Annotated in this window: 45 protein-coding genes and 2 pseudogenes; 23 read left to right on the top strand and 24 right to left on the bottom strand. The window is 67.6% G+C overall.

What is annotated here, in order from left to right:
• The first annotated feature begins 299 nt into the window (after positions 1-299).
• Genes Q0A27_RS03465 through Q0A27_RS03455 form a run of 3 tightly spaced genes read left to right on the top strand, consistent with a single transcriptional unit; the run spans position 300 to position 4,003 of the window.
• Complete coding sequence (locus Q0A27_RS03465; RefSeq protein ID WP_367273303.1) at positions 300-1,214, top strand: nitroreductase family protein; 915 nt, start codon at positions 300-302, stop codon at positions 1,212-1,214.
• Between the two features lie 45 nt (positions 1,215-1,259).
• Positions 1,260-2,345 (top strand): LLM class flavin-dependent oxidoreductase, encoded by a 1,086-nt coding sequence (locus Q0A27_RS03460; protein WP_291473678.1) that lies wholly within the window; start codon positions 1,260-1,262, stop codon positions 2,343-2,345.
• Positions 2,346-2,356: 11 nt separating this feature from the next.
• Positions 2,357-4,003: an ABC-ATPase domain-containing protein gene (locus tag Q0A27_RS03455; RefSeq protein WP_291473677.1), complete on the top strand. Its 1,647-nt coding sequence runs from the start codon at positions 2,357-2,359 to the stop codon at positions 4,001-4,003.
• On the opposite strand, the gene Q0A27_RS03450 is transcribed toward Q0A27_RS03455, so the two are convergent.
• From Q0A27_RS03450 to Q0A27_RS03435, 4 genes are all read right to left on the bottom strand, one after another.
• Positions 3,975-5,171, bottom strand: coding sequence for a benzoate/H(+) symporter BenE family transporter (locus Q0A27_RS03450; RefSeq protein ID WP_291473676.1), 1,197 nt, complete (start codon positions 5,169-5,171; stop codon positions 3,975-3,977). The genes Q0A27_RS03455 and Q0A27_RS03450 overlap by 29 nt on opposite strands.
• Positions 5,172-5,203: 32 nt before the next feature.
• Positions 5,204-6,295 (bottom strand): 2,3-butanediol dehydrogenase, encoded by a 1,092-nt coding sequence (locus Q0A27_RS03445; protein WP_073884765.1) that lies wholly within the window; start codon positions 6,293-6,295, stop codon positions 5,204-5,206.
• 144 nt (positions 6,296-6,439) lie between these two features.
• The gene (locus tag Q0A27_RS03440) at positions 6,440-7,426 is read right to left on the bottom strand and encodes a nucleoside hydrolase (protein WP_291473675.1); all 987 of its coding nucleotides are present in this window, start codon (positions 7,424-7,426) and stop codon (positions 6,440-6,442) included.
• Positions 7,427-7,445: 19 nt separating this feature from the next.
• Entirely contained in the window at positions 7,446-8,204 is a 759-nt protein-coding gene (locus Q0A27_RS03435; protein ID WP_291473674.1) for a DUF1684 domain-containing protein, read from the bottom strand.
• An 83-nt stretch (positions 8,205-8,287) separates the two neighbouring features.
• Here Q0A27_RS03435 and Q0A27_RS03430 point away from each other — a divergent pair, with 83 nt between their 5' ends.
• Positions 8,288-9,151: a sulfurtransferase gene (locus Q0A27_RS03430; RefSeq protein WP_291473673.1), complete on the top strand. Its 864-nt coding sequence runs from the start codon at positions 8,288-8,290 to the stop codon at positions 9,149-9,151.
• A gap of 87 nt (positions 9,152-9,238) precedes the next feature.
• Here Q0A27_RS03430 and Q0A27_RS03425 read toward each other — a convergent pair whose 3' ends face one another.
• Positions 9,239-10,609, bottom strand: a complete 1,371-nt coding sequence (locus Q0A27_RS03425) for a M20/M25/M40 family metallo-hydrolase (RefSeq protein ID WP_291473672.1) — start codon at positions 10,607-10,609, stop codon at positions 9,239-9,241.
• Positions 10,606-11,463 carry a MetQ/NlpA family ABC transporter substrate-binding protein gene (locus Q0A27_RS03420; protein ID WP_291473671.1) on the bottom strand — a complete coding sequence of 286 codons (858 nt, stop codon included), beginning with the start codon at positions 11,461-11,463 and terminating at the stop codon, positions 10,606-10,608. Before Q0A27_RS03420 ends, Q0A27_RS03425 begins: the two co-directional genes overlap by 4 nt.
• A 110-nt stretch (positions 11,464-11,573) precedes the next feature.
• Between Q0A27_RS03420 and Q0A27_RS03415 the strand changes: the two genes are divergently transcribed.
• Positions 11,574-13,079 (top strand): lipase maturation factor family protein, encoded by a 1,506-nt coding sequence (locus Q0A27_RS03415; RefSeq protein WP_291473670.1) that lies wholly within the window; start codon positions 11,574-11,576, stop codon positions 13,077-13,079.
• A gap of 14 nt (positions 13,080-13,093) precedes the next feature.
• Here Q0A27_RS03415 and Q0A27_RS03410 read toward each other — a convergent pair whose 3' ends face one another.
• The gene (locus tag Q0A27_RS03410; protein WP_291473669.1) at positions 13,094-14,476 is read right to left on the bottom strand and encodes an aspartate aminotransferase family protein; all 1,383 of its coding nucleotides are present in this window, start codon (positions 14,474-14,476) and stop codon (positions 13,094-13,096) included.
• A gap of 25 nt (positions 14,477-14,501) precedes the next feature.
• On the bottom strand, positions 14,502-16,004 hold the full coding sequence (locus tag Q0A27_RS03405) for a CoA-acylating methylmalonate-semialdehyde dehydrogenase (protein WP_291473668.1): 1,503 nt from the start codon (positions 16,002-16,004) through the stop codon (positions 14,502-14,504).
• A gap of 97 nt (positions 16,005-16,101) precedes the next feature.
• Here Q0A27_RS03405 and Q0A27_RS03400 point away from each other — a divergent pair, with 97 nt between their 5' ends.
• A complete protein-coding gene (locus tag Q0A27_RS03400; RefSeq protein WP_291473667.1) occupies positions 16,102-17,688 on the top strand; it encodes a PucR family transcriptional regulator in 1,587 nt (528 codons plus the stop codon).
• 170 nt (positions 17,689-17,858) lie between these two features.
• Here Q0A27_RS03400 and Q0A27_RS03395 read toward each other — a convergent pair whose 3' ends face one another.
• The 4 genes and pseudogenes from Q0A27_RS03395 to Q0A27_RS03380 form a co-directional block, all read right to left on the bottom strand.
• Positions 17,859-18,335: a carboxymuconolactone decarboxylase family protein gene (locus Q0A27_RS03395; RefSeq protein WP_291473666.1), complete on the bottom strand. Its 477-nt coding sequence runs from the start codon at positions 18,333-18,335 to the stop codon at positions 17,859-17,861.
• The gene (locus Q0A27_RS03390) at positions 18,332-18,712 is read right to left on the bottom strand and encodes a GNAT family N-acetyltransferase (RefSeq protein ID WP_291473681.1); all 381 of its coding nucleotides are present in this window, start codon (positions 18,710-18,712) and stop codon (positions 18,332-18,334) included. The genes Q0A27_RS03395 and Q0A27_RS03390 overlap by 4 nt, the downstream gene beginning before the upstream one ends.
• Positions 18,713-18,745: 33 nt before the next feature.
• Positions 18,746-19,738: pseudogene (locus Q0A27_RS03385) on the bottom strand (pirin family protein); the annotation flags it as partial.
• A 30-nt stretch (positions 19,739-19,768) separates the two neighbouring features.
• Positions 19,769-21,424 (bottom strand): helix-turn-helix domain-containing protein, encoded by a 1,656-nt coding sequence (locus tag Q0A27_RS03380; protein WP_291473665.1) that lies wholly within the window; start codon positions 21,422-21,424, stop codon positions 19,769-19,771.
• Between the two features lie 72 nt (positions 21,425-21,496).
• On the opposite strand from Q0A27_RS03380, the gene Q0A27_RS03375 reads away from it, so the two are divergent.
• Together Q0A27_RS03375 and Q0A27_RS03370 are read left to right on the top strand one after the other, a co-directional pair.
• Positions 21,497-22,615, top strand: coding sequence for an alcohol dehydrogenase catalytic domain-containing protein (locus tag Q0A27_RS03375; protein WP_291473664.1), 1,119 nt, complete (start codon positions 21,497-21,499; stop codon positions 22,613-22,615).
• Positions 22,616-22,652: 37 nt separating this feature from the next.
• A complete protein-coding gene (locus tag Q0A27_RS03370) occupies positions 22,653-24,131 on the top strand; it encodes an NAD-dependent succinate-semialdehyde dehydrogenase (protein WP_291473663.1) in 1,479 nt (492 codons plus the stop codon).
• 15 nt (positions 24,132-24,146) lie between these two features.
• Here Q0A27_RS03370 and Q0A27_RS03365 read toward each other — a convergent pair whose 3' ends face one another.
• Together Q0A27_RS03365 and Q0A27_RS03360 are read right to left on the bottom strand one after the other, a co-directional pair.
• Positions 24,147-24,944, bottom strand: coding sequence for an SGNH/GDSL hydrolase family protein (locus Q0A27_RS03365; protein WP_291473662.1), 798 nt, complete (start codon positions 24,942-24,944; stop codon positions 24,147-24,149).
• On the bottom strand, positions 24,926-26,026 hold the full coding sequence (locus tag Q0A27_RS03360; protein ID WP_291473661.1) for a glycerate kinase: 1,101 nt from the start codon (positions 26,024-26,026) through the stop codon (positions 24,926-24,928). The genes Q0A27_RS03365 and Q0A27_RS03360 overlap by 19 nt, the downstream gene beginning before the upstream one ends.
• 70 nt (positions 26,027-26,096) lie before the next feature.
• Here Q0A27_RS03360 and Q0A27_RS03355 point away from each other — a divergent pair, with 70 nt between their 5' ends.
• Positions 26,097-26,363 (top strand): hypothetical protein, encoded by a 267-nt coding sequence (locus tag Q0A27_RS03355; RefSeq protein WP_291473660.1) that lies wholly within the window; start codon positions 26,097-26,099, stop codon positions 26,361-26,363.
• A gap of 34 nt (positions 26,364-26,397) precedes the next feature.
• Positions 26,398-27,387 (top strand): hypothetical protein, encoded by a 990-nt coding sequence (locus tag Q0A27_RS03350; protein WP_291473659.1) that lies wholly within the window; start codon positions 26,398-26,400, stop codon positions 27,385-27,387.
• Here Q0A27_RS03350 and Q0A27_RS03345 read toward each other — a convergent pair.
• Positions 27,368-28,414: a Gfo/Idh/MocA family oxidoreductase gene (locus Q0A27_RS03345; protein WP_291473658.1), complete on the bottom strand. Its 1,047-nt coding sequence runs from the start codon at positions 28,412-28,414 to the stop codon at positions 27,368-27,370. The two genes, Q0A27_RS03350 and Q0A27_RS03345, sit on opposite strands and share 20 nt — an antisense overlap.
• A gap of 146 nt (positions 28,415-28,560) precedes the next feature.
• Here Q0A27_RS03345 and Q0A27_RS03340 point away from each other — a divergent pair, with 146 nt between their 5' ends.
• The gene (locus Q0A27_RS03340; protein WP_291473657.1) at positions 28,561-30,225 is read left to right on the top strand and encodes a DUF726 domain-containing protein; all 1,665 of its coding nucleotides are present in this window, start codon (positions 28,561-28,563) and stop codon (positions 30,223-30,225) included.
• 3 nt (positions 30,226-30,228) lie between these two features.
• Here the strand turns inward: Q0A27_RS03340 and Q0A27_RS03335 are convergent, their stop codons facing one another.
• On the bottom strand, positions 30,229-30,603 hold the full coding sequence (locus tag Q0A27_RS03335; RefSeq protein WP_291473656.1) for a GNAT family N-acetyltransferase: 375 nt from the start codon (positions 30,601-30,603) through the stop codon (positions 30,229-30,231).
• Between the two features lie 192 nt (positions 30,604-30,795).
• Complete coding sequence (locus tag Q0A27_RS03330; RefSeq protein WP_291473655.1) at positions 30,796-31,590, bottom strand: N-acetylmuramoyl-L-alanine amidase; 795 nt, start codon at positions 31,588-31,590, stop codon at positions 30,796-30,798.
• 258 nt (positions 31,591-31,848) lie between these two features.
• Here Q0A27_RS03330 and Q0A27_RS03325 point away from each other — a divergent pair, with 258 nt between their 5' ends.
• The 3 genes from Q0A27_RS03325 (at position 31,849) to Q0A27_RS03315 (ending at position 35,758) form a co-directional block, all read left to right on the top strand.
• Complete coding sequence (locus tag Q0A27_RS03325) at positions 31,849-32,964, top strand: hypothetical protein (protein ID WP_291473654.1); 1,116 nt, start codon at positions 31,849-31,851, stop codon at positions 32,962-32,964.
• Positions 32,961-34,325, top strand: a complete 1,365-nt coding sequence (locus tag Q0A27_RS03320) for a lipase family protein (protein ID WP_291473653.1) — start codon at positions 32,961-32,963, stop codon at positions 34,323-34,325. The genes Q0A27_RS03325 and Q0A27_RS03320 overlap by 4 nt, the downstream gene beginning before the upstream one ends.
• A 68-nt stretch (positions 34,326-34,393) precedes the next feature.
• On the top strand, positions 34,394-35,758 hold the full coding sequence (locus Q0A27_RS03315; RefSeq protein ID WP_291473652.1) for a dicarboxylate/amino acid:cation symporter: 1,365 nt from the start codon (positions 34,394-34,396) through the stop codon (positions 35,756-35,758).
• On the opposite strand, the gene Q0A27_RS03310 is transcribed toward Q0A27_RS03315, so the two are convergent.
• From Q0A27_RS03310 to Q0A27_RS03290, 5 genes are all read right to left on the bottom strand, one after another.
• Positions 35,755-35,928: a hypothetical protein gene (locus Q0A27_RS03310; RefSeq protein WP_291473651.1), complete on the bottom strand. Its 174-nt coding sequence runs from the start codon at positions 35,926-35,928 to the stop codon at positions 35,755-35,757. The genes Q0A27_RS03315 and Q0A27_RS03310 overlap by 4 nt on opposite strands.
• A 12-nt stretch (positions 35,929-35,940) precedes the next feature.
• Positions 35,941-36,267, bottom strand: coding sequence for a hypothetical protein (locus Q0A27_RS03305; protein ID WP_291473650.1), 327 nt, complete (start codon positions 36,265-36,267; stop codon positions 35,941-35,943).
• Between the two features lie 192 nt (positions 36,268-36,459).
• Positions 36,460-36,891, bottom strand: a complete 432-nt coding sequence (locus Q0A27_RS03300) for a hypothetical protein (RefSeq protein ID WP_291473649.1) — start codon at positions 36,889-36,891, stop codon at positions 36,460-36,462.
• Positions 36,892-36,913: 22 nt separating this feature from the next.
• A complete protein-coding gene (locus Q0A27_RS03295; protein WP_291473648.1) occupies positions 36,914-37,414 on the bottom strand; it encodes a hypothetical protein in 501 nt (166 codons plus the stop codon).
• 98 nt (positions 37,415-37,512) lie between these two features.
• A complete protein-coding gene (locus Q0A27_RS03290; protein WP_291473647.1) occupies positions 37,513-38,454 on the bottom strand; it encodes a hypothetical protein in 942 nt (313 codons plus the stop codon).
• Between the two features lie 126 nt (positions 38,455-38,580).
• Here Q0A27_RS03290 and Q0A27_RS03285 point away from each other — a divergent pair, with 126 nt between their 5' ends.
• Entirely contained in the window at positions 38,581-39,933 is a 1,353-nt protein-coding gene (locus Q0A27_RS03285) for a sodium/glutamate symporter (RefSeq protein ID WP_291473646.1), read from the top strand.
• A 300-nt stretch (positions 39,934-40,233) separates the two neighbouring features.
• Here the strand turns inward: Q0A27_RS03285 and Q0A27_RS03280 are convergent, their stop codons facing one another.
• Positions 40,234-41,019 carry a GntR family transcriptional regulator gene (locus Q0A27_RS03280; protein ID WP_291473645.1) on the bottom strand — a complete coding sequence of 262 codons (786 nt, stop codon included), beginning with the start codon at positions 41,017-41,019 and terminating at the stop codon, positions 40,234-40,236.
• 201 nt (positions 41,020-41,220) lie between these two features.
• Here Q0A27_RS03280 and Q0A27_RS03275 point away from each other — a divergent pair, with 201 nt between their 5' ends.
• The 8 genes from Q0A27_RS03275 (at position 41,221) to Q0A27_RS03240 (ending at position 50,126) form a co-directional block, all read left to right on the top strand.
• Positions 41,221-43,305 carry a glucose PTS transporter subunit IIA gene (locus tag Q0A27_RS03275; RefSeq protein WP_291473680.1) on the top strand — a complete coding sequence of 695 codons (2,085 nt, stop codon included), beginning with the start codon at positions 41,221-41,223 and terminating at the stop codon, positions 43,303-43,305.
• A 6-nt stretch (positions 43,306-43,311) separates the two neighbouring features.
• Positions 43,312-44,097 carry a glucosamine-6-phosphate deaminase gene (gene nagB / locus Q0A27_RS03270; protein ID WP_291473644.1) on the top strand — a complete coding sequence of 262 codons (786 nt, stop codon included), beginning with the start codon at positions 43,312-43,314 and terminating at the stop codon, positions 44,095-44,097.
• Between the two features lie 11 nt (positions 44,098-44,108).
• A complete protein-coding gene (locus tag Q0A27_RS03265) occupies positions 44,109-45,311 on the top strand; it encodes an N-acetylglucosamine-6-phosphate deacetylase (protein ID WP_291473643.1) in 1,203 nt (400 codons plus the stop codon).
• A gap of 177 nt (positions 45,312-45,488) precedes the next feature.
• Complete coding sequence (locus Q0A27_RS03260; RefSeq protein ID WP_291473642.1) at positions 45,489-47,165, top strand: FAD-binding protein; 1,677 nt, start codon at positions 45,489-45,491, stop codon at positions 47,163-47,165.
• The gene (locus Q0A27_RS03255; RefSeq protein WP_291473641.1) at positions 47,162-47,473 is read left to right on the top strand and encodes a ferredoxin family protein; all 312 of its coding nucleotides are present in this window, start codon (positions 47,162-47,164) and stop codon (positions 47,471-47,473) included. The genes Q0A27_RS03260 and Q0A27_RS03255 overlap by 4 nt, the downstream gene beginning before the upstream one ends.
• A gap of 39 nt (positions 47,474-47,512) precedes the next feature.
• Positions 47,513-48,502 carry an ABC transporter substrate-binding protein gene (locus tag Q0A27_RS03250; protein ID WP_291473640.1) on the top strand — a complete coding sequence of 330 codons (990 nt, stop codon included), beginning with the start codon at positions 47,513-47,515 and terminating at the stop codon, positions 48,500-48,502.
• On the top strand, positions 48,499-49,398 hold the full coding sequence (locus Q0A27_RS03245) for an ABC transporter permease (protein ID WP_291473639.1): 900 nt from the start codon (positions 48,499-48,501) through the stop codon (positions 49,396-49,398). The genes Q0A27_RS03250 and Q0A27_RS03245 overlap by 4 nt, the downstream gene beginning before the upstream one ends.
• Positions 49,395-50,126, top strand: coding sequence for an ABC transporter ATP-binding protein (locus Q0A27_RS03240; RefSeq protein WP_291473638.1), 732 nt, complete (start codon positions 49,395-49,397; stop codon positions 50,124-50,126). Before Q0A27_RS03245 ends, Q0A27_RS03240 begins: the two co-directional genes overlap by 4 nt.
• Before the next feature lie 188 nt (positions 50,127-50,314).
• Here Q0A27_RS03240 and Q0A27_RS03235 read toward each other — a convergent pair.
• Positions 50,315-50,636, bottom strand: a pseudogene (locus Q0A27_RS03235) (acetyl-CoA C-acyltransferase); the annotation flags it as partial.

Genomic DNA, 50,636 nt, shown 5'->3' with positions numbered 1-50,636 from the left:
CATGCTCCCGATCGGGGGACCGGGAAACCATGCGCCGGTCACAACAACCGACAGAACAGACCTGAGATTCAGTATTTAACACGCAGTCACCCACGTGCCGGCACCAACCCAAGTCACCATCTGCCGACCATGCGACAAAAACTTGATTCATCACGCTATTGAGTTCTCAAACAACATCCGCACACCGGTGCTGACCAGGTTTGTTCCCCCGGTCGCTCTCGGCGACCCGGATTAATCTACACACCTCACCGCGCCGCCACAAACCGCCAGGTCAGAGCACCTGTGGCACCATGGTCACCATGACCGACAGCACAGACATCCAGGCTCTTCTCGCCCAACGCTACGGGCACGCGGCGTCCTTCACTCCCCCGTCCTGGAACAGCACCCTTGATCGCATGGTCAGTCACCGCTCTGTCCGGCAGTGGTTACCCCGCGACGTCGACGATGCCACGCTGCGCACCATCCTCGCCGCCGCGCAGTCCGCGCCAAGTTCATCCAACAAGCAGATCGTCTCGGTGATCGCGGTGCGGGATCAGAGCACCAAGGAGCGTCTCGCCGCCGTCGGTCGGCAGATGTCCAGGCACATCGTCGATGCACCTGTCACTCTCGTCTGGCTCATCGACTTCTCCCTTGCCCGTTTCCTCGCGGACAAGGAGAACCAGGATGCAACCACCGAGGGCACTCCCCCGCCCATCGATGCCGGCCACGGTGTGACCGGTCGTCCCGCCACCGATCTCGGCGCGCTGCACTACATGGACGAGCCGATGATGGCCGCGGCCGACATCGGTATCGCCTCGCAGAATGCGGCCCTCGCCGCGGCGTCCCTCGGGCTCGGCACCGTCTTCCTCGGTTCCCTGCGCAATGACATCGACGAGGTCCGCGACGCTCTCGGTATTCCGGAGACCGTGGTCCCGTTCCTCGCCCTCGAGCTCGGATACGCGGACCCGGCGGAGAACGCCGGCATCAAGCCCCGGCTTCCGATGGAGCTTTTCCTCCACGAGGACCGCTACCGGAACCCCGACGATGATCCCGCCGCCACCACGGAGCTGCTCGAGTACTACAACGGTGCCCTGGCGTCCTACTACTCCCGTTACGGCGCGCACCCTCGGTGGTCCGACCAGCTCCTCAACCGGTTGAGCGCGAAGGCGACCGAAAAGTCGAAACGGCGCTTCCTCCGGGACATCCTGGTCAGAGCCGGGTTCCACCTCAGCTGAATGGTAAAGATGACATGTCAACTATATTGGCGTAGAGTCACCTTCATGAACACCACAGACTGGCCGGACACCACCCACATCACCTCTCTCACCGTGGACAGTGACCCGAACCTGCCGCTGAAGAAGCTCGGCTTCCTCACCATCGGCACCTTCGATCCCGCCGACCCGGTCACCGGCATCAACGCCACCCTCGACATGATCAGCCTCGGCGAGGACCTCGGTTTCGACAGCGCCTGGCTGCGCAACCGCCACATGCAGTACGGCATCACCTCACCGATGACCGTCATCGCCGCCGCGTCCCAGCGCACCAGCCGTATCAGCCTCGGCACCGCCGTCACCCCGCTCGGCCCCGAGAACCCGCTGCGACTGGCCGAGGACATGGCCACCGTCGACCTGCTCACCGGCGGTCGCCTCAACCCCGGTGTCTCCGTCGGCACCCCGATGCGCTTCGACGGGTGGAAGGACGCCCTCTACCCGGACACCGCCGAGACCGAGGACTTCTCCAAGCGTCGTGTCTCCCGACTCGTCGAGAACGTCCGCGGCGACCACGTCGGTAATTTCCCGACCCTGAAGAACGCGGAAGAGTTCTCGGACGTCGTCCAGCCGCACGCCCCGGGGCTGGTCAACCGCCTCTGGTACGGCTCCGGCTCGCGCTCCTCGACACAGTGGACCGCGGAGAACGGTCTCAACTTCCTCACCTCGAGTGTCATCTCCGCCGAGGTCAGCGACAACTTCGACGTCAACCAGCGCGACCAGATCGACCTCTACCGCGAGCACTACTCCGACGTACTCGGCGGGACACCGCGGATCTCCCAGGGCCTCGTCGTCATCCCCACCGACCACGCCACCGCCGAGCAGAAGGCCCGCTACCAGGCCTATGTCGACCACCGGGCAACGGTCGGCGTCGGCCGCATCCGGCAGTTCGGCCCGAAGAAGATGATCACCGCCCCCGACCTCATCGGCAGCTCCGACGAGATCGCCGAGCAGCTCATCGAGCTGGCCGCCTTCCGCGCCGTCGAAGAGGTCGCTTTCGCTCTCCCCTTCGACTTCGAGGCGGACGACTACACCCAGATCCTCACCGACATCGCCGGTGGACTCGCCCCGAAGCTCGGGTGGATCCCTGCCGCGTAGGCTCGGCATACATGACTGGACAGCCACTCGACCGCGTCCTCACCGGCCTCGACGGTTCCGGGTACGGCAGCTACCGGAAACTCACCGGCCGCCGCTTCCCGGTCGGTGATCCCCGGGATGACCTGGAGCTCACCCTCGAGCACGTCCAGGCTGATCCCTATGCCCCACCGTCGGCACTGCGTGTCGACCTTCCGCTGCGCTACACCGGCATCCCCGAGGACCTTCTCGCTGACCCTGTCCCGGTGCGCGACCATCTCCTGCGACGCCTGGTGGAAGCCATCGACCGGCGTAATCCCCGCGGCGGCAAGTCAGCCGGTCACCTGCGCATCGACGTCCCCGGCCAGGAGGTCCTCGACCGCAGTGCTGTCACGGTGCAGAACGGCGACATCCTCCGCATCCGCCTGCAGGCCGCCCTGCCGGCCCACGGCCGCCGGATCAACGGTCGTGCCGCGGTTGACCTGCTCTGCGGTATCCTGCCGGACGTCCTCGGGGACGCCCTGCTCGATCTCACCGAGGAACTGATCGAACCCCTGCGCAGCAACGTCGACATCTGGCGTGAACAGCAGTTTCTCCGGAGTGTACTCCCCGACCGGAATCTCATCGGCTTCCTCGCCGACGGCGCGGTCCTGCCCCGTATCTCCGGAGACTCGCAGCATCCGCTGAAGGACGCCGTGCCCTTCACCTCCCCGGCGAGTCTGCGCACGACCATCGACCTGCCGTCGGGTCGGAGTATCACCGGACTCGGCATCCCCACCGGTGTGACCCTCATCGTCGGTGGTGGCTACCACGGCAAATCCACGGTGCTCAAGGCCCTGGAACGAGGTGTCTACGACCACGTTCCCGGTGACGGCCGCGAACACTGTGTCACCGTCGACGACGCCGTCACCCTGCGCGCCGAGGACGGACGGGCGGTGCGCGACGTCGACATCTCCGCCTTCCTCCACGATCTGCCCGGGCAGACGGAAGCCACGGACACCACCCGCTTCTCCACCACCAACGCCTCCGGCTCGACATCCCAGGCAGCTGGACTGGTCGAGGCGTGCGAGGCCGGGGCGTCCTGCCTGCTCATCGACGAAGACACCTCGGCGACGAACTTCCTGGTCCGCGACGCCCGGATGCGCGTCCTCGTTCCCGCGGACAAGGAGCCGATCACTCCGCTGGTGGACCGTGTCCGGGCGCTCCACCACGACCACGGGGTGTCGACGGTGCTTGTCACCGGCGGGTCCGGGGCTTTCCTCGACGTCGCGGACACGGTCATCATGCTGGACGCCTACCACCCGGTAGATGTCACCACACAGGCCCGTGACCTGGCGGAACCGGTGGCGGAGAGCGCTTCCTTCCCGATGCCCGGAGACCGCACGCCCCGGGTAGGCAAGACCAGGAAGCCACCGCAGGCGAAGGAGCGGGACACGATCAGGCACGGCGACGGCGAGATCGATCTGTCAGCCTGCGTCCAGCTCATCGACACCTCACAGACCCGCACGATCGCCGCACTGCTCCCCCTGCTCGACAAGACCCCCGGCACGCTGGCCGACAAGGCCCGGACCCTGCGCGACCGGATCCGCGACGAGGGCTGGGAGATCCTTCCCCGGGCCACCGGCAGTCTGGCGCTGCCGAGGGTCCAGGAGATCACCGCCGCCGTGAACCGGCTGCGCTGAACCGCTGCACTCCGGCGACTCCCACGCCGGCGACCAGTGCCCAGAACGCTGCCCCGATCCCGAAGAACGTCGTGCCTGAGGCGGCGACGAGAAAGGTCATGATCGCGGGCAGTCGCAGCGATTCGTCCGACCACGCCCCCTGCACCGCACCACCGAAAGCGCCCAGCAACGCCACACCGGCGACAGCGGCGAGCAGCCCGACCGGGGCGGACGCCGCCAGGGCCACGATCGCCGCGGCGGACACCGCGAGCACCAGGTAGGTCGACCCGCTCCACACCGCATTGCGCCAGCGCAGCTCCTTGGCCACCCCGGTCGCCGGGTCGGCGGAGAGGGCTGCGGAGATCGCCGCGAGGTTGATCGCGCTACCACCGGCCGGTGCGACGAGCAGACTACCGACACCGGTGGTGACCAGGGCGTCCTTCCACGGGGTCTCGTAGCCGAAGGTCTTCAGTACCGCGACGCCGGGAAGGTTCTGCGAGGCCATGGTCACCACGTACAGTGGCAGCGCGATACCGACGACCGCCCCGGGGCTGAACGTCGGTGCGGTGAACTCCAGGTGCGGGGCCATCGCGGACGTGTCGAGGGAGGCGGTGTCATCGATGAGCAGGTGGACCGCGATGACCACGCCGGCGGTGAGGAAGGTCAGCGGCACCGCCCATCGCGGGATGAGGACGGTGCCGACCAGCCACACGACAAGCACGGGGATCACCGCGCCCGGCGAATCCTCCAGCCCCGTCACCGCCTTCATGCACAGCGGTAGCAGCACCCCGGCGAGCATCGCCTGGGCGACCGGGGTGGGAATGGAGGACGCCAGCCTGCCGAGCGCGGGCCACAGCCCGGACAGCACGAGCAGCAGGGCGCAGACGATGAACGCGCCGACGGCGTCCCCGAACCCTTCGGCGGACGCCCCGGCGGTGCCGAGCACTGCGCCGCCCGGGGTGGACCAGGCCGTCGTCACCGGGACACGGTGCCGCAGCGCGAGCCACAGGGTGGACGCCCCGACGACGAGGCACAGGCCCAGCAGGCCACTGGCTGCCTGTCCGTCGGTGGCACCGACGGCGTGGAGACCGGTGAGGATGACGACAAAGGAACCGGTGAAACCGACCAGTGCGGTGATGATGCCTGCCGACGCAGACAATGACGCGGGAGCGGGACCAGTAGATGTCACAGGTCCCGCATGATACTCCGCGTGGTGGGTGCTTACTCCAGCCCCTCACCGGAAGGGGAGACGAGGATCTTCACGGCGGTCTCGTTGCGGTTGATGAGGGTGTCGAAGCCCTCGTCGACCAGGCCGTCGAGGCCGATCTTGCCGGTGATGAACGGCTTGAGGTCGATCTTCCCGGATTCGACCAGCTTGATGGTGTCCGGGTGGGAGTTGACGTAGCCGATGGTGCCGCGCAGGTCGATCTCCTTCATGACGAGCTTGTGCATGTTGAAGTCGGACTTGTGGCCCCAGATGGAGACCACGACGATGACACCGGTGGGGCGCACCGCGTCCATCAGCGTGTCGAGGACGACCTGGACGGAGGTGCACTCGAAGGCGACGTCGGCACCCTTGCCGTCGGTGAGCTTGTTGACCTCGTCGACGATATCGGTCTCGGCGGGGCTGAAGGCGTGGGCGGCGACGCCGGAGTCCAGGGCCTTCTGGCGGCGCAGCGGGGACAACTCGGACATGACGACGGTGACGCCCATGGCGTTCAGGACGGCGGCGGTGAGCAGGCCGATCGGACCGGCGCCACCGATCAGCGCGACCTTGCCGGCGCCGTTCTCCTCGGTGATGCCGGAGCGCTTCACGGCGTGGTAGCCGACGGACAGCGGCTCGATGAGTGCGGCCTCGTCGAGCGGGAGGGAGTTGTCGATCCTGTGCACCCAGCGACGGCGCACGACGATGTTCTCCGAGAGTCCGCCACCGCGTCCTGCCAGTCCGATGAAGTTCATGTCCTCGGAGAGATGGTAGGTGTCGTTGTCGGTGGAGGTGTCCACGTCATCGCGGATGATGTAGGGCTCGACGACGACGTGGTCGCCGACACTGAGGTCGGTGACGCCCTCGCCGACCTCGGAGATGACGCCGGAGAACTCGTGGCCGAGAGTGACCGGGGCGGTCTCCCCGGAGATCGGGTGCGGGGTCTCGCAGGTCGGGCAGAAGATCGGGCCGTCGAGGTACTCGTGCAGGTCGGTACCGCAGATGCCGCACCAGGCGACGTCGATGCGGACGGTGCCGGGCTCCAGGGTCTGCTGGTCGATGTCCTCGATGCGGATGTCGTGGTTGCCGTAGTAGCGTGCTGCCTTCATGGGGTTCTCCCTGTTCTCGGTGTTTTTCGCGCGGGGCGGACTGTGGTCCAACCTCCCGCTGACACTTACCGATCGTAGGCCTCCCCGGTCACAGAGGCACTGTGAGAAAGTAGACCCTCACAAAACCTCCCCCCGGGGGTTGCGTCAGAGACTCTCCAGCAGTTCGGTGAGCAGATCCACGTAGCCCGGCGCGGTCTCCAGCACGACGCGCACGGTCGCCCCGGGCACATCCCCCGGCGCCTTGCGCTGACTGCGCAGATCACAGACGGTACTGCCACGCGAGGGACCGTCGGTACAGTCGACTTCGACATGGACCCGCGGGGCATCCAGCAGCTCCACCTCGCCGAGCATGATCGCCGCGGCGAGCGGGTCGTGCAGGGCGGCGGCGCGGCGCCCGAGAACCACGGTCTCGTAGAAATTGAGGTACACGTCGAGCATTTCCCCGCAGGCCCGGGCATACGGGGAGGCGGCCCCGGCGAGGCGTCGCCGGTACGTCTCGTCGAGGGTGTGCTCCATCGTCGTGTCCAGCGGCACCAGGGTCACGGGCCAGGACGCCGCGACCGTGGCCTGCGCGGCCTCCGGATCGTGCCAGATATTCGCCTCTGCGGCGGGCCGGGCATTGCCCGGCACCAGGGCCGCTCCACCCATGACGGTCACCCCGGCGATGCGGTCGACCAGCGTCGGATCCCGGACAAGCGCGTGGGCCAGGTTGGTCAGCGGGCCGATGGCGAGGATCTGCAGTTCGCCGGCGTACTCATGGGACAGCCGGACCAGGAGGTCCATGGCGTCCTCTGTGTCCTCAGTGTCCGGGGCGGCGTCCACTTCCGGCAGGGATGCGCGGACGCCACCGATGCCGTCGTCGCCGTGCACCGCGACCGCCCCGCCGGAGAACTCCCCCACCAGCGGTTTCCCCGCTCCGACCGCGACGGGGACGGCGTTGTCGCCGGAACGTCCGGCCAGGGTCAGCAGGCGCAGCGTGTTCTCGGCGGCACCGGCGGCGTCGATGTTGCCGTGGACGGTGCCGACGCCGACGAGCTCCGCGTTCGGGGACGCCAGCAGGTGCCCGAGGGCGAGGGCGTCGTCGATACCGGTGTCGCAGTCGAGGTAGACGGGGTGGAGAGTCTCGGTCATTCCCGGGAGTCTACTGACCTCACCTCCTGACCACCCGCTTCTCCCCGGCCGGGACGGCGACATCGAGAACGTTCACCGCCGACGGCAACGGGCACAGGTACGCGTCGGAGAAGGCGAAAGCCGGCAGCCGGGCGGCATTGAAGTCGATGGTGGTGTGGCCGTCCGGGTCTGCGGCCGGCACGTTGAGGAATCGGAAGGGATGGGTGCCGGCCTGCGCCCCGGCGTCCCCGAAGGAGACGAAGTAGTCACCGTTCTGCTCCGTGACCTGCAGGCGGTGTGACTCCCCCGGCGCGTCACCGGGAACGGAGAAGCTCAACCAGCCGACGACCTCTCCGGGCCCCTCCACGCCGTCAGCGCTGATGACGGTGACTGTCTGCGGGTCCGCGGTGAACTCCGCATCGACGACCCAGGCGTCATCCTGCCCGAAGACCTCGACCCCGGTCACGGAACAGGCGCCGTCCGAGTCGCGGTCGAAGGTGCGCAACGCAGCGACCCCGGCGCGGGCATGTCCAGCGAGGACGCGCCCACCGTCGACGATGCGGTCACCGGGGGCAAGCCGGACCTGTCCCTGCGGGTTGTCCGGGAGCCCGGTCCCGATGACAGCACCGTCAGCGGTGTACCAGGTTCCGGGGGCTCCGGGGACGGTGACGGCGTCTGACGGGGAGGACACCCGGATCCAGTGGGTGCCGGTGAGCGCCGCGAATTCCTGCTGGTCGGCGGTGAGAGGCCTGATGTCGGTGAGCGTGGTTGTGCCTGCTGCGGTATCTGGGTGTGTCATGGCCCTACCCTGCCCCGGTCGTGCACGGGACGCCAGTGATGCGTTCACCGTGAGCCCGTCGGAACTGCGGTACACAGGAGACCATGACTCTCATTACCGCCACTGCCCTGCGCGACCTGCTCACCACCGAGGCTCCGGTCCGCGTCCTCGATGTCCGGTGGGCGCTCGCCCACCCCGACGGACAGGACGCCTTCGCCGCCGGTCACATCCCCGGAGCGCAGTACGTTGACCTGGACTCCCAGCTCAGCGACCATTCCCGCACCGGGCTGGGACGCCACCCCCTGCCGACCGGTTCTGCACTGCAGGAGTCGCTGCGCAGCCTCGGCGTCTGTGACGGCGACACGGTCGTGGTCTACGACGACGCCCAGGCCGCCGGGTCCTCGCGTGCCTGGTGGACACTCACCGCCGCAGGAGTGAGTGATGTACGGGTCCTCGACGGCGGGTGGGCCGCCTGGCAGGCCGACGGCGGCGAGAGCGAGACAGGTACGGGGAGGACGCCGACCCCGGGTGATGTCACCGTCACCCGTGATGACCTGTACGACGGCGCCCGTCGCGTACTGACCGAGGAACAGGCCGCACACACCGGGGGACTCGGCGTCCTGCTCGACGCCCGGGCACCGGAGCGATACCGCGGGGAGACCGAGCCGATCGACCCGGTGGCCGGGCACATCCCCGGTGCTGCGAACCTCCCCTCGACCGCGGTACTCGACGAGGAGGGCCGGTTCCTGCCGGCGGATCAGTTACGCGAGGTCTTCGCCGGTGTGGGTGTTGCGGAAGGTGACGGTGACCCGGTCTCCGGGGCCTACTGCGGCTCCGGGGTCTCGGCCGCGGTCCTCGTCGCCGCAGCGGACTCTGTCGGCATCAACCTGGCGCTGTTCCCCGGTTCCTGGTCCCAGTGGTCGCAGGACCTCGTGGACAGGTCCGCTAGTCACACCGGGATGGACTGACCGCGAGTTTGCGCCGACTTTTCGCCCCATCTGTGGCACAGAGTTGGTGATGTGTCGGCGCAAACTCCCGAGGAAACGGGTGGACACCTACCCCACGAACCGCGCGACCAGCGACCGGTAGGCCTCAACCGTCAACCGCAGGTCCTCGAGGTAGAGGTGCTCGTCATGGCTGTGCAGTTCGGCGTTGATGTCCGCCAGCGACCGCTCACGGGCGTTCAGTGCGAATCCGTAGCCCACTCCCCCGAGTCGACGGGCGAAGCGCAGGTCCGTTCCACCGGCCGAGAGCACCGGGACGACTGCGGCGTCCGGGAAGAACTCCCCGATCGTCTCCGTGATCGCGCTGTACAGCGGGGTGTCCACCGCACTGACCTCGGCAGGCTCGCAGAGCAGCCGCTCGAACCCGACCTCGTCGGCGAGGTCTCCCAGCGCACGGCGCAGCTCGGCGTCCACGTCGTCGTCGGTCTGCCCCGGCAGCGTACGGATGTCCAGCTCCAGGTACGCCGAACTCGGCAGCACATTGATCGCCTTGCCCGCAGAGAGCACCGTGGGCGAGACCGTGAGGTGGGAGACCGCGTGGGCGTAGCGGGCCAGGTCGGCGAAGGCGAGGTAGTCGTCCTCCACCGGGGCGGTGACCAGCGCGTCCTGGATCTCCGGGGAGAACCGGAAGGAATTGACGAACCCTGACCACAGCGGATCCTGCGACACCGCCGGGGTGATCACGGCGATGCGGCGGGCGACCTCGGCGATCCGGGCGACGGTGAGATCGCGGCCCCACGGCTGGGATCCGTGGCCGGGCTCGCCGGTGACGTACAGGCGACGCTGTGCCGCACCCTTCTCCCCTACGGTGACGATCACGGCGTCCGACCCGTCGGCGACGGGCAGGTGCGAGCCACCGGTCTCGGAGATGCAGTTGCGCCAGTCGAGCACCTCCGGGTGCTCGGTGGAGAGCCACTTCGCGCCGAATCCACCGCGGGCCTCCTCATCGGCGACACCGACGAAGGTCAGCGTCCCGCGGGGAGGACGCCCGGCCAGCGCCTCGCGGGCGACCTCACGGGTCACCACGGCCATCGGAGCGGTGAGACCGAGCATGTCGATCGTGCCGCGACCGTAGATCCGGGCGTCCTCACCGGACCCCTCGATCTCGGCACCGAAGGGGTCGCGGGTCCACTGGGCGGCGTCCACCGGAACGACGTCGGTGTGCCCGAGGAAGGTCAGCGGCTCCGCGGACGGGTCGGAGCCGGGCACAGTGACGATGATGCTGGTGCGACCGGGGCGTGGCTCGAGCCGCTGCACGGTCACCGCACCGGAGTCTCGGCCTGCGGCGATCTCCGCGGCGAAGAACTCCTCCAGGCTGTCGGCGTTGCGCACCTCCTGGCCCGAATCCGGCGTGAGGTCGTTGACGCAGGCGTTGCGGACCAGGGTCTGCAGCAGGGTCACGGAATCATCGAAGAGGGTCACGCGGCGTCCTGCTCTTCAGCATCGTCGGCCTCCGGCACGAACCAGTAGCCGTCCTTGTTCTCCTCGGCGAGGAAGTCGGCGAACTCGTCGGAGTGGTAGGCGTCGATCACGGCCTGCGCCCAGCCGGAGTCGACCTGGTCGGACTGGGTGACGGCGACAAGCACGAGCTCCGGCAGCAGTTCCTCCTGCAGGACCTGCAGCTTCGGGTCGGTGCCGGCGGCATAGGAACGGGAACCGGGGATGACCGCCCAGTCGACGTCGTCGAGGGCACGCGGGATGATCGACGAATCCACCGTGTTGATCTTGAGGTTGTGCGGGTTCTCGGCGATGTCCTGTCCGGTGATCTGCGTGTCGTCGGTGCCGGGCTTCAGCGTCAGCCAGCCGGCCTGCACGAGGATGCGGTAGGCGCGGGAGGTGTTGGAGGAATCGTCCGGGATGGAGACGGTCTGACCGTCCTTCACGTCATCCAGACCGGTGTGCTTCGAGGAGAACAGCCCGGCCGGCACGGTGGGAATCTCCGTGAGGGACGCCAGGTCAGCCCCGGAATCCCGGTTGAACGCCTCCATGTAGGCGGTGTGCTGGTCGACGTTAAGGTCCGCACTCCCCTCCTGCAGGGCGATATTCGCCTGCTGCAGTTCGGTGTAGTCCTTGAACTCCACGGTGTAGCCCTCGTCCTCGAGAATCGGGGCGACCCCGTCACGGAAGAGGTCGGTGTAGGGCCCGGGGGACGCGGCGACGCGGATGGTCTGGTCGTCGCCGCCGTCACCGTCGTCGGCGCAGGCCGAGAGACCGAAAGCCAGGCCGGCGACGAGGGTCGTCGCGCCGAGGGTGCGGATGATGCGGGAAGTGTGCATGGAATTCTCCTGTCATGGGAAAGCGCCGTCAGTCATCTCAGACTAGACCAAGCAGTCTGTTTTGGTGACGGTGGGGGTACCGGGAAGGAACCACGCCTACCCTGGTGACCATGAACGGGTTCGCTGCCGTGGACTTCGGGGTCGCCCGTGAGGTCCTCCAGCGGGGCATCGCGGCGCTCTACCTCATAGGATTCCTCTCCACGCTCCTCCAGTTCCGACCGCTGGCAGGCGAGCACGGTCTGCTGCCCGCCCCGGCGTTCCTCGACAAGATGCGCCGGCTCCGGGAACACAGCGGGAAGAAAGCACTGCGCCCCACCGTGTTCAGCCTGGTCAGATACACCGACCGGCGCCTTGTCGCCCTGTGTGCGACAGGCTGCGTCCTCGCGGTCCTGCTCATCGCCGGACTCCCCCAGGCCGGCCCACCGTGGGTGCCGATGCTGTGCTTCCTGGCGATGTGGGGCGGCTACATGTCCGTCACCGCGATCGGCCAGCGCTTCTACGGCTTCGGCTGGGAGATGCTGCTGTGCGAGGCAGGATTCCTCGCCGCCTTCCTCGGCTCGACCTCGCAGCCGCCGCCGACGGTGATACTCGTACTGTTCTGGTGGCTGCTGTTCCGGCTGGAGTTCGGTGCCGGGATGATCAAGATCCGGGGCGGACGCGAGTGGCGTGACCTCACCGCCCTGACCTACCACCACGAGACCCAGCCGATGCCCGGTCCCTTCAGCCGGACCGCACATCTGCTGCCCCGCTGGTTCCACAGGGGCGAGGTCATCGGAAACCACGTCACCCAGTTGGGCGTGACCTGGCTGCTGTTCGTTCCGGTGCTCTCACTGTTCACGGAGGATTCCTGGCCGCTGATTGTCGGAGCGGTCGCGGCAGGCATCATGGTGGTGACGCAGCTCTGGCTGGTGCTGACCGGCAACTTCGCCTGGCTGAACTGGGCGACGATCATACTCGCCTTCGCCGCCGTGGGGATCTTTGCGTCCGGTTCCAGTTCCGGTTCCAGTTCCGGTTCCAGTTCCGTGGAGGACGCCGAGCTGCCGCTGTGGTGGATGATCCTCACCACCGCCGTCGCCGTCGGTTACCTGACGCTGAACTGGCCGGCGGCGCGCAATCTCTTCTCCCGGAACCAGGTGATGAACGGCGCCTTCAACCGGTGGGGTCTCGGCAACGCCTACGGTGCCTTCGGGACGGTGACGAGGACCCGCACGGAGTACGTCATCGAGGGGACGCTGGCCGAGAATCCGTCCGAGGAGGACTGGGCCGAGTACCAGTTCCGCGGCAAACCGGGCGACGTGATGCGGCGTCCCGGTCAGTTCGCGCCCTACCACCTGCGGTTGGACTGGATGATGTGGTTCCTGCCCCTGGGAGACCGGCTCGACGGCTGGTTCGCCGTCCTGCTGCGCCGCCTGCTCGAGGCGGACGCACCGACGCTGCGACTGCTGGCGTCCGACCCCCTCGACGGCCAGGCACCCACAGCCGTGCGGGTGATCTCGTACCGCTACCGCTTCACCGACCGGGCCGAACACCGGAGGACCGGCGCGTTCTGGGTACGGGACCGTCGCTACGAACTGGTCCCGTCGGTGGATCTGGAACAGATGCACCGGATCAGTTGATCGGCCGACGCGCTCTACTGCGCGTACCTGTCGAGTTCGCCGAGCGCGCGGTCGATGACTTCGAGGCCGCGGACCAGGTCCTCCTCGGAGATGACCAGCGGCGGGCCGACGTGGACGCCGTTGAAGTGGGTCCACGGCCACACGCCCCCGGCCTGACAGAGCTCCGTGAACTCCGCCATCGGGGCGTTGTCGGCTCCGGCGGCGTTGAACGGGACCAACGGTTCGCGCGTCTCCCCGTCCTTCACCAGCTCGATGGCCCAGAACAGGCCGAGACCACGTACGTCACCGACGACCGCGTGCTTCTCCTTCATAGCCTCCAGGCGGGGCCTGACGACACGCTCGCCCAGATCGCGGGTGCGCTCGAGAATGCCCTCGTCGACGAAGGTCTTCATCGACTCGACCGCCACAGCACACGCCAGGGGGTGACCGGAATAGGTCAGGCCGCCGCCGAAGGAGCGGTGGGCGTAGAACTCGCGGATCTCGTCGGAGATGACGACGCCGCCCAGCGGCACATAGCCGGAGTTCACGCCCTTGGCGAAGGTGATGAGGTCCGGCTCGATGTCCCAGTTGTTCACCGCGAACCACTGGCCGGTGCGTCCGAAACCTGCCATGACCTCGTCGGCGATGTAGAGGATGCCGTACTTCGTGCACAGCTGGCGCACGCCGGCGAGGAAGCCGGGCGGCGGGACGAGGATGCCGTTCGTCCCGACGACGGATTCCAGGACGATCGCGGCGATGGTGCCCGCGCCCTCCAGGATGATCTGCTGCTCCAGGGAGCGCAGTGCCGCGGCGGTCTCCTCCTCGGCGGTCTCGGCCTGCCATATCGAGCGGTACAGGTAGGGACCGAAGAAGTGGACGACAGAGCCGTCGCCCGGCTCATTCGACCAACGACGCGGGTCACCGGTGAGACTGATCGCCGTGGAGGTCGCACCGTGGTACGAGCGGTAGGCGCTCATCACCTTCGGCCGGCCCGTGAACGCGCGGGCCATACGCACGGCGTTCTCGTTGGCGTCCGCCCCACCGTTGGTGAAGAAAACGTGGTTGAGGTTGCCGGGGGCGACCTGGGAGATCATCGCGGCGAGCTGGGAGCGGGCGTCATTGGCGAAGCCGGGGGCGATGGTCGGCAGGGTGTCCGCCTGGTCCTTGATCGCCTGGATGAGCCTCGGGTGGCTATGACCGAGGTTGGCGTAGACGAGCTGTGAGCCGAAGTCGAGGTACTCCTTGCCTTCGTAGTCGGCGAAGGACGCCCCGGAGCCGGACGCGACGGGCAGCGGGTTGATCTCGTCCTGGGCGGACCAGGAGTGGAAGACGTGGGCGTGGTCGAGATCGCGGATCCCGGCGTCGGTCGACGGGCGGGCAGGGAAGTAGCTGTCGGATGCCTGTGCAGTGGTGGTCATGACTGTGCCTTTTCCGGTGGGGTAGCTAGTTGGTGGGGAAGCCCATGGTGATCTGGGACTCGGACGGTAGCGGCCAGCGTTCGGTGACGACCTTGCGGCGGGTGTAGAAGTTGAATGACTCCGGGCCGTACATGTGCGTGTCACCGAACAGGGAGTCCTTCCAACCACCGAAGGAGAACGACCCGATCGGCACCGGGATCGGCACGTTGATGCCGACCATGCCGACCTCGATGTCGAACTTGAAGGACCGGGCGGTACGTCCGTCGCGGGTGAACACGGCGGTGCCGTTGGCGTAGCGGCAGTTGTTGATCAGCTCGACCGCCTGGTCGTAGGTGTCGACGCGCACGACTGACAGGACCGGTCCGAAGATCTCCTCGTCGTAGACCGCCATGCCGGGCTTCACGTTGTCGACCAGGGTCGGGCCGGTGAAGAAGCCGGTGGTGGGCATGTCATGGTCCCGGCCGTCGACGACGACGGTCGCACCCTCGGCGGCAGCACCGGCGACGAAACCCTCGATGCGCTGCTTGGACGCGGCGGTGATCACCGGGCCCATGTCCGCACCCGGGGTGGTGCCGTCGCAGACCTTGACGTCCTTGATGCGCTGTCTGATACGGGCGACGAGATCGTCGGCGATGTCACCGACGGTGACGACGACCGAGACGGCCATGCAGCGTTCACCGGCGGCACCGTATCCGGCGGAGATCGCCGCATCCGCGGCGGCATCGAGATCGGCGTCGGGCATGACGACCATGTGGTTCTTCGCCCCGCCGAGGGCCTGGACGCGCTTGCCGTTGGCCGCGGCACGGGTGTAGATCGACCTGGCGATCGGGGTGGAGCCGACGAAGGAGACAGCCTTGATGCGCGGCTCGTCGAGGATGGCGTCGACGGTGTCCTTGTCGCCGTGGACGACATTGAGCACACCATCAGGCAGGCCGGCCTCGCGGAAGGCCTCGGCGAGCCAGAGCACGGCGGAGGGAACCTTCTCCGAAGGCTTGAGGATGACGGTGTTACCGGCGGCGATGGCGGTGGTGACCATCCACAGCGGCACCATGACCGGGAAGTTGAACGGGGTCACGCAGGCGACGACACCGACGGGCTGGCGGATCTGGGACACGTCGACGCCGGTGGACGCCTGCTCGAGGGATTCGCCTTTCATGTGGTGGACCAGGCCGGCGCAGAATTCGACGTTCTCCAGGCCGCGGGTGATCTCGCCGTCGGCGTCGTCGAGGACCTTGCCGTGTTCGGCGGTGACGATGGCGGCGAGTTCGGCGCGGCGGGCGACGATGATCTGGCGGAGGCTGAACATGATGTTCGCGCGCTTGGCCATGCCGGTCGCACGCCAGCCGGGCAGGGCTGCGGCTGCGACGTCGACGGCGTGTCCGAGGGTGGTGGCGTCGGCGAAGGGAAGGGTGCCGGTCTGCTCACCGGTGGCCGGGTTGTACACCTCTCCGGTGCGGTTCGCGGTGCTGATCGCCTCGCCGCCGATGAGGTGGTGGAGGGTCTCGATGTCATTGAGGGTGCTGGTCATCTCAGCTCCTGTGAGTCGTGGTTTCGCCGTGCTGTCCCCTCGGACATTACGGTGGCGAAACCGGCGGCACATCGGCGGTCTGTGGCAGTCTGAGCCTGTGACTGAACAGACTGTCAAGCACACGCTGACCGTGCAGGAGACGCTCGCGCTGCCCGCGTTCCGGAACACCGCGGTGCGCGTCCGCGTCGGCGGAGACCAGCTCGACCGGCCGGTGCGTTGGGTGCATGTCGCCGAATCCGCCCGCGCCGGTCACCTGCTCCGCGGCGGCGAGCTGCTGCTGGCCACGGGGTCCGGCTGGGGTGCGGACGCCGCGTCCCGGCGCGCCCTGGTGCGCTCCTTCCACGACGCCGGTGCCGCGGCCCTGGTGCTGGAGATCGGCCAGTACTGGTCCGAGGTGCCGGCGGAGGTCGTGGCGGAGTGCCGTCGGACCGGGCTGCCGCTGATCACCACAGGGTCGGAGATCCGCTTCATCGATGTCTCCGAGCAGGTGCACTCCACACTGCTGGGTCGGGAGATCGCCCGGGTAGAGGCGATGCGCGAGGTCGCCGAGACGTTCACCGCGATGATCGTCGACGGCGCTCCCCCGCAGCAACTCATCCTCCAGGCTGCCCGGCTGCTCGGTGCGGCGGTGGTGCTGGAGGATCCGGCGCACCGGGTCGTGTACTACGCGGTGGGCCTGGAGCTGCCGTCGTCACTGCTGGACAACTGGGCGTCCCGCTCGACGCGCTGGTCGGCGGCGGTCGGCCGGGTCGGGATGGTGGCCGAGCCGGTGGCGTTGCCGGATGCCGCGGGCTGGTGTGTGGATGTCATGGCCCGTGGGACGCACTGGGGTCGGCTCATCGTGCTCGGTGATCCGTCGCCGGTGGCGGGGACAGCGCATGTGCTGCGGCAGGCGGCCATGGCGTTGGCGGTCGAGCGGCTCGGTGCGTCACGCCCGTTCACCTGGGAGGACCTGCTGCACCGCGCGGCGATGGACCGGCTGACCGGCAACCTGTACACCACCACCGACGGGCTGGCGGAGGTGCTGGCGGCGTCCGGGTTCCGGACGCGCAACCGCTCACTCATTGCAGTGGAGGTGCGGGGTGGTGGTGCTGATATGGATGCTGTGGCCGTGCGCCGGATCGCGGACCGGACCGGCTGGGATGTGCTGGCCGCTCCGGGCGAAGTCCATGACAGCGAGGCATCGGGTGATCCGGCCGACCGGATCTGGGCGGTGGTCTCGGCGCCTGTCGGCGGCGACCCGCTGTCGATGCTGAAGTCGCTGACGGGTTGGCCGGAGGCGTCGGTGCTGCTCTCCCCGGTGCGGCGGGACGCCAGCGACCTGGCCCGTGCGCTGCGGGCGCTGTCCCGGGTGACGGAGGCAGAGCCCGGCGTCACAGTCATCGGAGGGACGCCGGTCTCGACTCTCGTGGATTCGTTGAGCGCCGATGTGCATGTCCGGGACTTCTCCCGGTGGCTGCTGGGACCACTGGTCGACCATGATGCGCGGCACGGCGGGGACCTCGTGGAGACACTGCGGGTGGTGCTGGAGCATCCGGCGTCCCGGTCTGCGGCGGCGACGGCACTGCACCTGTCGCGAACCTCGCTCTATGCGCGGATCGCCACGATCGAACGGCTGCTGGACATGAATCTGGGTGACGGCGAGGTGCAGTTCGCGCTGAGCCTGGCGGTGCGGGTGCGGTGAGTTGACGGGACTCTACCACCTCCGCAGCCCCATCCAGGAGCTTCAGATCTGCGTCAGGCAGGAATGTGGACCTCTGTGGCACAGAATGCCGGATTCGTGCCTGACGCAGATGTGCTGCACGATGGCGGACCCTGGCTAACCTCCGACGGCCCCGGCCGCCCTGCCTCCACTTACCCCCGCGTCGGCTGCGGCGGGTGCCCGGAACCGATGGAGACCCGGTTGTAGGCGTTGATGAGCACCACCGCCCACTCCAGCGCCGCGACCTGCTCGGCGGTGAGCACAGCCAGTGCAGCCTCCACGGCGTCCTCCGGAGTAGTGCGTCCGGACCCGGGTTGCGGTTCGGTGAGTGCTTCGGCCAGGGCCAGAGCGGCACGCTGCTGATCAGAGAAGAATCCTGAGCTGTCCTGCCGCCAACTGGGAAGCAGGTCCAGCATCCGCTGCTCCACCCCGGCTTTGCGCGCGCCCGGAACGTGGATGGACAGGCAGGTCGGGCAGCCGTTGATCTGGGAGACCCGCACATCCACCAGTTCGATGAGCGCCGGTGACAGCCCGGCGGCCTCGTAGGCCTCCTTGGCGACTCGGGTCGTGTTGTTCAGGGCCCGGTAGACGGCGGGCTGGGTCTTGTCGATATAGGGACGTTGGCTCATGCGTGATCTCCGTCCTCCTCGACGGCGGCGATGTCTGCGGCGTCGGGTTCACGGTGCGGCCCGTCCCAGCCGTGCTTGTCGATCCAGGAGTGGACGTAGGGACACACCGCGACGACTGTCCGCCCGGCGTCGCGGGTGTCTGCCAGGGCGTGATCCACGAGAATGCCGGCCAACCCGCGTCCGGCGTAGTCGTCGCCGACGACGGTATGGAAGAAGACACGGGCGGGGATGCCGTCCTCCTCCCGGTCGAGGAAGTGGGTGAGGCCGGCCGGGGAGTCCTCACCGGGGATCCACAGCCCGTAGGCGGTGCCGCCCGGGGTCAGACGGATCTCGACAGGGTGTCCGGAACGGTCGGTGGCCCGGGTGGGGACGGACATGGTGGCCTCCTTCGGCCGATAGGGGTCGTCACCGGGACGGGCGACGGGGGCGGGGTTGGACCTGGCGCGCAGCATGACTGCCGGCACATCGGGGGCGGGCAACCGGTCTGGACCGTCCGGGTCATGGCCGACATACCCGGTGACCTCACCGAAGCGGTCACCGTGGGAGTTCCACTCGGCCTGGAACCGGCGGATCTCGGCGTCGTCCCGACCGACGAAGTTCCACCACATCACCACCTGCTCGGGGAACGGCGTACCACCGAGCAGGATGAGCCGGGCCGGCGTATCCCCGTTGCGCAGCCGCAGGACAGCGGCGCCGGTGCCGGTGTAGGCCAGTTCGGTGCGTTCCACGGTCACGCCCTCGACGGTGACGGTGCCGGTGTCCACGAGGACGCCGTGCTCGAAGTCCGGGTCGACCGGCAGATCGAGGGATGCTCCCGGCGTCAGGCGGATCTCCGCACCGACGAGCGGTGTGAAGGTGTGTACCGGTGATGTCTCACCGAGGAGGGAGCCGACGAAGACGAGGGCCTCCCCACCGTCGAAGGGCACCGTGTCCGGGGCGTGATGGTCGAAGCGTCGGGCTCCGTGGCGGGCGGTCTCCGGCAGAGCGGTCCACAGTTGGACGCCGTGGAGAATGTCGGTGCCGTCGGTGGAGACCTCGGAGTGGCAGATCCCGGCACCGGCGGTCATGAAGTTGACCTCGCCGGGACGGACCGGAGCCTGTACCCCACCGGAGTCATTGTGATGGATGCTCCCGGCGAAAAGCCAGGTCACGGTCTGGAGCCCGGTGTGCGGGTGCGGGGCGACGTCCATGCCGCCGGTCCGGACGACCCGGTCGGGACCGAAGTGGTCGATGAAGCACCAGGCCCCGATGAGACTGCGTCGACGTTGCGGCAGCGTGCGGTGCACTGTCATGGAACGCACCCCGCCGAGCGGGACGTCGCGCGCGGTGATCAGTTCCACCGTGACATGCGGGTCGCCGGCGGCGCAGACGACCGGGACAGGATCGTGATCGTTGACGGACATCGCGTCTCCCTCAGTGTTTTAGTTGAGGTGTCACACAATCGTACCGGACGGCACGACCGCGTGCACCCGCAGCGCGAGCTGCAGATCGAGCTTGCGGGGCATCCGGTTCCAGTCCTCCCCCATCAGTTCCCCGATCCGGTCGAGGCGCTGCCGCACGGTGTTGCGGTGCACACCCAGCACCGTCGCTGTCCGTGCGACATTGCCGTCGGCCGAGAAGTACACGTCCGCGGTGCGCAGCAGATCACTGTGATGGGTGGCATCGTAGGAGGTCAACGGGGTGAGGTCGGCGATCAGCCCGGTCGGCAGACCGCCGGACGCCCCCAGGTGCAGCACCGCAGCGACCACGCCGAGTCCCGTACCGTCGGACAGTCCGGTCCACCCCAGCGTCGCCTGCGCAGACAGTGCCAGCTCGGCGGTACGGTGTGCGTCCGGCAGATCCGTCGGCGCGTCCACCCAGGTCACGCCGCCCCGTAGCGTCCACCCACGTTGGACGAACAGCGACGGCAGGGCGTCCACCCAGCGTTCGTCGCCGGAGATGACGCAGATGTGCCCCTCGTGCGGAGCGACGATCACCGGGGAGGATGAGGACGCCGACAGCGCCCGAACCACCCGGTCGACCACCGGTTCCGGGGCCTCCAGCACGAGAACGCACCACCGTTCCGCCTGGTGGAGCCACCATTCCTCCAGCACACTGCGGGACCCGGCAGCGTCGAGGGAGCCGTCGATCAGGGCGGTGACCGCCTCGGTGCCGTCGCGCAGTTCCACGGCCTCGCGGGCCCGGCTCAGCATCATCCACAGGGCGATGTGCAGGCTGATACGCTCCAGCACCGCCTGCTCCGCCTCGCCGAGGGAGCGGTCGGTGAGCAGGTGGCCGAACTGCTGGCCGGCGGCGGTGACGGTGACAAAGGTTCCCTCGGTCCGGTCGGGCAGAGTCCTGTCCGTCGAGGACGCCAACCGCCGCATCCACGTGAGATCGGTCAACCACAGATCACAGCCGAGCGCCTGGGCACCGATGGCGAGCAGCGAGGAGGAGGGCAGCTCCGAGGTCACCGCTTCAACGAGGCGTCGGTCGAGGTCGAGACTCCGGGAAAGCTCGGCGATGTCGGTCTCGCTGCGCTGCCCGCACTGGTCCGCATCGGACTCGACCAGCGCCATGAGCTGTTCATGACGCTGCGCATTGTCGATGGCCACCGCGGCCTGGTCCGCCAGTGATTCGAGACGTTCGACCTCGGTGTCGCTGAACTCCCGTGGGCTTCGGAAGGCGATGAGCAGGGCGCCGATGACGCGTCCTGCCACACTCAGCGGCGCACCGAGCAGGGCACGCACACCCTCCCCCTCGACGATCTCGTCGATCGGTCCCATGTGGTGCAGCTTCTCGTCCGCGCGGTAGTCGGAGGTCCAGTAGGACGCGTGCCCGATCGCGACGCGACCGAGGACGCCGGTACCCAGCGGCTGGCGGATCGACGCGTACTCACCGGTGCGCACGCCGTCAGTCTTCCGGATCACCGTCTCGTTGCTGTCGAAGTCAGTGAAGCTGACGTAGGCCATGTCGGCGTCCATCAGCCCGCGGGTGTGCCTGACGACCACCTGGAGAGTAGATTCTGTGTCTCGGAGCTCGGTGAGCTGGGTTGCGGACTGGAGTCGGCGGTGGAGCCAGTCAGCATCTGCAGCAGAGGTGTCACTCATGCACAGATTCTTGCATGATGGTGTGCATCGATCCACTTCCACGGTCTTTTCGTCGCGCGTACCATGACGGACATGCACATCACCGGCGCCGTCCTCGAGGAGATCGGTCGTCCCCGCCCCTACGCGGAGACCACCCCGATCACCGTCAGCGACCTGGAACTCACCGCCCCCGGCCCGACCGAAGTCCTCGTGAAGATCGAGGCCGCCGGGCTCTGCCATTCCGACCTTTCCGTTGTCGACGGCAACCGGCCCCGACCGGTGCCCATGCTACTCGGCCACGAGGCTGCTGGACTGGTCGTCTCCACCGGCGACGAGGTCACCGATCTGGCCGAGGGCGAGCGCGTCACCATGGCGTTCCTGCCCCGCTGCGGCGAGTGTGACGGCTGCAGAACCGACGGACGACTGCCCTGCGAGCGCGGTACAGCGTCCAACACCGCCGGCACGCTGCTCCACGGTTCCCGGCATCTGAGCAGGACCACCGGAACCGGCACCGAGACCGTCCAACACCACCTCGGCGTCTCCGGCTTCGCCACCTACGCCGTGGTCGACCGGGCGTCCCTGGTGAAGATCGGCAACGACGTCCCGCCGGAGATCGCCGCCGTCCTCGGCTGCGCGGTCCTCACCGGCGGAGGCGCCCTACTCAATGCGGTGGATCGCACCGAGGGCGAGTCCGTCATGGTCGTCGGACTCGGCGGCGTCGGCATCTCCGCGCTGCTCTGCGCCATCGCCGAGGCCAGGGGACCGGTCATCGCCGTCGATGCCCTGCCCGAGAAGTTGGAGCTCGCCAAGGAACTCGGAGCGGACGCCGTCCACACCCCTGACGAGGTCGCCGAGCAGGGCATCCGGGCGTCCCACACGCTGGAATGCGCCGGTCACCCGCGCGCCTTCGAGACCGCCTTCGCCGCAACGAAGCCGGGAGGACGCACCGTCACCGTCGGACTGCCGCACCCGCAGGCGATGTCGCAGGTCCCGCCGGGCGTCATCACCGCCGAGGCCCGCACCATCATCGGCAGCTACCTCGGTTCGGCGGTGCCGCAACGCGACATCCCGACCTTCGCCGACTGGTGGAGATCGGGGCGCCTGCCGATCGAGAGACTGATCTCCCGGACCATCCGCCTCGACCAGATCAATGAGGCGATGGACGAGCTGGCGGACGGCAAGGCCGTCCGGCAGGTCATCCTCTTCGACTGAACACCCACACCAGAGCCACGAACACCAAGGAACACACATGACTGACTCCTCAACCATCTCCTCCATCCTCGCGAACGTCCCCACCGGCCTGCTCATCAACGGCGAGTGGCGCGACTCCTCCGACGGCGCCACCTTCGACGTCGAGAACCCCGCCACCGAGGAGCACCTCGCCACCCTGGCCTCCGCCACCAGCGAGGACGCCCTCGCCGCCCTCGACGCCGCAGCCGCCGTCCAGAACGAGTGGGCGCGCACCTCCCCGCGCTCGCGGTCCGAGGTCCTCCGCAAGGCCTTCGAGCTGGTGACCGAGCGCAAGGACACCTTCGCCACCCTCATGACCCTGGAGATGGGCAAGCCGCTGGCCGAGTCCTACGGCGAGGTCACCTACGGTGCGGAGTACCTGCGCTGGTTCGCCGAGGAGACCGTCCGCCACTACGGCCGCCACACCGTCGTCCCGGAGGGCACCCTCCAGATGACCACCCGCAACAAGCCGGTCGGCCCCTGCCTGCTGATCACCCCGTGGAACTTCCCGCTGGCGATGGCCACCCGCAAGGTCGCCCCGGCGATTGCCGCCGGCTGCACCATGGTCCTCAAGCCTGCGAAGCTGACCCCGCTGACCTCCCAGTACTTCGCGCAGACCATGCTGGACGCCGGGCTCCCGGCCGGTGTTCTCAATGTCGTCTCCTCGAAGTCCGCGTCCTCCATCTCCTCCCCGCTGATGGCAGACTCCCGCCTGCGCAAGGTCTCCTTCACCGGCTCCACCCCGGTCGGCGTCACCCTGCTCAAGGCCGCGGCAGACAACGTGCTGCGCACCTCCATGGAGCTCGGCGGCAACGCCCCGGTCATCGTCTTCGAGGACGCCGACATCGACGTCGCCGTCGAGGGTGCGATGGCCGCCAAGATGCGCAACGGTGGCGAGGCCTGCACCGCCGGCAACCGCATCCTCGTCCACGAGTCGATCGCCGAGGAGTTCACCGGGAAGCTCGCCGCCAAGGTCGCCGAGCTGAAGGTCGGCAACGGCATGGACGAGGGCGTCAACGTCGGTGCGATGGTCGAGGCCAAGGCCGTCGCCAACCTCGAGTCCCTGGTGGAGGACGCCGTCGCCGCCGGTGGCCGCGCCATCGTCGGCGGCACCCCGGTCGAGGGCAAGGGTCACTTCTTCGCCCCGACCGTCATCGTGGACGCCCCGACCAGCGCACGCGTGTTCCGTGAGGAGATCTTCGGGCCGATCGCCCCGATCTTCACCTTCTCCTCCGAGGACGAGGCGATCGCCATGGGCAACGACACCGAGTTCGGCCTGGCGTCCTACGTCTTCTCGCAGGACCCGGCGCGCATGTACCGTCTCGCCGACGGCCTGGAGTTCGGCCTGATGGGCTGGAACTCCGGCGTCATCTCGAACGCCGCCGCCCCGTTCGGTGGCGTCAAGCAGTCCGGTCTGGGCCGCGAGGGTGCCGCCGAGGGCATCGCCGAGTACTCCACCATCCAGTACGTCGGCCAGCGCGACCCCTACGCGGGATAGTCTGACCCGTTCCGGTCACCCCCAGAGCTCCTCGATGCGCACCTTCACGGCTGCGGCGAGGAGCTCATTGGTTTTCGTGGTGAGGTGCACTCCCCCGGCGAAGATGTAGGTCTGGTCGGCGTCCGGGGCGACAAGACTGTCCGTGTCGCACCAGGCCGCGCCCGGGACGGCGCAGGCGTCCTCCCCCGCCCCGTGCGTGAAACCGTAGGACGCCGGGTCCGTCACCATCCCGTTGACCGCGCCGAAGGTGTCGAAGACACCGATCCGATCGTCGTTCCCGAAGCGCTCGGCGAGCCCCTGCAGCAGGGACTGGTTGTACGACAGGGTGCGGTCGTGGATGCCCAGGTGGGCCTCGGTGTCCGTGCCCCCGAAAGCGGGTGTCGCGGCGAGATCGAAGAGGGTGAAGACAAGGATCTTCTGTGCTCCGGCGTCGAGCAGCCGTCCGATCTGGTCGACCTCGGCGGCGGTCACAGCGGCAGTCTCATCGCCGGAGAGCACGTCATTGGTGCCGGCGAAGACGGTGACGAGCTGGTCGGGACTGATCTCGTCGTACTCCGCGAGGAAGTCATCGATCTGCCCGGTGACCCCGTCGATCCTCGCGCCGCCGACAGCGTAGTTCAGCCCGTCCGGGTCGACGAGCTGCGCCCAGATCTCCCCCGGCACGGTGGTGTAGCGCACGCCGTCGGAGCCGTCGTCAGAGAGACTGTCACCGAAGAAAACGCTGGTGGCCTGTTCCTCGTCATTGCTGCCGCCACTGCTGCAGCCGGCGAGCAGCAGGGACGCCAGCAGGAGCGTCACTGTGCGGCGAGCCATGACGCCACCGCCTTCCGTAGGCTGTCTGCGGCGTTGACCAGATTCTCCTCCAGCGAGGACGCCGGATCACTGATCGCGACGGTGTCGATGAAGATCCCCGGGACCAGGGACTCTGCGGTGGCGTCCACCCGTCCGCCGAAGGCCACGACCGGTACGTTGCCCGCGGAATGCGCGACCCGAGCAGGAGCTTTGCCGTACCCGGTCTGTGCGTCGATCGTCCCTTCCCCGGTGAGCACGAGGTCGGCGTCCTCAACCTTTCCGCGGAAGTCCACCAGGTCGAGCAGCAGGTCAGCCCCGGAGCGCATCTCGGCGCCGAGGACGCTGAGCAGCGCCGCGCCGACCCCGCCGGCTGCTCCGGCACCGGGAGTGTCGCGGATCGTCGTACTGTCTGTGCCGGTGTGGTCGGCGAGCAGGCCAGCCCAGTGGTGCAGGGCCTTGTCCAGCTCCGGGATGTCCTCGTCGGTCGCGCCCTTCTGCGGGCCGAAGACGGCGGCGGCACCGGTCGGGCCACAGAGCGGATTGTCGACGTCACCGGCGATGACGACCTGGACGTCATTCCAGCGGGGGTCACGCTCTCCGGTGATACGGGCGGCGTGGCGCAGGTCTGCGGGTTCGCCGGCAGCGTCCACCGCAGTGACACCGAGGGCGGCGAGCAGGCCGAGTCCGCCGTCAGTGGTGACCGAGCCACCGAGGCCGATGATGAGTTTCTGCGGTGCGGTGTCCAGTGCGGCGTTGAGAAGTTGACCGACGCCGCGGGTGTCGGCGGCCCAGATGTCGCGGTGTTCGGGTGCGACGAGGTGGATCCCGGCGGCCTCGGCGAGCTCGACGACGGCGGTGGTGCCGTCACCGGACCAGTGCGCCTCGACAGGATCGCCGAGTGGCCCGGCAACGGTCTTGGTGTGTTGTCCCAGGTCAAGTGCAGTGGCGAAGGCGTCGGCGGTGCCCTCGCCACCGTCTGCCATCGGAATCCCGATGATGTCGGCGTCCGGCAGGATGTCGCGCACACCGGCTGCCATCGCCGTGCAGGCCTCGACGGCGGTGAGGGACTCCTTGAAGGAGTCCGGGGCGATCACGATCTTCATCGAACACCTGTTCTTATTTGATGGTGGAGGCCGACGGTGCTGTCCTTTCCGGAGTTTAACGTCTCTGACCATGGACACCACCGCACACACCCTGTTCTCCCTGATCACCTCACCGACGTTGCCGGAGGACTTCTCCGAGAACCTGGATGCCGCGATCCTCCGCGAGCGGGACGCCGACCGCGACATGGACACCGGCCCGGACCGCACACCAGCACGGGAGGAGGTGACCACCGTCTCCGGGATGACCGCCGGTCAGGAACATGCCTTCGAGCTCTTCCTTCTGCGACCGTCGACGAAGCGTCGGCGTCAGGAACCACCGGACTCGGCGGCCGCCTGACGCAGCCGGCGGCACTGCCCCTAGGATGGCCGCCATGACCGACGCCAGACTCGACCTTGCATTCACCGGCCCCGACCACGGACGCGCCGAGGAGATCTTCACCGCCCTGACCAGGACGCCGGTCGACGAACTCAACCCGGAGGCACTGGACCTGCTGCTGCAGACCGCCGCCGGCAGTGTCGACCAGATCCGCGCTGTCGAGATGACGGAAGCCTTCCTGCAGCCCCCGGTCATCGTTGACAACGGCCTGATCGTCGCCGTCGGCGCCCAGGGCATGGAGCCACGCCAGTTGTTCGTCGAGGCTCCCGGTGAGCTGCTCGATGAGCTCCGGGCCCTTCCGGGAACCACTGTCACCGGCGCGTGGGTGCAGGCCGTGCTTGCACTGCACAGTATCGAGGCCTTCGCCACCGAGGAGGTCGACCGGATCGCCCTGCACAGTGCCGCCGCGGCCGTACTCGACCAGCTGGCAGCAGAAGGATGCGAGGCACAGGCACAGGTCATCGACGTCACCGACCACAGTGATGACGCTCGCACCGGTGACCGGGGACGCATCGTGGAGGTCCGTCGGTCCTGGCGCGACCATGGACACCTCGACATCGACCAGGGCGTGATCACCGCACTGTTCGCCCTGGCGGTGCAGACCTTCACCGAGGCAATGGCCGAGCACGGCGCCGAGGCGATCCTGCTGCCCTACGAGGTGGCCGGCAATGACCTCGCCGCCGGGTACACGACCCTGGAGAACCTGGAGACCACCGGCATCGCGAAGACGACGATGGTCACCCCGACGGACAACACCGTCTCCGGGCGGCTCACCGGACTGACCGGTGGCAACGCCAACCTGGCCAATGCCCTGTGGTTCGACATCCTCGCCGCCGCGGCAGACCACCTCGGCAAGACCGGAACCACCACCCCGGAGACCGCGGCGAAGATCCTCGATGTGACCGGCGACTGCCTGGCTGCGACGGAGCTGGTGGAGGCCGGCGGGGCGAGCGGTTCCGGGGAGGCTACTGAGCCGACTGCGTGAAGGCCTTCTCAAGGATCTCGAGGCAGTAGACCGCGTCCGAGGGATCCACCGGTGCGGGACCGGAGCCCTCGATCGCGTCCGCCAGGAGTCGGTAGAACTCGGAGTAGTTCCCCTTCTCGGCAGGCACGGGCCGCTGCTCGAGACCGGCCCAGCGCGTCCCCCATCTGCTCTGGGGAACGACGCCCAGGTCCGGATCACCGGGGCGCATGCCTGAGAGCAACTGGGGTTCCTGGGGGTCCAGGCCCCAGCTCGTGAAGCCGGCCTCGGAGCCCAGGACATGGAACCGGGGTGCGGGTCCCGGCGCGACCGCGTTCATCCACAGCTGTGATCGGACTCCGGACTCGTGGTGCAGGGCGATGAAGGCGTCGTCCTCGGCATTGACCTGTTCACGGCGGGTGTCTATCTCGGAGTAGACGTCGGCGACGGGGCCGAAGAGCTGCACGGCCTGGTCGATGAGGTGGGCGCCGAGGTCGTAGACGATGCCGCCGCCCTCGCCGCGGGCACTGGTGGTCTTCCAGGTTGCGCCGCCGGCGGAAGCGGAGCCCTGCTCCGGCTTCCACCTCTCGAACCGGGACTCGAAGCGGCGGACCTCCCCCAGTTCGCCGGCGTCGATGAGCTTCTTCAGGGTGAGGAAGTCCCCGTCCCACCGACGGTTCTGGAAAACGGTGAGGACCTTGCCGACCTGTTCAGCCTTGGTGACCAGGGCACGGCCGTCCTCTGAGGTGACGGCGAAGGGTTTGTCGACGACGACATGCAGGCCGACCTCCAGGGCGCGTCCCGCCAGATCGGAGTGGGTACCGCTCGGGGTTCCGATGACCACCAGGTCGAAGTCGTCCGCACGGTCGAAGATCAGGTGGACCGAGTCCAGGACCTCCACCTCGGGGTACTCCGCCTTGGCCTGGTCGCGACGACCAGGGTTGCCGGTCACCACCGCGGCCAGCTCGAACGCAGGATTCGCGGCGATGAAGGGGGCGTGGAAGATCCGGCCGGACAGACCGAACCCGAGGACAGCTGTGCGAATGGTCATGGGGCCACTGTAGTTACCGGTGACACAGGTAGTCAGGGTGCACCCGGTACGTCACGAACGTAACCGCGACAGTCCTTCTCCCGATAAAATGACCGTTCCGGTGGAGTACCTCCGTACACCGCCCTGCCCTGGAGAGAGAAGCTCAGTTGCATCCGTTCGATGACGTCATCACCTTTACCGCACCTGATGACAGCGGCCACTTCGCGTGTGAAATCTGGTCCCCCAAGGGCCGCTCACTGAAGGTGTTCGGCAATCTCCACGACCCGGAACCGACGGTGACCGGGGACGCGGAACTGACCCGGAACCGCGCTATCGCCCAGAATCTCTGGACCGCGGCCAGTGAGTATGTCCAGGGCCTCGCGATCGAGGAGGCTGAGAGCGAAGACGACGCAGCGAGTGCCGAGCTCGTGAAAAGCTACGAGACTGCGGCACGCGCCTCAGCGAAGACGGCGAAGAAGATCACCGGGTACACCGAGAACCTCGGCGAGGAAACTGCCGAAGGCTGGTGCTCGAACTGCGCGCAGCGCACGACGCACCACAAGGTCATACGGGAAGGACGCAAGCGCTCCCTCTACTTGTGCGACAGTTGCGGAGCCCCCACCGTGAACTGCGCAGCGCCCGGCTGCCGGAACATGGCGGTGAAAGCCGGCGGCACGAGGGGACTCGTCCCCTACTGCGCCGAACACCGGCACGACATCCCCAGTTTCGAACGCTCCGCCGAGACTATCGCCGACCTCTCCGACTGGGAGTCGCTCGTCCAGTTCGACAAGCCTGATCTGGCGAAGCTCACCACCCGCGCCTCGATTGGTGTGGCAGCTGTCGGCGGTGCAGCCGGTGTCGCCTTCCTCGCCGCACCGGCCATCGGCGGACTCATCGGTGCCCAGGTCCTCGGATACTCCGGCGCTGCGGCCACCAATGCTGGTCTGGCAGCCCTCGGTGGTGGTTCTGTCGCCGCCGGTGGTCTGGGCATGGCTGGTGGGACTTATGTTGTCGCCACCGCCGGCGGGCTGCTCGGCGGCGCCTACGGTGACCGCATTCTCGGCAGCTACATCGGCGAAGACAAGTCCTTCCGTATAGAGAAGATCGGCGACGGCCCCGGCGTCCCCGTCGTCATCGCCCGTGGGTTCCTCAACGAAAAGAATCCGGAGTGGTACAAGGCTGTCCGCGCAGTCAAGCAGCTCTATCCGGAGTCCCCGGTGTACGAGCTGAACTGGGGCAGCAAAGAGCTCAAGCACCTTGCCGGAGTCGCCGGCGTCAGCGCCGCCGGACAGGCGGGGAGAAATGCGGTGTTCAAGACCGTCGGACGTGCCAGCAAGACCATGGCGAAGAAGGCCGCCCCGATCGCACCCGCCCTCGCGGCAGGAAGCCTGCTCAAGAATCCCTGGCATACCGCAGTCAACCGGGCGAACCTGACAGGTGCCGCACTGGCTGCGCTGATGGCCAAGACCGAACAGGAAGAGTTCGTCCTCGTCGGCCACAGTCTCGGCGGGCGGGTCATGGTCACCGCGGCAACAGCGATGGCCGGATTCGGCGCGTCGCCGAAGATCCGGGACATCCACCTCATGGGCGCTGCGATCGGAGGCAAGCGGAACTGGCGTCCCCTCAGTGAGGCGGTGAACGGGACGGTGAACAACTACCACTCCGCCAAGGACCCTGTCCTGAAGTACTTGTACTCGACCGCGCAGTTCGGTCAGTCCGCAGTCGGTCGCGTCGGGTTCCACTCGCAGTACCCCAACATCGTCGACCACAACGTGTCCGAGATAGTCAGCAACCACGGTGCGTACTACGACAATGTCGAACTGGTCGACTGACCCCTACCCCTGGTTCGCGACCCACTCCTGAACCTCATCAGTCGCGGGTGCGGCCTTGCCCTGCCAGTTGTTCTTCTCGATCCAGTGGGCGACATAGGAGCACACCGGAATGACGGTGAGATTCTGCGCCGCAGCGTCCGCCAGAGCCTTGTCGACCAGGATGCCGGCCAGACCGCGTCCCCCGTACGCCTCATCGACCACGGTGTGGTGGAAGACCCGCTCCGCACCGTCCTCACCGGGACGGTCGAGGTAGTGCGCCTTCCCGGCGGGATTGACCTCTCCCTCGACGAAGATGCCGTAGGCGTCCTCGCCCGGCAGGTAACGGACCTCCACGGCGTTGCCTTCGCGGTCGGTGAGCTGGTCGGTGGTGTCTGTCATGTGATGGTCCTCGTTCCCTCGGTGTCCTCGGGCAGTGCCGGTGCGTGCCAGTGCGTTCCAGTGCGTTCCAGAACGAACGCATACCTTACCGAGGGTACATTCCCTGTTCATCGGGAGACACCCCCGCCGCGGCCTCCGGCTCACCTTCGGTGCACAGCAGGTGCCCCTCGCGGGTGTGGCCACCGTGTCCTTCTACAGTGACCCCACTGACCCTGCCACCGCACACTGCGGTGAGGCCGTCAGTCCGGCGAGGATCCCGGCGGACAGCCCGTCGACGTAGCGGGCCTTCTCTGCCGTGCTGATGCCGTGGGCCCCACCGCCGGTCGCACTGCCGAACTCGTTGTAGACCCAGGGGGTGTCCGCGATCAGCGAGATGACCGGCAGATTCCCGCCCCACAACCCTTCCCGACCGTCGAAGCTGAGATCCGTGACCGGCACGCCACGCAGCTCCACGACCGAGCGGGCACCTGCCATCATGGTGGAGAAGCGTTGCGACTCCGCGGCGGTGGCGACGTCACCGAAGGTCACCGTGGTCCGCTGCCCGTCGGCGCCTTCGCCGGTACGGAAACCACCCACCCGCTGCGGATACACCGCGGAGCCGTCGGCCCCGGGCGTGGTGTGGATCGACACACCCATCACCGCGTCCCCGGCTGCCGCACGGTCGACCCGGTCCCGGTAGGTGGCATTGTCGTCGATGGACTCCTTGAGCAGGACCGCTCCGAACCCGGCAGCTTCCACGCGGTCGCGGACAGCACGGGCGATCTCGAGGGCGTCCGCGTCCTCCTGCCCATTCGGGTAGTCCGCCATGAGGACGCCCGTCACCGGGTCGAAGGTGTTCGTCGCTACCCCGTTGTGCCCCGGATCCAGTGCGACGGTGCAGGGCGTCGCCCCGCCGGACGAACCCGGGAGATCCGCTGCTTCTGCGGTAGCGGATCCGACAGTCATGGCAGCGGTGATGACGCCCACCGTAATCCTCGGGAAACTCATGGAGTCGAGAATACCTGTGACTGAAGTGACCAGAGTTGCGGAGATTAACTTTCATGATTCTGATTCACCTGAATCCGCGGCGCCACCTGCACCGACCCCGTAGCATCAGATGCGCCCGGACAGGCACGTCGGACCTCGCCGCACCGTCGTTCTGGGCTACTGTCCGCCCAGTCCTCTATGCCCCGGGAGAATCCTGTGCCCCTGCACCTGCCCCCACGTCTTTCCGGACGTCGCGTCACAGCCACGCTGGTGGCGTTGATGACAGCTGCCACCCTCGCGACGCCCGCCGCCACGGCCACCGACCGCGATGTGGAGACCTGGGCCGGGGCGTCCTGCCCGGTCACCGCCGACGGGCCGCTCACCGGTGACGCAGCCGCACTGCACGAGACCTGGCTGCGTCGCGTCACCGACACCGCCGGCATCGACCTGGACGCCTGGGCCCCACGGGCCGGTGTCGCGGCGAACACCACCAACCTGGAGCGCAGCTACGACCGCTACCTCGCCTTCCAACGTGACCACCGCGAACTGCAGTGGGCCGGCATGGGCGGGCTCTCCGGCGCCGACTTCGGTGGAGGGTTGCTCGACATGGACATCATGGCGACCGTCTACCGGATCAACGGCGTGCAGCCGCTCGCCCAGCAGATCGTGGCCGGCATCCGCGACGCCGCCGGTCAGGACGCCGTAGACCAACTCCCCTCCGGACTGCGCGCCCTGGCCACCATGCCGGAGCTGACCTCCTCGGACATGGACTACATCATCGGCGAAATCCTCGTGATGCAGAAGGCCATCTTCTGCGACCTCATGCCGATGCACCAGGCCTACGTCGACGGCGGACTGCCCGCCCTGCAGGAGATGGCGGACGCCGGCGTCTTCGGACCGGAGATCATGGACGCCTGGCGCGACATCGCCTCCGGCGAGCCTGCCCGCATCGCCGCCGGTAACGAGGTGCTTCTGCACCGCGAACAGCTCACCGTCATCGGTGAGCGGTGGGACGCTGTGCGCACCTACCGCGGCAACCTCGGCGAGGCCCTGACCTACGCCACGACCATGGTCGGCTCGCCGTCGGTGGGCGGGGTCCAGCCGATGCGGTCGTGGCGTCCGATCCACTTCACCCGGCAACTCGCCGGTGGGAAGACCGCACAGGTCACCGTGCCGCTGCCGGACTGGGACTGGTCGAACTTCGATGAGCGGTGGGACTACATCACCGACCAGCTGCTGCCCGGCTACACCGACCAGGTCACCCACCACTGGGACGCACTGGACACCCAGCTCAACACCCCGATGGCACTGCAGATGCAGCTGCACCGACCGCTGGCCAACCTCGGTGCGATCGCCGAGGACGCCGCAACCACCTTCACCGTGGAGATCCGATGAAAACCACCCTGTCCGCACTGCCTACGCTGCCTGCACTGCTCACCGCGACCGCGCTGACCGTCGCTCTGGCCTCCCCTGCCGGTGCCGACCCGACCGACACCGTGGACACCCCGACCCGCACCCCGGGCGTCGACGAGATCTTCACCGGCTACGTCGTCTCGACCTTCACCGACGGACGCCTTGCCACACCGCAGGAGATCCTCGACCCGCTGTCCCCGGTGAGCGACCCGTTCTACGACGAGCCCGAACTGACCGACGAGGCCCCGGGCACCCTGCTGAAGTCGGAGCCGGTGCAGGTGCAGTTCACCGGGGTGCGCCCCGGCAATCTGCGCGCCTGGCGCACCATGTTCGTCACCGAGGAGATGGACGGCACCCGGTCGATCAGCACGGGCATCCTCATGGTCCCCGACGACGGCCGCGACGACGCCACCCGTCCCGTCATCGGATACCAGGAGGCCAATGACTCGGTCGGTGCCCGCTGCCACCCGTCGACCCAGTGGACCGGGTCGAACCCCATGGACGGGTCCTCCTGGTCCGCGCTCGGCCCGCTGGCGATGATGTTCGACCGCGGCTGGGCGGTGATGATCAGCGACGTCGGCAATGACGCCCAGGAATCGCCGCACGGCGTCTTCGCCGGGAAGTACGCGGCGAACACCCTGCTTGACGGGGTGCGCTCGGCGATGCGACTGGAGGACGCGGGCCTCGACCCGCAGGCCCCGGTAGGGATCTTCGGCATCGCCGGTGGTGGTGTCGGGGCAGGATTCGCGGCGGAGAGGGCGGCGTCCTACGCTCCGGAGCTCAATATCCGCGGATCGGCACTGGAGGGCATGGTCGTCGACCAGCGCAACTTCTTCCGCGGCTCGGACGGGTCGCTGGGCTCCGGTTTCGTCTTCGCCACCCTGCTGGGTCTGGAGCCGAAGTACCCGGAGATGGACCTCAACTCCCACCTCACTCCCCTGGGCCGGCAGATCGCCGACTGGTACCGCGGCGAGTGCCAGACCCCCGCGTACTTCTCGATGCCCTTCGTCCCACTGTCCGCGTTGTTCACCGCGGGGATCCCGCCGGCGGACATCCCCGAGTTCCAACACGTCTACGATGACAACCTGCTCGGCGCCGAGGGTGCGTCCCCGGAGGCGCCCGTGTTGATCGCTTCCTGCGTCGCCGACGATTCGCCGATGTCGCTGGTGCCGGCGGCGGACGCCCGCGACCTGGCCGACCGCTACCGTGCCGGTGGCACCCCGGTGAGCTACCAACCGACGGACTGCTCGATGACGCGGTTCGTCACGGACATCTACGGCTGGGGAACGGACCTGTTCGGCATGCAGACGGTGAGCTGGTTGGAGGCGCAGTTGAAGGAGTGAGCAGGACTGTCACTCCGTCGACACAGCACAGAAACCTCCTGAAACACCCGGCACCTAACCTCCGTGGAATGACACAGGAGAATCCCACACCCCTGCCCCACGGCGACGCACCACAGTCCTTCGCCACGACCGGTCCCGGACGAGTCTGGCTCGCGCTACGCCACCCTGCCGTCCTCATCGGCCTGGGAGCCACCGCCGGCATCATCGCCGGACTGATCCTCGGCGACTGGGCCGCGAACCTGCAGTTCATCGGCGACATGTTCATCCGCCTGATCCAGATGTCCATCGTGCCGCTGGTCATGGCGTCCGTCATCGTCGCCACCGGGTCGATGACCGGGGCCGGCACCGGACGACTGGCCGCACGCACCTTCGGCTGGATGCTCGGGTTCTCCGCCCTGGCCGCCGTCGTCGCCTGGGGGCTCGGTGGCCTGTTCCGCCCCGGCGACGGCATGGTCTTCGACGGTGAACTCGACCCGACACTTCAGGAGGAGGCGGACAAGACCGAGGGCTGGCAGGACACCCTGCTGAACTTCGTGTCCACCAACGTCGTCGAGGCGATGGCCAACGCCGACATGCTGCCGATCATCGTCTTCTCGCTGATCTTCGGCGTGGCGCTTAACAGCTGGATGGCGAAGACAGGCAACCGCGCGCTTCTCGGCCTGTTCGAGGGGATTCAGAACGTGGTGCTGCTGATGATCCAGTACGTCATGTACGTCGCCCCGATCGGCGTGTTCTGCCTGCTGGCGTCCCTCACCGGTGAACAGGGCCTGTCGGTCGTCACCTCGGCGCTGTCGTACCTCGGGGTCACCGCGCTCGGCGTCCTCATCCTCATGGTCGCGTTCCTGGTGGTCATCTGGCTGAAGACCCGCCTGAACGTGGTCAAGCTCGGAGCGAAGCTCGCCGAGCAGACCGTCATCGCGGTGACGACGACCAGTTCCGCGGTCACCTTCCCCACGGTGCTGCGCAACACGGTCGAGAAGGTCGGTGTGAGCCAGCGCGTCGCGAACTTCACCCTGTCGATCGGCCTGACGATGGGCTCCTACGGCGCGGTGCTCAACTACATGATCGTCATCATGTTCCTCGCCCAGGCCGGTGGCGTGGACCTCAGTGCCGGGGACATCGTGCTCGGTGTCTTCCTGTCGATCATGCTGAACATGGGCACGATCACGGTGCCGGGAGGATTCCCTGTGGTGGCGATGTTCCTGGCGTCCTCCCTGGATCTCCCCGTCGAGGCCGTCGGCCTGCTCATCGCGGTGGACTGGTTCACCGGCATCCTGCGCACCTTCCTCAACGTCAACGGCGACACCTTCGTCGCCATGCTCGTCGCGCACGACGAGAAGGAGATCGACCACGACGTCTACCACGGACGTTCCACCGTCACCGCCGAGATGGACGAGGACCTGCTGGAGGACGCTGCACGGTCGGATGACTAACTGTTGTCCATCTCAAACCCCCGGTATCCCGCATCGGTGATGTCCTCACAGATCCGCCGGTAGTCTGCCAGGCCGGTGGCGCAGGGCGTGAACTCGGCGTCCGCATCCTCGGACGCGTGGTACCGCTCCTCCTTCGAGTGCAGCGAGCTCTCCGCCAGAGACCGGATCATGTTGCCCCAGATCTAAGTGGATTCCTCGGTGGGGTCGACCACAGCGGCGTCCTGCGTCATCACATGCCCGATGAGCCCGGAAAAACCCAGTCGACCTGCATCTCCGCACACGGCGGGGCGCACACCAGCGAAGCCGGACCGCCCGGCCCGGAGAGCACGAACAGGTCCGGGAAGCCGGGCACCGTCATGCCCGGGTAGGTCTTCGGACCGGGCGTCCAGGTCAGCGACATCACGCAGCGGCTGCGCGTTCAGGTCCACGAGATGCACATTGTCGCGGTTGAAGGTCGCATACCAGTGGGTGTCGATGCACAGGCGGCGCGCGCCGACAGGGCGGGGCATCCTCCCCGGGGATGAGCGGCTCCGCGGTCGCCGGATCCTCGACGGTCCCGCGGGTCTTCCCGGCGATGTAGTCGGCGGAGAACAGGTTGACCACCGGGTCGGTGAAGGGCTCCAGGAACTGGAACAGGAAGTGGAACCCGCCCCTGCGCCCACCGGTCGTCGAGAACTTCGCGTCGTTCCGCCACTCTGAGCTCATGGCCGGAACCGGCGGGATCGGCGACGGTCGCGCCACCCGTGGTCGTCCGGGCGGCCGCGCACAGGTCCGCGTAGTCTGCCTTGATCTTCGAGGTCCTCCGGCCAGGTCAGGGTGTGCGCGACGGCGCCACTGAACCTGTCGAAGCACGCGAGATCCGGGATGTCCGGGTCACCGGTGCCACCGGTCGCGGTGATGAGGAAGCGGGCGCTGACGGTCCGCTCCCCCGGCCTCACCGTCCGGCGGGAAGACGCAACGTCCCGCCGTGCGCCATCGCATGTCTTGTTCAACGCGATGCTACGCCGCAGGTCGAAGCGGTCGGCGACGAGGACGTTCAGCCCCATCCCGTTGCGCAACCGGTGCAGGGCGTAGAGCCCGGCGAACCCGGCGCCGATAACCACAGCATCATGGTCCTCCACGGGAAACGTCATCACGGAAAGGTGTCCGAGTCTGTCAGACCCCGCGGGCGGTACCGTCGATGTGCTCGGCGATGCGCGGGGCAATCTCCGCCGAGTCGGCGACACCCTCGTCGGTGTTGAGGGTGAGCACGGCCAGGTCTTTCGCGACGTGGATGCCGCCGAAAGAGTCACTGAGTCCTTGCCAGGTCTCCAAGGCTTCCGAGTCCGGGTAGACGTTGATACCGGCGTCGAAGCCGTTCACGGTGAGGTCGAAACGAGCTTTCGCCCCCGAGAGCTCCACGACACCGCGCACCGGCTCGGAGTGTTCGATACCGAGGTCGTCGAGGGCACCGATGAAGGTGTCCACCGCGGCCTGGATGTCAGAGACCGGCTGCTCGGCGGCGTCAGCGTCCCCGGAGTCTTGCGTGTTTTCCACAGCCTGGTCGGTGGTGATGGCAGTCGTGGCGTCCGTGGCCTCGTCATCGTCTCTGCAGGCGGCGAGAGTCAGAGCGGTCACCAGTGCAACGGCGCCTGCGGTGAGCTTCGTGATGGTCATGTCTCTCCTGAGAACGGAGGAGTCGGTCGGCTCCCGGTCAGCATCAGTTGTAGCCTCCGCGCCGGACAGCGCCGCGTAGCGTTCGAACACCCACCCGGTCAGACAGCCGTAGCGATCCGGGTACCGTCCGGGTTGTCGCAGACCATGGCGACCGGGCCCGTTCCGTTGAAGATCTCCTCACCCAGTTCCTGGCCAGTCATGGCTGTCGGCGAGGAGCAGTTCCACTCCCCGACCTGCATGGCCAGAGTGTTTCCACCGCCTTCGGACATCCGTCGGTCGCGGTACTCGTCGATCACGTTCTCTGCGGTGAGACAGCCGACCGAACCCTCATGGACGTACACGCTGGTCTCCTCAGGATGGGCGACACCGCACCAGGCCCCCGCACCCATCGGTTCATCGGTGGAGCTGTAGTCGCCGTCTACACCGCTGTCCACAGCGGTGGCCTTTGTCGACTCCGACTCCCCCGCCTCCTCAGCCTCCGGCGCCTCAGCCTCTGCAGTGACCCGGACCGTTCCGCGGAGGCTGATCGCGCCGTCCTCGTGGTCGATGGTGAAGCCGTTGTCGCCGAGGCTGCAGTCCAGCGAACCCTCCGCGTCCGTCTCGCAGGTGATACCGCCGTCACTGATGCGCTGGGAAGGCTCCAGACTTCCCGGCGCGGGCGGAACACCTTCAAGCATGTACCAGGTCAGACCGTCCTTGTCGAGGATAATCGCACCCGGGGGCTGCGTCGGGAACGGGGTGATCGTGACGTCCGGGGCGTCCTCCGGAGCTTTACCGGAGCAGGTGATCGAGCCGTCGCCCATCACGCAGAGGGTAGCGGTGCCGTCGTCCCGGGACACGTTGAAGACGTAGTGTCCGCCCATCTCGAAGGACATCGGATCGACGTCGGTCACGTCAGGCGCGACGGTCTCGGTTGTGGTCGTTCCGGTGGATCGCGAGGATGCCGCGTCCCCGTCATCGGAAACGGAACTGCAGGCGGAGAGGGCGAGCAGTGCGCTGCCGAGAAGCACACCGGTGAGGGTCAGGTTGTTTCGGTTCACGCAACTCACTGTAACGGAGGTGAACTGAACAGCAGGGAAGATCATCCGATAGAGTTCCCCTTCTGCCCTTGTCCGGATGGCACACCACGCTTATCCGGCTCCGACACTGACGCCAAGGAGGTTCACGTGGATTACACTCCATTCACCCTGCTCGCCGACGTCGGATGGATCTCGCTGCTCCTCGTGATCGGCAACTTCCTCCGACGCACCGTCCCCCTGTTCCGCGCACTCCTGCTGCCGAGCCCGATCACCGCGGGCATACTCGGTCTGATCCTCGGACCACAGGTCCTGGATCTCATCGGGTTCTCCGACCAGATGGGTGCGTACACCACCCTGCTCATCGCCGTCGTCTTCGCGGCGATGCCGTACTCGATGACCTTCGACCGCGGCACCCGGGACGGAGCGAAGACCATGTGGTCGTACTCCGTCGGCATGTTCCTGGGGCAGTGGGGTCTTTTCATTCTCCTGGGCGTGTTCTTCTTCGCCCCGGTCTGGGGCACGGACGACTGGTTCGGGATGATGCTGCCGGTCGGCTTCGTCGGCGGCTTCGGTACCGCCGCCGCCGTCGGTACGTCCCTGGAGGACGCCGGGGCGGTCGCCGCCAGCTCACTCGGCTTCACCTCGGCGACCGTCGGTACACTGGCCGCGATCGTCGGTGGCGTCATCTTCGCTGCCTGGGGCATCCGGAAGAACAAGACGATGTCCCTGCCCGGCAAGCTGCCCTGGGACCTTCGATCGGGCTACATCGACAAGATTCACGAGCGTCCCTCGATCGGTAAGGCGACGACGAATGCCTCGGCGATCGAGCCGATTGCGTTGCACGCCGGCATCCTCACGCTCACGGTGCTCTTCGCGAACTACCTCTGCGGTTGGGTCAACGACCTGTTCCCGGATGTGTCCATCCCACTGTTCGCCATGTCCTTCCTCGTCGGTATCGCCGGCAAGCTGCTTCTCACCGCGGTGAAGAAGCCCGACTACGTCGACAAGGAGACGATGGGGTCGATCTCAGGTGCCTCCACGGACTACCTCATCGCCTTCGGTATCGCATCGATCGTGCCCGCCGCCATCGCCGACTACTGGGTGGCACTGGCCGTCATGTTCGTGCTCGGCACCGTGTACTGCGTCATTTTCTTCTTCTTCATCGCCCCACGCTTCTTCGGCGAGAACTGGCTGGAGCGCGGCATCTTCGGCTGGGGTTGGGCGACCGCAGCTGTCGCCACGGGTATCGCCCTGCTGAAGATCGTGGACCCGAAGATGAAATCCGGCACGCTCAACGAGTACGGCGTGGCCTACATCGGCTTCGCACCTTTCGAGATCGGCATGACGATCCTCGCCCCGATCGCGGTGATCGCCGGCTGGACGATGGGACTCGGCGTCCTGTCCCTGGGGCTCGCCGGTGTCGTGCTGGCACTGCCCTGGGTACTGAAGTGGATGCCGCACCACCGGGAACAGCGGGAGGACGCGGTGACGCGCGAATAGGCCCGGCACAGACAGACCGTCGATTGCCCGCAGGCCCATGCCTGACTTCGGACCGGACACACTGCCGTTGGCCATCACATCACCGGGCCGCCGGTGGCCCGGACCGGGACCAGGGGACATGGCCCCCAGCGGACTCGTCCCGGGCGCACCACCACACATCCGGGACCTCACCGACTTCTGCCACGCACTCCCGATGGTTCCGGGGGGATGTGGTGGAGACCGTCCCGCTCGATTCCGAAGAAGGACGCAGCGAGTCGGAGTACACCCGGGTCCTCGACTGTGACGACCGGGCGCGGGAGGTCAGCAGGTACCTGGAGATGCACCTGGTGGAGCGGGCGATGTAAGGGGTCCTTCATCCGTCATGGGCGGTCGGGCTCCCGGCGGGACATTCTCCCCCAACTGCTGCCGTGAGATGAACCGGTAGCGGTCGCCGCGGAACGCGGACTCCGTCCACTCCACAGGCCGGCCGTCCGCAGCGAAACCCGTGCGGTGGACCACGAGCAGCGGCAGGCCGGACGTCACCCCGAGCAGTCCTGCCCGGACCGGATCGCACAGGGCGGTCTCCACGACATCCTCGACCTCGACGATCGCCATGCCGTAGTCGGCGGCGAGCATGCGGTAGAGGGAGTCCTGTTCCTCCAGCCGCCCGGCGAGCTCGGTGAGGTCCCCGGGCAGATGCACCGTCTCGTGTGCCAGTGGTTCATCGTCCACGGTGCGGAGCACTTCCAGACGCGTGACCGTCGACCCGGCGTCCACCTGCAGTTTCGCAGCCAGCTCCCCGTCGGCGGCGAGGCGTCCGACCGAGACGATGACGCGTCCCGGCCGCTGCCCACGGGAGACTGCGTTGCTGGAGAACGAGACCTGGGGAAGCATCATTTTCGGGGCGGCGACGAAGGTACCGCTGCCCTGGATCCGGTCGATCCGACCGTCGACGACGAGTTCGGCGATGGCCTGGCGGACGGTCGTGCGCGAGGTGCCGAACCGTTCGGCGAGTTCGCGTTCGGTAGGCAGCGGGGTACCCGGCGCGCGGTCCGCAATGAGCTCAAGGATCTGGTTCTTGACCAGGTAGTACTTCGGCACCCTCATGGCTTCACCGTACAGACAATGGTCTGGACCAATCAATCGCCATTTACATGTGACCCTTGACACAGATAATTGGTCTAGTCCAATATCGTGGGATCGACCGCCCGACACGAGGAGACTCCCGTGACCACCCCGACCACATCCACCACAGATCCCGGCCCCGGCGACAGTTCCGGCCACAGCGCCGGAAAGCAGCGCAGAGGCCTGCGCATTCCAGGATTCGGCCAACTGCAACGGCTCGGCAAGAGCCTCATGCTGCCGATCGCCCTGCTACCCGCCGCCGGTATCCTCCTGCGCCTGGGCCAGGACGACCTGCTCGGCGGCACCGACATCCCCGTCATCGGCCCGTTCTTCGACGCGATGAGTGCCGCCGGCGACGCCCTGTTCGGCAACCTCGCCCTCCTCTTCGCCGTCGGTGTGGCCATCGGCTTCGCGAAGAAGGCCGACGGTTCCACCGCACTGGCCGCCGTCGCCGGTTACCTGGTGATGACCTCCGTCTTCGAGACCATGTCCCCGGTCGTCCTCGACGGGGTGACCGACGCCGCCGGCGAGCAGTCGATGATCGACTACAGCGTCTTCGGCGGCATCCTCGTCGGTCTGCTCACCGCCTGGCTCTTCGACAGGTACCACGACATAGAGCTTCCGCCCTACCTGGGGTTCTTCGGCGGACGCCGGTTCGTGCCCATCGTCGTCTCCCTGGCCGTCCTCTTTCTCAGTTTCGCAATGGCCTACCTGTACCCGCTGTTCAACAGCGGCCTGACCTCGGTCGGCGAGTTCATCGCCGGTTCCGGCGCCCTGGGTGCCTTCGTCTACGGTTTCGCCAACCGCCTGCTCATCCCGCTGGGGCTGCACCACATCCTCAACACCTTCATCTGGTTCATCTACGGCGACTACGAGGGACCCAACGGGCTGGTCACCGGTGAACTCAGCCGTTTCGCCGCGGGTGACCCCTCCGCAGGCGCGCTGACCTCCGGTTTCTACCCGATCCTCATGTTCGGCCTGCCGGCCGCCGCCCTGGCGATGATCCACGTCGCCAAGCCGCGGCAGAAGAAGGTGGCGATAGGTATCTTCTCCGCCGCCGGGCTGACCGCCTTCCTCACCGGCGTGACCGAGCCGCTCGAGTTCGCGTTCATGTTCCTGGCCTTCCCGCTGTACGTTATCCACGCACTGCTCACCGGTCTTTCCCTGGCGATCTCCTACCTGCTCGACGTGCATCTCGGCTTCTCCTTCTCCGCCGGACTTGTCGATCTGCTGCTCTACGGCACTGCACCGGCAGCGAAGAACATCCCGTTGCTGGTGATCCAGGGGTTGGTCTTCGCGGTGCTCTACTACGTGATGTTCCGCTTCGCGATCGTGCGGTGGAACCTGCGCATCCCGGGCCGGGTGCCGGACGAGGAGTTCGAGGCCACAGAAGTCACGGACACCACAGAGTCCGGGGACACCGACGCTTCCGGGGCCGGCACTGACGGCACAGCCAGCTCCGCGCGCGCGGAGAAGCTCATCACCGCCTTCGGTGGACGGGACAACCTCATCCACGTGGACGCCTGTATGACCCGACTGCGTATGGAGGTCTCTGACCGGGCGGCGGTGGACAAGGCCCGGCTGCATGCCCTCGGTGCAGCCGGCGTGATGGAGGTCGGCGACAACGTCCAGGCGGTCTTCGGCACGACCTCGGAGACCCTCAAGGACGAGATCCGGGCTGCACTCGCCGGGGCCGCTCCGGCCAGCACTTCTGACAGCGACTCCGCCCCGGTCGTTCCTGCACCTCCGTCGCAGGACGCGGCGTCCTCCGACAGCGCCGCCCAGGCCACTGAGGCTGCCGCCGGTCCTGTCCTGGTCCGCAGCCCGATCCCCGGGCGGACCGTGACGCTCACGGAGGTCCCGGACAAGACCTTCGCTGCCGGGACCGTCGGCCCCGGACTCGCCATCGAGCCCGCCGGCGACATCGTCGAGGCCGTGGCGCCGGTCAGTGGAAAGCTCATGCAGCTGCTCCCCCACGCCTATGCGATCATGACCGAAGACAAGACCGCCGTCCTCGTCCACCTCGGCCTCGACACCGTCAAGCTCAAGGGCCGGGGGTTCACCCTCCACGCCGCCAAGGGCGACCGCGTGGTCCAGGGCCAGCCGATCATCACCTACGATGTCGCCGCGGTCGCGGAGACCGGCTACCCGACCGTCGTCCCCGTGGTGGTCATGGACGCCCGCGGTGCGGCCGTCGAGCCCACCGAGACCGATCCGGCCACCGTGACCACGATGCGTCCGCTGTTCACCGTCACCAAGGAGAAGTAGACCGCCATGGAAATCGTCATCCTCCCGGACGCCACCGCCGCCGGTGAGCTCGCCGCGGACGCCATCACCGACCTGCTCGACCACAAGCCGGACGCCGTCCTCGGCCTGGCGACCGGGTCATCTCCCCTGCCGGTCTACCACGCCCTCGTCGAACGCTACGAGGCCGGCCGGATCTCCTTCGCCGGCACCCGGGCCTTCACCCTCGACGAGTACGTCGGGCTGGAAGCCTCCCACCCGGAGCGCTACGCCAATGTCATCCGCCGGGACTTCACCTCCCGGGTGGACTTCGACGCGGACGCGGTGCGCGGTCCCGACGGTCTCGCATCGGACATCCCGGCGGCCTGCCGGGACTACGAGGACGCCATCTCCACGGCCGGTGGGGTGGACCTGCAGATCCTCGGGATCGGGACCGACGGGCACATCGCCTTCAATGAGCCGGGGTCCTCCCTGGCCTCCCGCACCCGGATCAAGACGCTGACCCGGCAGACCCGGATCGACAATGCCCGCTTCTTCGACGACGATCTCGACCGGGTCCCCACGCAGTGCCTGACCCAGGGACTCGGGACGATCCTGGAGGCCAGGCACATCGTGCTGCTGGCCACCGGGCAGGGCAAGGCCGAGGCCGTCCACCAACTCGCCGAGGGTGGGGTGAGTGCGCTGTGGCCCGCGACCATCCTGCAGCACCACCCGCATGTCTCCGTGCTCCTCGACGAAGCAGCCGCAGGCCGGCTGCAGCTGGCGGACTACTACCGGCAGACCTGGGCCGCCAAGCCGCAGTGGCAGGGCCTGTGACGGTGGCGGGCATGCTGATCACCGCGGATGTCCTGGTCACCGGTACCGAGGTACGTCGTCCGGGCTGGCTGGAGGTTTCCGGCGGGAGGGTCACCGCACTCGGGACCGGTGACCCGCCGCGTCCCGTGGCGTCAGATCATTCCGCAGGGGGCGATCTGGCACTGGGTGCGGTGACCGTGGTCCCCGGATTCGTGGACACGCATGTCCACGGCGGTGGCGGCGGGGCATTCCCGGTGGCCACCGACGAGCAGACGGCCACTGCGGTGGCCGCACACCTCGCCCACGGGACCACGACAATCATGGCCTCCCTGGTCTCCGCCCGGCCCGGGGAACTTCTCCGCGAGATCGACGTGCTCTCCGGGCATGTGCGCGACGGACTGGTCGGCGGCATCCACCTGGAAGGTCCGTGGCTGGCGCCGTCGAAGAAAGGGGCCCACGATCCGGGTGCGCTGCGCATCCCGGACCTGCAGGAAGTGCGGCGGGTTCTGGCGGCCGGCCGAGACACGGTGCGGATGGTGACCCTCGCCCCGGAACTGGACGGGGCGCTGGACGCCGTCCGGCAGATCGTGGACGCCGGGGTGGTCGCCGCCGTCGGCCACACAGATGCCACCTACGAACAGACCCGCGCGGCGATCGCGGCGGGTGCCCGGGTGGGGACCCATCTGTTCAATGCGATGCGTCCGGTCCACCACCGGCAGCCGGGCCCGGTGACCGCGCTGGTGGAGGATCCGCGGGTGACCGTGGAGATGATCGGCGACGGTGTGCATTTGCACCACTCGCTGTACCGCGGCGTGTGTGAGCTGGTCGGACCGGAGCGGGTCACTCTCGTCACCGACGCCATGGCCGCCGCCGGCATGCCGGACGGCGCGTACCGGCTGGGCACGGTGGATGTGGAGGTGACCGACGGTGTGGCCCATGTGGCGGGCACCGACACCATCGCCGGGAGTACGGCGACGATGGACCAGCTGTTCCGCTTCGCGGTGCAGCACGGCGCAGGGACCACGCCGGATACTGGCTCGAAGACCTCAGCTGCGGCGTCGGACGCCGCACTGTTGCAGGCGGTGCGGCAGACGTCGGTAAACCCGGCGCGGGCGGTCGGCTTCCCCACCGTCGGCCTGCACCCGGGAGGACGCGCCGATCTCGTCGTCCTCGATGCAGATCTGCAGGTGGCGTCGGTGATGCGGGGCGGGGAGGTCGTGGCGGGTGAAGCGTGAGACCCGGTCGGCCGCAGTCACGGCGCTGACCGCCCGATGCACCCTTCGACACCGTGGATCCCGCTGTTCCGGTTAGGGCACAGAAGCAGTACGGGCAAGTAGTCGGCGAGTCATTCCATTCACCCTGGCCCGTTCGCTACCCGCATCTAGACTGCTCTGTCTACAGTGAGCGGTCTTATGACCACACGATCCACACGTCCTTCTCCCGACATCTTCCGTGACGATCAGGATGCCCTGGAGATCCGCACAGACATCCTCATCATCGGAGGTGGCCCGGCCGCGACCTGGGCCGCTATCAATGCCGCCGACATCGCCACCGAACACGGACTCTCCGTCACCCTTGTCGACAAGGGCTGGTGCGGCGCCAGTGGAGTCGCCGCCACCGCCGGAGTCGGGCACTGGCTCACCCCACCCGGCGCGCCGCAACGACGCGAAACCTTCGAGATCAAGAACTCCACCGGTGGCGGACTCTCCGACTGGGCCTGGACAGACGCCTTCCTCGACGAGACCTGGGCCCAGATCAGCCGGCTACCGGACATGGGCTGGAACCGGGTAGAGAAGAAACTGGCCGCCCCGGGTCTCGACCTCACGGGCGACAACCCCTCAGGTGCCCCGTTCTTCCGCGGCCCCGCACCCGACTACCTCCGCTTCCTGCGCGGACAGGTGAAAAAGCGCGGTGTGCTCATCCTCGACCACAGCCCGGCCACCGGACTGCTCGTCACCGACACACGGGACGCCGTCGCCGGAGCCCACGGACATCAGACGCAGAACGACCGCGAATGGACCGTTCACGCGTCCTCCGTGGTGCTGGCCACCGGCGGCACCACCTGGCGCAGCCATTCCCTCGGCGGCGACACGAACACCGGCGACGGCCAGCTCATGGCCGCTGAAGCCGGCGCGGATCTCGCGGCGATGGAGTTCTCGAACTTCCAGGGCATGGTCCCCTTCGGCACCTCCATGGACAAGAACGGCTACTTCATCCAGGCCGAATACCGGACCGCAGGCGGCACACCTATCACCTACACCGACCTGCACTATTCGCGCGTCCCGATCATCGAGCACTCCGTCCACGGCACCGTGTACTCGCGGTTCTCCCAGTTCACCCCGGACCAGTGGGGACGGGTGCGCTCGTCCATGCCGAACTTCTTCGCCGTCACCGACAAGCTCGGTATCGATCCCTTCACCGAGTTCTTCCCCATCGACTGGGTGAATGAGGGGACCGTCCGCGGCACCGGTGGTATCCGGGTGGACGACACGACCTGCGCCGCCGGCCTTCCCGGGCTCTTCGTCGCCGGGGACGTCGCTGCCCGCGACAAGATCACCGGAGCGGCGACCGGCGCCGGTGGCCCGAACCTGGCCTGGGCGGTGGCGTCCGGAGCATGGGCGGGACGCCATGCCGCCCGACACGCCTCAGGACTGGTCAGCAAGGGTACCGGCGTACACCTGGACAGCATCGCGTCCGCCCGGTCCGGCAGCCGACGAAGCCACACTCCGGACTGGCGAGGGCTCACCGACCGCGTCCGGAGCCAGATGCTGCCCCTGACCAACGCTGTCTTCCGTACCGAAGAACGGCTCACCGGCATGCTCGCCAACCTCGACACCGTCTGGTCGGATCTGCAGGAGGCCACCCCAGCCAGTTCCGCAAAGCACTACCGGCTCCGCGAAGTCGCCGGCATGGCGGCAATGGCACGGTGGGCGACGGCGTCCGCGCTGGAACGTCGGGAATCCCGCGCGATGCACTACCGCGTCGACCACCCCGAAACCGACCCCACCGCCACCTACCGGCTCGTGGCCTCGGGAGTCGACGAGATCCGGGTCCAGCGTCAGCATTCCCACGCGGAGGTGGCCGCATGATAGAGGTCATCGATCCCGAGCGTTGCACCAACTGCGGCCTGTGCGCGCAAGTCTGCCCGATGAACGTCTTCACCCTGCGTCCCGACGGCTTCCCCGTCATCGCGGACAAGGACTCCTGCCAGACCTGCTTCCAGTGCGAGACCTACTGCCCGGCGGACGCGCTGTTCGTCGACCCGTCCCGATCTCCCCAACGACTCGTCCCCGGTAACGGCGGGGATGCCGACCTGGCGTCCTTGCGCGAGAGGGACTTCCTCGGGCGCCACCGGGACGCCGTCGGCTGGCGCCGCACACCGAAACCCGCACCCTGACACCCGTACCCCCACCCACTGACCCGAGAAGAGAACACCATGACCACTCCCCTACGCCGCATCGGCGGCGTCCTCACCGGACTCGCACTCGTCGCCGGGCTCGCCTCCTGCGGTAGCGCGGACGCCGACAACGGCAACGGTCTGACCAGGATCTCCGTCGGTCTGCCGTGGAACGGCGGCGCCGGCTCCACCCCGCGTGACACGAGCCCCTTCGGGTACGCCGAATTCCTCGGTCTGGCCGACCCGATCCTCGAGAAGCACGGCTTCGAGTTCGACCGCTACGTCGGCTTCAACAACGGGCCACCGGTGATCCAGGCCCTGCAGAGCGGGGACATCACCCTCGGAAACCTCGGTGACGTCCCCTCCGTCCAGGCCAGGGGCAACGGGCAGACGATCAGCCCGATCGCCGTGGACCGACCGACCTCCGGTATCTGGTTCCTCACCAACGATCCTTCACTGGACAGCATCGAGAAACTCAAGGGGAAGAAGGTCGGCCTGCAGTTCGGCTCGAACTTCGACCGCTACGGCCGCGCCGCCCTGGACCGGCACGGTGCGCTGGACAACGACAACCTCGTCAACCTGCTCTTCGCGGACGCCCTGCCCGCCCTGCAGAAGGGCAGCGTCAGTGCTGTCGCTGTGCCGGCGAACACCGCTGCGGTGTGGCTGGAGAACAACGACTTCACCGTCGCCTCGAAGGCTGAGGTCGATGACCCTGACCTGTTGTCCACCGGGCTCAGCGTGACCACCGACCAGTTCCGCGAGGACCATCCGGAGATCACGGACGCCTACTGGGAGGTCGAGCAGGCGGGCATCGCCGAGATCCGCAAGGACCTCGACAAGTACATCGCCTGGGCCGCCGACCAGCAGAAGGTCTCGGAAGATTCGTTCCGCGTCTCGAACACCTGGGACTTCAGCGACGAACGCATTGACCCGGACGGGGTGACCACCCTGAAGAACTCGCTGGACTTCCTCGTGGACCAGGGCATCGTCAAGGAGCCCTTCGACATCGATGAGTGGGTGAACTCATGAGTACCTCCGTACTGAACCACCGCACAGGACGCCCGGATGCGGCGTCCTCAACTCCGGTATCTCCGTCCGACCCCACCGCGTCCACCGCAGGACTCGTCCCGCCGACCGTCCGGACCCGTAGAGCCCAGCCGCTCTGGCTCAACCTTCTGCTCCGGGCCTCCGGGCCGGTCGTGCTCGTCGCCGCCTGGTTCGCGGCGTCGGTGTCCGGGGCGATCACCTCACAGCAGTTCCCCGCACCGTGGGAGGTCTGGAACGCCTTCACCGAACTCGCCCGGTCCGGTGACCTGTGGGCGAACCTGTCCGTCTCGCTGCGACGGGCAGCGATCGGTCTGGTCATCGGCATTGCGGTGGGGCTGGTGACCGGCATCGTCTCCGGACTGTTCCGACTCGGTGACCAGCTCATCGACCCGGTCGTGCAGATCGTGCGCACCGTCCCGATCCTCGCGATCACCCCACTGCTGATCATCTGGTTCGGGATCGACGAACTGCCGAAGATCATCATCATCGCCCTGGCAGCAGGTATCCCGACGTACATCAACACCCATCTCGGCGTCCGGCATGTGGACGCGAAACTCATCGAGGCCGGTCGCGCCTACGGCCTGGGCCATGCCCGGCTGGTGCGGACTGTGGTGGTACCCGAGGCGCTGCCGCAGATTCTCCTGGGCTTCCGTATCGCCATGACCGCCGCGCTCGGCGCACTGGTCGTGGCCGAGTTGTCGAACACGCAGTCCGGACTCGGTTTCCTCATGACCTCGGCGCAGCAGTACTTCCAGACCGACATCGTCGTCGCCTGCATCGTCCTTTACGCGGTCGCCGGCCTACTGGCGGATACCGTCGTCCGCGTCCTGGAGCGCGTGACCATGCCGTGGAAGTTCTCGAAGGAGGCGCGGAAATGACCGCGGCACAGGTACAGACACAGACTTCGGTCGTGGTCGACGGGCTGACGAAGAGCTTTGCCGGACGCCGTGTACTGGACTCGGTGGATTTCACGGTGGACCAGGGCGAGTTCGTGGCGCTGCTGGGACGCTCCGGTGGTGGCAAGTCGACGATCCTGAAAATCCTCGCCGGGTTGGAGTCCACCGATGCCGGCACGGTGCTGACCAGACCGAACCGGACGATCGTCTTCCAGGAGCCGCGCCTGGTCAACGGCCGGAAGGTGTGGGACAACATCACCGTCGGGGTTCCCGGCGGGCGTGCCCGGCGGCGTGCCCTCGCCGCCGAGGTGCTTGTGGAGGTGGGGCTCGAGGGGTTCGGGGACGCCTGGCCGACCTCCCTGTCCGGTGGTGAGGCACAGCGTGTCGCGCTGGCCCGTGCCCTGATCCGGTCGCCGGAGCTGTTGCTTCTCGACGAGCCGTTCGGCGCACTGGATGCGCTGACACGGTTGAAGATCCAGTCTCTCGTCGCGAACCTGCACGAGCGGCACAACCCGTCGGTGGTGCTGGTAACGCATGATGTGGATGAGGCGATCCTGCTGGCCGACAGGATCCTGGTGCTGCAGGAAGGTGCGATCGGCGCGGAGTACGAGGTGCCGTTCGGACGCCGCCGCTCCCGGTCACTGCCCGGGTTCAGTGACCTGCGTGGGAAGCTGCTCGCGGATCTGGGGGTGAGTGAGGAGGTGGGGTGAGGTGTCTGTCCGGTTTCAGAGATCCCGTGTGGAAGCGCAGACGGCCGTACGATCATGCGGAACGGTCCCAGCGCACTCGTAGCCGCACGGATCGCCTTCGGGCGTCGTCGCCGGACGCCAGCGGTCCAGCGACGCCGGACGGGAAATGATCAGGACCCGGCGCCCCTCCTCCCGGTGCCACATCAGGATCAGCGCCAGAGGATCAACGCATCACCCTGACCACCGCCCCCGCACAGCGACACAGCAGCCCTACCACCACCACGACGGTTCAGCTCAAGGGCAGCCGTCACCACCAGACGCGCACCCGAGCAACCGATCGGATGCCCCAACGCAATACCACCACCGTGAATATTCGTCCGCTCCAACGGGTAATCCAGATCCCGCAGCGACTGCACCACCACCGCACCGAAAGCCTCATTGATCTCCAGGAAATCCAGATCAGACACCTCCCACCCCGCCTTGCCCAACGCCGCGGCCACCGCCTGCGCCGGCTGGGAATGCAGGAACGTG

The sequence above is a fragment of the Corynebacterium sp. genome (genome assembly GCF_022712275.1).
Taxonomy (GTDB): domain Bacteria; phylum Actinomycetota; class Actinomycetes; order Mycobacteriales; family Mycobacteriaceae; genus Corynebacterium.
The sequence above is the reverse complement of the archived record's forward strand: the minus strand, read 5'-3'. Positions and strand labels throughout refer to the sequence as shown.

Excerpts from the sequence above, each read along its gene's own strand:
- Q0A27_RS03240 (WP_291473638.1), top strand. The coding sequence starts at position 49,395 with ATGACCGCGGCACAGGTACAGACACAGACTTCGGTCGTGGTCGACGGG.
- Q0A27_RS03380 (WP_291473665.1), bottom strand. The coding sequence starts at position 21,424 with ATGAGTGACACCTCTGCTGCAGATGCTGACTGGCTCCACCGCCGACTC.
- Q0A27_RS03260 (WP_291473642.1), top strand. The coding sequence starts at position 45,489 with ATGACCACACGATCCACACGTCCTTCTCCCGACATCTTCCGTGACGAT.
- Q0A27_RS03310 (WP_291473651.1), bottom strand. The coding sequence starts at position 35,928 with ATGATCCGGTCTCTGGCGGAGAGCTCGCTGCACTCGAAGGAGGAGCGG.
- Q0A27_RS03300 (WP_291473649.1), bottom strand. The coding sequence starts at position 36,891 with ATGACGTTTCCCGTGGAGGACCATGATGCTGTGGTTATCGGCGCCGGG.
- Q0A27_RS03265 (WP_291473643.1), top strand. The coding sequence starts at position 44,109 with ATGCTGATCACCGCGGATGTCCTGGTCACCGGTACCGAGGTACGTCGT.
- Q0A27_RS03305 (WP_291473650.1), bottom strand. The coding sequence starts at position 36,267 with ATGCCCCGCCCTGTCGGCGCGCGCCGCCTGTGCATCGACACCCACTGG.
- Q0A27_RS03250 (WP_291473640.1), top strand. The coding sequence starts at position 47,513 with ATGACCACTCCCCTACGCCGCATCGGCGGCGTCCTCACCGGACTCGCA.
- Q0A27_RS03245 (WP_291473639.1), top strand. The coding sequence starts at position 48,499 with ATGAGTACCTCCGTACTGAACCACCGCACAGGACGCCCGGATGCGGCG.
- Q0A27_RS03330 (WP_291473655.1), bottom strand. The coding sequence starts at position 31,590 with ATGAGTTTCCCGAGGATTACGGTGGGCGTCATCACCGCTGCCATGACT.
- Q0A27_RS03430 (WP_291473673.1), top strand. The coding sequence starts at position 8,288 with ATGACTCTCATTACCGCCACTGCCCTGCGCGACCTGCTCACCACCGAG.
- Q0A27_RS03415 (WP_291473670.1), top strand. The coding sequence starts at position 11,574 with ATGAACGGGTTCGCTGCCGTGGACTTCGGGGTCGCCCGTGAGGTCCTC.
- Q0A27_RS03325 (WP_291473654.1), top strand. The coding sequence starts at position 31,849 with ATGACAGCTGCCACCCTCGCGACGCCCGCCGCCACGGCCACCGACCGC.
- Q0A27_RS03360 (WP_291473661.1), bottom strand. The coding sequence starts at position 26,026 with ATGAAGATCGTGATCGCCCCGGACTCCTTCAAGGAGTCCCTCACCGCC.
- Q0A27_RS03350 (WP_291473659.1), top strand. The coding sequence starts at position 26,398 with ATGACCGACGCCAGACTCGACCTTGCATTCACCGGCCCCGACCACGGA.
- Q0A27_RS03395 (WP_291473666.1), bottom strand. The coding sequence starts at position 18,335 with ATGAGCCAACGTCCCTATATCGACAAGACCCAGCCCGCCGTCTACCGG.
- Q0A27_RS03390 (WP_291473681.1), bottom strand. The coding sequence starts at position 18,712 with ATGTCCGTCCCCACCCGGGCCACCGACCGTTCCGGACACCCTGTCGAG.
- Q0A27_RS03460 (WP_291473678.1), top strand. The coding sequence starts at position 1,260 with ATGAACACCACAGACTGGCCGGACACCACCCACATCACCTCTCTCACC.
- Q0A27_RS03455 (WP_291473677.1), top strand. The coding sequence starts at position 2,357 with ATGACTGGACAGCCACTCGACCGCGTCCTCACCGGCCTCGACGGTTCC.
- Q0A27_RS03255 (WP_291473641.1), top strand. The coding sequence starts at position 47,162 with ATGATAGAGGTCATCGATCCCGAGCGTTGCACCAACTGCGGCCTGTGC.
- Q0A27_RS03420 (WP_291473671.1), bottom strand. The coding sequence starts at position 11,463 with ATGCACACTTCCCGCATCATCCGCACCCTCGGCGCGACGACCCTCGTC.
- Q0A27_RS03320 (WP_291473653.1), top strand. The coding sequence starts at position 32,961 with ATGAAAACCACCCTGTCCGCACTGCCTACGCTGCCTGCACTGCTCACC.
- Q0A27_RS03440 (WP_291473675.1), bottom strand. The coding sequence starts at position 7,426 with ATGACCGAGACTCTCCACCCCGTCTACCTCGACTGCGACACCGGTATC.
- Q0A27_RS03410 (WP_291473669.1), bottom strand. The coding sequence starts at position 14,476 with ATGACCACCACTGCACAGGCATCCGACAGCTACTTCCCTGCCCGCCCG.
- Q0A27_RS03335 (WP_291473656.1), bottom strand. The coding sequence starts at position 30,603 with ATGACAGACACCACCGACCAGCTCACCGACCGCGAAGGCAACGCCGTG.
- Q0A27_RS03375 (WP_291473664.1), top strand. The coding sequence starts at position 21,497 with ATGCACATCACCGGCGCCGTCCTCGAGGAGATCGGTCGTCCCCGCCCC.
- Q0A27_RS03280 (WP_291473645.1), bottom strand. The coding sequence starts at position 41,019 with ATGAGGGTGCCGAAGTACTACCTGGTCAAGAACCAGATCCTTGAGCTC.
- Q0A27_RS03445 (WP_073884765.1), bottom strand. The coding sequence starts at position 6,295 with ATGAAGGCAGCACGCTACTACGGCAACCACGACATCCGCATCGAGGAC.
- Q0A27_RS03345 (WP_291473658.1), bottom strand. The coding sequence starts at position 28,414 with ATGACCATTCGCACAGCTGTCCTCGGGTTCGGTCTGTCCGGCCGGATC.
- Q0A27_RS03295 (WP_291473648.1), bottom strand. The coding sequence starts at position 37,414 with ATGACCATCACGAAGCTCACCGCAGGCGCCGTTGCACTGGTGACCGCT.
- Q0A27_RS03465 (WP_367273303.1), top strand. The coding sequence starts at position 300 with ATGACCGACAGCACAGACATCCAGGCTCTTCTCGCCCAACGCTACGGG.
- Q0A27_RS03315 (WP_291473652.1), top strand. The coding sequence starts at position 34,394 with ATGACACAGGAGAATCCCACACCCCTGCCCCACGGCGACGCACCACAG.
- Q0A27_RS03365 (WP_291473662.1), bottom strand. The coding sequence starts at position 24,944 with ATGGCTCGCCGCACAGTGACGCTCCTGCTGGCGTCCCTGCTGCTCGCC.
- nagB (WP_291473644.1), top strand. The coding sequence starts at position 43,312 with ATGGAAATCGTCATCCTCCCGGACGCCACCGCCGCCGGTGAGCTCGCC.
- Q0A27_RS03435 (WP_291473674.1), bottom strand. The coding sequence starts at position 8,204 with ATGACACACCCAGATACCGCAGCAGGCACAACCACGCTCACCGACATC.
- Q0A27_RS03370 (WP_291473663.1), top strand. The coding sequence starts at position 22,653 with ATGACTGACTCCTCAACCATCTCCTCCATCCTCGCGAACGTCCCCACC.
- Q0A27_RS03355 (WP_291473660.1), top strand. The coding sequence starts at position 26,097 with ATGGACACCACCGCACACACCCTGTTCTCCCTGATCACCTCACCGACG.
- Q0A27_RS03405 (WP_291473668.1), bottom strand. The coding sequence starts at position 16,004 with ATGACCAGCACCCTCAATGACATCGAGACCCTCCACCACCTCATCGGC.